Raw genomic sequence first — 56,324 nt, 5'->3', positions numbered from 1 at the left:
CCCAAAGCTCTTGCTGCTTCAATTAAGCCAGACGGCAGACTCAAAAGACTGTTTTCGACCAAACGCGCAATAAAAGGTGCTGCACCTATACTTAACGGAACTAAAGCCGCACTTACTCCAATCGAAGTTCCAACAATAGCACGCGTAAACGGAATCATCCAAACGATTAAAATAATGAACGGAATGGAACGAAAAATATTTACCAAAATCGATAAACTTCTGTTTAAAACCGACTGTTCTAGAATTTGATTTTTACGGGTCAGGAAAAGTAAAATTCCCGTTGGAAGTCCCAATAAAAAACCGAAAAAGCCCGACACAAATGTCATCACAATGGTTTCCCAAGTTCCTTTTAACAATAAATCTATAATTGAATCAGACATAACCTATAATTTCTGTTTTAATGTGTTTTGAATTAAAATATTGAATTGCTGCGTTATAATTTTCGCGTTTTCCTGAAAGTTCAATCAGCATAACGCCAAAATTAACTTCGCCAGCCTGATCCATTTGTGCGCTGACAATTTTGAAATCAGTATCAAAAAGCCTTGAAACTTCTGAAATAACAGGCTCATTAACCGATTTTCCTGTCATTTCTAATTTCAATAACGGATTTAGATTTCCATCATCTTCTGATTTTAATTTCTCCTGATAAACTGCCGGAATATCAATATGCAGTGAAGAAGAAATAAATTCTCTGGTCAATTCGTGTTTTGGATCAGCAAAAATTTCGCCCACACTTCCCTGCTCTATTAATTTTCCATGGCTGATAATGGCTACTTCATCACAAATTGATTTTACGACTTCCATTTGGTGCGTAATCAGCAAAATGGTAATATTCAATCGTTTATTAATGTCTTTCAATAAATTCAAAATCGATCTTGTAGTCGCAGGATCAAGTGCGCTTGTTGCTTCGTCACACAACAACACTTTTGGATTATTCGCCAAAGTTCTCGCAATCGCAACTCTTTGTTTTTGTCCGCCTGAAAGACTTGCCGGATAATCGTTTGCTTTTTCTGCCAAACCAACTAACTGCAGTAATTCAGCTACTCTTGTATTGATTTTGCTTTTTGAAATTCCAGCTAATTCCAGCGGAAAAGCAACATTTTCATAAACCGTTCGAGATGAAAGCAGATTAAAATGCTGAAAAATCATTCCGATTTCTCTTCTTTCAATCGCAAGTTCACTGTTTGACAACTTCATCAAAGCTTTCCCATCCACAATAATTTCTCCCGAAGTTGGGCGTTCCAATAAATTCACACAGCGAATCAGCGTACTTTTTCCTGCTCCAGAAGTTCCAATTACGCCAAAGATTTTTCCCGGCGGAACTGTAAGCGAAACATCTGAAAGTGCCGTGACAATCCTGTCTTTCTGATGAAAAGTCTTAGTTACATTTTTTAATTCAATCATTTCTTATTCCAATTTAAAAACAAAAAAGCCTTTCAAATATTCATGAAAGGCTTTAGAAATAAATACTATTATTTTATATAAAAGCCAGATCAACAAAGTGCATTACAACATCACAGCACATTATACTGCTGCTATAATAATTCTTCATATTCTGGTCGTTTTTTCTCATTGCGGTTGCAAATTTAAACAGTTAATTTCAATTTTAATGCAAAAATCATTAAAACTTTTATTAACCTATCAAAATAATAGACTAAATTTTAATCCAGTTTAAACCAATTGTTCACTTCTCTTGTAATTGTATCCGTAATTTGAGGGTTTTCAAATTCATTTGAAGCAGGATTATAGAAATAATCTTTTTGCCATTTCTTATAATTCAAAGCCACTTGTTCGATTGCATCACAAATAAAAAACAGTTCTTCATTCGTCATAATGGGATGAAGCGACAAACGAACCCAGCCCGGTTTATTGGTTTGATTTTTCGCTGATAATTCATTTGTAATCACGTTTGATCGTTTTTCATCAATATTAAAAAGATAATGTGCATAGGTACTCGCACACGACCAGCCACCGCGAACCTGAATTCCGAAACGGTCATTTAAAAGTCTTACGATCAAATTATAGTGAATATCTTCAATTACAAATGAAACACAGCCTATTCTTTTGCTTTTTAAATCGCCCAAAATAGATAAACCCTTAATTTTTTGAAGCCTGTAAAAGCAGATATCCAATAATTCTTTTTCTCTTTTGGCAATCTGCTTCACGCCCATTTTTTCTTTTAATTCTAAAGCCAAAGCCGTTCGAATTACCTGTAAAAACCCTGGAGTTCCGCCGTCTTCCCTAACTTCAATTACATCACTATACGAATAATTCCCAAACGGATTTGTCCATTTTACGTTTCCTCCTCCTGGATTATCTGGAAATTCAGCTTTGTATAATTTTTCATTAAAAACCAAAACACCACAAGTTCCCGGTCCGCCTAAAAATTTATGAGGCGAAAAGAAAATGGCATCTAACTGTTCTTCAGGATCATTTGGGTGCATATCAATTTTAACGTAAGGCGCCGAAGCTGCAAAATCAACAAAACAGAATCCACCGTTTTGATGCATAATTTTGGCCAATTCATGATAAGGCGTAATAATTCCCGTCACGTTTGAACAAGCTGTAAACGAGCCAATTTTCACGCTTCGATCAGCATATTTTTTTATTTCTGAAGAAAGAATTTCAGGGTCAACCAAGTTGTTTTCATCAGCAGGCAAAATCACAACATCGGCATTGGTTTCATACCACGAAACCTGATTGGAATGATGCTCCATATGCGTAATAAAAACGACAGGTTTATCCTTTTCATTCCCGTAATTTTTTCTCAAACCTATAATACGCTGCAGTTTTGACAAAGCAGCCGTCATTCCGGTTCCCGCAGTGACTAAAACATCTGATTCATTTGCATTAACCGATTTCTTGATAATTTCCCTTGCATGCTGATAAGCATAAGTTGACGTTTTTCCCGTCTGACTAGAAAGTGAATGCGTATTGGCAATCATTGGACCAATTTTATTGAGCATTATATCTTCAATCGGAACGTATAATCTTCCGCTGGCCACCCAATCTGCGTAAAGCAAATTTTGCTCACCATAAACCGATTCAAAACTATGATTTACTCCTATCGTGTTTTCTCTAAATTTAGAGAAGTAACACTCCAACTCTATTGGCTTGGTTGTCTCAATTGCATTCATTTCCTTATCATTTAAAATTAACTAATTGTATTATTTAAAGTTCTGTTTGTCATTCCGAGGAATAAAAACTACCCACAATCTTGTAATCTCGACGAAGGAGAAATCTTCGCAAGTAGCTCGACAAAGATTGTCGATTATGATTGTGGAGTTTCTCGTGGAGATTCCTCGTTCCTCGGAATGACAAGATTGCGGGTAGTTTCTTAAATCTTTTTCTCTAAAAGTGCTTTAAGTGTTGACTGCAATTCTTCTCCATGAAGATTTTTTGCTACAATGATTCCGTTAGAATCGACTAAATAATTGGCTGGAATTGCTCTTACACCGTATAATTTAGCAATTGCACTGTTCCAGAAAAGTAAATCTGAAACCTGAAGCCAGTCTAATTTATCATCCTGAATTCCTTTTATCCAGCTTTCTTTTTTTCTGTCCAAAGAAATACCGATTATATTAAATCCTTTATCGTGGAATTCTTTGTAAGCCGCTACGATATTTGGGTTTTCTCTTCGGCAAGGACCGCACCATGAAGCCCAAAAATCAACTAAAGTGTATCCTTTAAGGTTTTCTGAAAAACGAACTGGTTTGCCTTCCGGATTATTAGAAGTAAAATCTGGGGCTTTTTTACCAATCGCTAATCCGCTGAGCACAGTAACCAGTTCTTTCAATTCTTTCACATAAGTCGTAGTTTGCAAGCTTTTATCCAGCAATGCAATATTCTGTGTGATTTGCTCCGGAGTCAGTCTGTACGACCAGTTTCTGTACAAAACATAAGCAGAAACAATCGACGCTGGGTGTTCTGTAATGAATTTGCTGATTTCTGGGTCTTTTTCCTTTTTATACGTTTCAAACAAATCTTGTGAAACTGAACCTGTCACTGTTGAAGTATTGTAATATTTCTTCGGACTTAATTTTACCGTAATAGGTTCTTTCTCAAGAAAAATGTATAATGGTGAAGTTGCTGAATTTACAGTTAAACCATATAATTCTGGCGTTTGTACTTTAGTTTTAAAACTAAAATTTCCGTCTTTTACTTTTACCGAATCAATCGTAGTAAACATTTTGTTGTGAAACTTTTGCAGGTAAACATATTGAACCACTGTATCAGCAACAGTTCCTCTTAACTGTATATTATTTTCTTGCGCCTGCACTTGCGTTAATCCGCACAATAAGGCAAAACCGAGTAACATTTTTTTCATTTTTTTTTGATTTTTAGTGAATAGTAAGCTTAATATTTTCATGTTGATTTAAATTTAAATTGGACAAAAGAATTCCGGGGCCAATGTTAAAAGGCCATAGCAAATGCTGTTAAAATGTGAAATGTGAAAAAAATTAGTGTCTTCGCATTCGGAAAACTTCAAGATTATTTTTTTGAAAGAATAAATTCAAACGATCAGAATAGGTTTGCAATAAAACTGACTTAGTTTTCATTTTTAATGAATTGATTTTAACATTGATGATCTTATTCAGATTTTAAGGAAATCTTTCTTATCTGTCCGTCTCCGCGGAAGGATTTAGCACCTTATTTAGAAACAGGTTGCTAAGACTTCATTGGGCCTATTCCCTCAGTCTTTCTGGATAAGTATCATTACAGAAATTTTCTGCTCTACAAATATATATTAATTCTACCGAATTAGTCAAGTTTAAATTTATTTTTTTTCAAATTTATTTATATTCGCTTCTAAATTGGTTTTAATAAACTTAAAAACAGTGATTTATAAAAGTTTAAATTTTTGATTTTATTGCCGCATTTGATGTGTTTAATCAATAAAAATATCCAAAAATGACTTTTTTGTGCATAAAAAAACTCATTCCGACTCTTGAAATGAGTTTTAAGTTCTTTGATATCCCTTGTCCTATATCGCTCCGATGGAGCTAAAATAGATCTTCACGATTACTTCTATAAATATAGCACTCCTCTGGAGTTTACTACACAGCCCTGAAAGGGCGCAATATTTATAGCTGATTAATTAAACCAAAATCTAAAGCTTCAGAGAAGTGAAATACTCGTTTTACTTCAGAATTTAGGGTTACAATTTCAATCCATCAAAATAAGCTGCAGTTTCTTCAATCAAAGAATGCATCAATTCTCCAGCTTTTCTATGTTTTAAAATAGGTGAAATCTGTCCGCCCCAAAACAATATCATATCCCATTTTTGTTGATCCAGCGCCGCTTTTCGCAAAGGCGACATAAAAGTAGTCTGTAATGGGAATGGCAATATGTCCATTTCCTTGCCCATAATTTCTTTTGCGATTCTGCTGGTTATGCCACGTCCTAATCTTCCGGTGTAAGCTCGTGATAATGTGGTGTATTTTGAAGCATCCGAAAAAAGCATTTCTCTGTGTATTGGCAGTGCGTTTGATTCTTCGGTCACTAAAAATGCCGTTCCTAATTGTGCTGCACTTGCTCCTAAAGCTAATGCTGCAGCAATTCCTTTTCCGTTTGCAATTCCTCCTGCTGCAATAACAGGAATTTTTACTTTTTCTCTGATTAACTGCAATAAAACAAAAGTTCCGGTTAAAGAGGATTCGGCTGAAGCCAAAAAAGAAGGTCGGTGTCCGCCGGCTTCAAAACCTGAAGCAATAATCATGTCTACTCCGGCATTTTCTAAAAATACAGCTTCGTCTAAAGTTGTAGCTGCTCCAACGGTTACAATTCCCAATCTTCGGAATTGTTCTAAAACATCTTGAGACGGAACGCCAAACATAAAACTGAATACTTTTGGGCGAATATCTAAAACAACTTCCAGCTGATTTTCGAATCGGGATTGAAACGATGCCGGTTTTTCAGGCAATGGAATTCCTACTTCGTCAAAGTAAGGTTTGAACAATTCTTTTGCCTTGTTATATTGTGCATCTGTAATACCTTCTGGATTCATATCTGAATCGGAAACCCAAAGATTTAAATTATAAGGTTTATCCGTTAAAGCTTTTATTTGCTTGTCTGCCTCAAAAATTTCCTGCGGACTCAGCGTATATGCACCATATCCTCCCAATCCACCTGCATTTGAAACCGTTGCAACAAGTTCAGGCGATGACAGATTTCCGCCAAATGGCCCTTGCAGTATTGGATATTGAATTCCTAACAACTCTGAAGCTTTTGTATTGTACCACATCACTTTAAAATTTAAAATTATTCACTTACATCAGTCAGCATTTTATTGACAATGAGCCACTTTCCATTAATCTTATGGAAAGATAAAAAATCCCGATAATTAAAATCGTACATTTTTACAGTAACCTCTGCAACTGCGATTGAATTTACGACTTTTATGCTCAAGATTTCGCCTTTAAAAGGTTTTCCTGAATCTTTTGGACTTTGTCTGTTTTTTACGCCATCCAAATAAAGATCTGCGGTTTTAAAATAAGGCTGTCCTTTTACATCACCAAACACAAAACTTCCGGGATAAAAAATGCTTCCTAAAAACAGGGCATCGCCTTCATAAATTCCTTTAAAATAATAGTTTTCAACTGCGTCTGTAATGGCGGCAATTTCAGCTTGATTTTCCATTTTAATTGTATTTTGTGCTTTTATGCTCTGGAATGACCAGAACATAAAAGCAGTTAATAAAATAGTTTTCATCTTAGTTTAAGTTATGTCCAGCCGCTTTACCTCCGTCAACATTGATAATGGAACCGGTAATAAAAGTGCTTTTGGCAACGGTGTAAACCATTTCGGCAACATCATCAATCTCTCCTACTCTGTTTAACAAATGTAAACCAGCGTTCTGATCGGCTTTATCGCCGTGCATTGGAGTTCTGATAACACCTGGTGCAACAGTATTGAAACGAATGTTTTGTTTACCGAATTCTGCGGCTAATTGAATAGTCAAAGCATGAATCGCCCCTTTGCTTGAAACTGGCGCAGAAGCAGGCCATCCGCCTAATCCATGATTTACTAATGGTGTTCCGATATTAATTACAACACCATCTTTTTGTTTCAGCATTTGAGGAACTACCGCTTGTGTAGTAAAATAAGTTCCTTTTAAATTGGTTGTCAAAAACTTGTCTAAATAAGCTTCGTCAACTTCTAAGAAAGGTTTGCTGTCAAATATTCCGGCATTATTAACCAAAACATCTACTGAACCGAATTTTTCGAGTGCAATTTTTACTAATTGCTCACCTGTTTCTTTGTTGCTGATATCTCCAGCATACATGGCTAAATTATCGCCTCCGCCAAATTCATTAAAAGCGCTTTCTAGTGACGCTGGTGTTACTGAATTGATGACAACATTATCACCTCTGTCCAAAAAATATTTGGCGATTCCTTTTCCAATACCAGAAGCTGCTCCGGTAACGATTATAGTTTGTTTTTTCATGATATTTATTTTTTATCGGCTGTTATGCCTTTTTCTCTTAATACTGATACTTGTTCTCCTGCGTAGCCCCAATCGTCTAAATCTATTTCCTGAATCACGATATGAGTTAAATGCGGATCTTTGTTTAATACTTCTGTAATCAAGTTGGTAATACCACTGATTAATTCTTGTTTTTGCTCGCGGGTTACTCCTTCGCGGGTCAATTCGATTTTTACGTAAGGCATGGCTTTAGTTTTTAGATTGTTCTGAAAAAATGGCTTCGGCAGTGATATTAAAATCAAGCTCAAAGTCGTTGTAGATTAATGTATCGCCTAAATCGACAAAAAAGTTTCCTGAGCGGAATTTGATATCGTATTTAGTACGGTCAATAACCATTTTACCTTTAAGTGCAATTGCATTTCGATTGTTTTCTACTGTTGCATCAAAACCAACAACGTGTGTAATATCTTTTATAGTAAGATTTCCTTCAAGGTGAAAAACATTGTCTGATACTTCTTTCACTGAAAGAACATCAAAAGTTGAAGTAGGAAATTTTTCGATTGAGAAAAAATCATCTGAAGCAAGATGACCTCCGAATTGTGTGTTGGTTGCCGGATCTGTTACATCCAGAATTTTGATAGAAGCTGTATCAATTACAACTTTCCCTCCTTTTACTTTTCCATCCTGTACGATGAAATTACCTTCTTTGATACCAATTGTACCATTATGCGCACCGGTTACTTTTCTTCCAGTCCATTCTACGTTGCTATTTGAGCTTACGATTTTAAAATTTGTTGTTTCCATTGTGATTGTATTTAAGTGTGTTTAAAACTACAGTACAAAGGAACGGCGACTATGGAAATGGGTTACGTGATGTAGGTCACATTCTTTTTTTTTGAGGTGCTAAGGTGCTAAGATGCTAAGGTTTTTATATAACTGGAATTAAAACATAGCCTGCGGTTTCAACCGCTGGGACGCAATTTTTGTGACGTAATTCATTATTATAATTAAAATCCCTGTGGTTGAAACCACAGGCTATATTTGATTATAGGTTAATAAAAAATGTGCCTAAATCTGTAGATATTAAATTAAATCAAACCAAAACATAGCCAGCGGTTTCAACCGCTTGGACGCAATGTTTGGAACACAATGCATTGCTGCAATCTAAATCCCCGTGGTTGAAACCACGGGCTATATTAGATTATATTAAAAAAAATCTGCTCAAATCTGCGGAATCTGCGTGAAAAAATCCCATTCGATCTTTACAATCTGTGGCATAAAACCCTAAGAATTATAAAGCCTGCTCAACGTTTCTCTTGAAACACCTAAATAAGCAGCAATTAAATGTTTTGGAACAAGATTATATAATTGCGGATATAGAGCCAAAAGCTCTTCATAACGTATTTTCACATTATTATTCATAAAGGATAAAAGCCTTTTTTGAGAAGCAATATAACCTTTGTTAGTTCTCCAGCGGAAAAAATGCTCTACTTGATGAAACTCTTTGCAAAGTTTCTCGCGGTCTTCATTTGACAGACAAAGCACTTCGGCATCCGTGATGCAATCAACGTTTATGGTCGCTTCCGTTTTATTGTATAAAGCGGCATAATCTGATGCCCACCAAGTTGGCATTGCAAACTGCAGTATATACATTTTGATTTCATCATTAATAAAAAAAGCTTTCAAACAGCCCGAAATCACAAAATATTCGCAGTTTACTTTATCTCCCGCAGTGATAATCGTTTGGCCTTTTTTGAAAGAAAATGGCTTGAAATGAGAATAAAAGTAATCAAACTCTTCTTCTGTTAATAGGGCAGTTTTGGCAATATGCTGCTGTAAAAGTTCTTTGGCTTCCATTCTTAAAATTGAAAATATAAACTGATTCAAAAAAGTAATTCTCAAAGTTACAAAATCGAGATTACAACTAACGAAATGCTTTAACTAAAAACTTAAAGCCTCATAATGTCTAATTCAAAGTTTAAAATGTCCATTTCACTAAAATGCCACTATGTTTTCTGTTGGTTCTGACGCAATTTTGTCCTGTTTAACAACTTAAAATTTAAAATCATGAACACAAAAACGACTAAAATTATTTACTGGACTGGAATCATTTTAACTTCATTATGGTTTGGTGCCAGCGGATTTTTTGAATTAACAACCAACAAATTAGTTTGGGAAATTACACAGCAATTGGGTTATCCTCCGCATTTCATTTACATTCTTGGCGTAATCAAAATTGCTGGAGTAATCACATTATTGATTCCGAACAAATTATTACGATTGAAAGAATGGGTTTTTGCCGGATTATTCTTTGATATCATTTTTGCTTTCTTTTCAAAATTAGCTGTATTAGGTTTTCCTTCCACAATCGATGCCATTATTGCTTTTGCAATGGTCAGCATAACCTATGCGATGTTTAGAGAATTATACGCAGCAAACTATAGCAGAAATGCATTTGTGAGCTAATTTTAAAGCTTTTCATTAAAATAAGAACGAAAGCGCCTAGAGAACTTTATCTCAGGCGCTTTTGATTTGTTTTACTTTTAAAACATTTCTTATATTTGCACTTTCAAATAAACCACTTCCATAAATGTGAATAAATAATTTCTTTCAGATATAGAGACAGCAAGCCAGACTTTGGTGTTGCTGATTTATTAATGCTTAAGAAAGAGATTATGATCATTCTGCAAAACATTTCATATACACATTCTAATAAAGAACTGCTGTTCAACGCGATCAGTTTAACAGTAAACACAGGCCATAAAATTGCCTTAACAGGCCATAATGGTGCTGGAAAATCAACTTTGCTTAAAATTATTGCAAAAGAATTATTTCCGTCAAGCGGCACAATCGAAATTGAGGCCGAACCGTATTATATTCCGCAAATCTTCGGACAATACAATCATTTGACTATTGCCGAGGCTTTACAAATCGATCAAAAACTTGCTGCTTTTCATGAAATCCTCGAAGGAAATGTAAGCGAAACCAATTTAAACCTGCTCAACGACGACTGGACAATTGAAGAACGCTGTAATGAAGCTTTAAACTATTGGAAATTAAATGATTTTGATTTAAATCAGAAAATGGAATCTTTGAGCGGAGGTCAGAAAACCAAAGTATTTCTTGCCGGAATTGCCATTCATCAGCCCAAACTTATATTGCTTGACGAACCCAGCAATCATCTTGATGTTGAAGGAAGAAATTTATTATACCAATTCATAAAAGCTTCCACAAGTACAATGTTACTGGTAAGTCACGACCGAAAACTGCTGAATTTACTCGATACAACCTGTGAATTAAAGTCAAACGGAATCAAAACCTACGGCGGTAATTATGATTTTTATCTGGAGCAGAAGAACATCGAAAAAAATGCATTAGCTCAGGATATCCATTCCAAAGAAAAAGCGCTCCAAAAAGCCAAAGAAAAACAGCGAGAAACCGTCGAAAGACAGCAAAAACTGGATGCAAAAGGAAAAAAGAAACAAGAAAAAGCTGGAGTTGCCCGAATTATGCTGAATACGTTAAAGAATAAGGCCGAAAACAGCACATCGAAAACCAAAAGCGTTCATGCCGAAAAAATTGGCGGTATATCTCAGGAATTGCGCGAGTTGCGTGAAGGAGTTTCAAGTATTGACAAAATGAAATTTGGACTTGACAATTCGCGTCTTCACAAAGGCAAAATAATAATTACAGCCGAATCACTGAATTACAGCTATAATGATGAAGCTATTTGGGAAACCAATTTGAATTTCCAGATGCTTTCTGGCGATAGAATCGCTTTGAAAGGAAATAACGGCTCAGGAAAAACAACGCTGATCAAACTGATTTTAGGCGAAATAATGCCAAAATCAGGAACGCTGAAAATCGCCGACTGTGAAAGCGTTTACATTGATCAGGATTATTCGCTCATCAATAATACATTGACCGTTTACGAGCAGGCACAGCAGTATAACAATTCGGGTTTTGAAGAACATGATATTAAAATGAGATTAAACCGATTTCTTTTTACTAAATCAGATTGGGATAAACCTTGCCAGTTTTTAAGCGGTGGAGAAAGAATGCGCTTAATGCTCTGCGGTTTGACAATCACAAATCAAGCCCCCGATTTAATCATTTTAGATGAGCCGACAAACAATCTTGATATCCAAAATATCGAAATCTTAACCGCTGCAATAAACGAATATCAGGGAACTTTAATTGTGGTTTCGCATGATACTTATTTTTTAAATCAAATAAATATAACTACCAGTATTACTTTAAATTAATAGTTTTTATTTACACAAAAGCTTGAATTATAATTTAATTTATAATTCAAGCTTTTTTAGATTAAAGAAGGCGCTACGCCAAACCGTTTTTTGAATGAAATCGAGAAATGAGAATAGTCTTTAAACCCGACATCGACATAAACATCAGTCGCTCTCATTTTCTTTTTTTCAAGCAGATAATAAGCTTCTTCGAGTCGTTTTTTCAACAGCCATTTATTAGGCGTTGTACTGAAAATTTTTTCGAAATCACGTTTGAAAGTCGACAAGCTTCTTCCGGTTAAATAAGCGAATTCTTCCAGACTTCCGTTGTATTGATAATGTTCATTCATGTAAGCTTCCAAATCAATTTTGCCTGGTTCGCTAAAATCAAAAAGTATATTTTTCAACTGTGGATTTGCTTCCAGAAAAATCAAAATTGCTTCTTTTATCTTGATTTTAATCAGGCTTTCGCTGATCGTATTTTTATTTTCTAAATAAGGCAAAAGCGAATCAATGTAATTATTAAAATGTTTATTTGGCTTGAGCAAAAAGACATTTTCATGTTGATGCAAAACTGTTTTATCTGCAGGAAAATCATTTTTCATCTCAAATAAAGTTGCGGTATCGAGACAAATCGAAACCGATTTGTATTCTCCACCATCGGGTGGCAGTTTAATAAATTTACTGAGACGATTTCGCACCGCAAAACGAAAATCGCCAGCTTGAAACGAATATGATTTTCCTCCAAAATAAACCTCAGAAGTTCCTGAAATGATATAATCAAACACATGTTGTTTAATCAATATTTCGCCTTCCGTTGCTCTTTTTGAAGTCGCCGAATAGACTATTTGTGGAATTTTAGGGTTTGTTGTGGCAGACATGGCTTTTTTGTTTCAGGTTTTCTTTGTTTCAGGTTTCAAGTTGAAATGGAAGTAAAAAATTTAACCGCAAAGTGCGCTAAGATTTACGCAAAGTACGCAAAGTTTTTTATCTACCTAGCTTTGCGATCTTTGCGACCTAAAACACAAAAAAAACTTTGCGTGCTTTGCGGTTAAACTTAAAACTAATGTAAAAAATACATCATCCCAGAAACAGCGTTGCCATTTCTCTTCTCGACGCCTCTGCACCTACTTCTAAGCGTCTGTCTGACATTTGCTTTGAATCTGCTCCGGCGGTGTAATGTATTTGATCTTTTTCATCTGTTGCGGCTTCGTAAACTACTTGTGCAATTTCTTCTGCCGTTGAACCACTGCTTGTAGGGTCCATCATGCTGTTTACAGCTGCCAAATAACTGTCCATCAATTCTTGGTAAGGTTCTGAGGAGGTTATAACCATGTTTGATCCAAATTCTGTTCTGATAAAACCTGGTGCAACCGTTTTAATTCCAATTCCGAAATGCGCCAATTCATAACTCATTCCCTCGCTCCAGCCATGCAGTCCCCATTTTACGGCATGATACAAACTGTCAAGCGGAAAAGTAATTAACCCAGCAATAGAAGTAATATTAATAAAAAGACCACTGCGTTTTTCTCTAAAATGCGGAACAAAAGCTTGTGTCACACGAATCGCACCAAGCAAGTTGGTATTAATCTGCTTCAATAGAACATCTTCGCTCACACTTTCCAGCGGGCCGATTGCGCCGTAAGCCGCGTTATTCAAAACGACATCAATCTTTCCTAACGAAATGGCTTTGCTTACGGTGTCTTTAACTTGCTCTGGTTCTGTAATATCGAGCGGTAAAATTGTTACCCGTTCTAAACCTTCAAAATTTGCTTTGTCAATATTGCGTATTGTTGCAATAACATTCCAGCCTTTGCTGTGAAACAAATGAACCGCAGCTTTTCCTAAACCGCTTGAAGTTCCTGTAATAAAAATTGTTTTCATAAGTATATTATTTATGAAGCAAAGTTCAGCATAAGGCTTGTAAGCAACATTGTTGCAAAGTTCAAGTTTGATAGTTGTAACGTTCAGTTTTGTTTTTTTTGTTTCAGGTTTCAGGTTTCAGGTTTTGGTACGTACAAAATGACAAAGTGAATCAACTTGAAACCTGAAACCTGAAACTTGAAACTTTTTTTAACCTCAAAGATTGGAATCTTCAGCATCTATTCTGGACAGTTGACGGTTTTTCGCTTACTTATCAGGTATTCCGAAATTACCTTTGATGTAATAACAGAACTTCAATTCTATTTAAAATAAAAAATCATGAAAAACATTCTTTTAATAACGGGAGTCATCGCACTTTCAGGCCTCTTTTTTCTAAATTGTTTTATGTTTCCGGATAGTGAAGATGAATTTACCGGAGCTTTCAAAACAGAAAAAACCAAACTAGAAACCACCAGCAGCAATAGTTTTGCGGTTGTCGAACTTTTTACTTCTGAAGGATGCTCCAGCTGTCCTCCTGCCGATGCTTTATTGGTAAAATTAGAGGAACAAGCCAAAGACAAAAACATCTATGTGCTCGCTTATCACGTGGATTACTGGGACCGTTTGGGATGGAAAGATCAATTCAGCTCGAATGAGTTTACCAAACGCCAGCAAAAATACCAGGATTGGCTGAATTTGTTTGTTATATATACGCCTCAGTTTATCATGAACGGAACGTTAGAATTTGCCGGATATAATGAAATGGGACTTTCAGAAAAAGTTTCTGATGTCTTACAAACAAAACAATCAGGAAATTTGAAACTTACAGCCAACATTGCCAAATCTTCTTTAAACATAGATTTTAAAACAGATGACATTCAGAAAGACTCGAGTTTGTTTATTGCTGTAATTCAAAAACAAGGAATTTCAAAAGTAGAACGTGGAGAAAACAGCGGTACTACTTTGCATCACGTTCAGATTGTGAGAGAACTCAAAAGCTTTCCTATCAATAAAACTGAAGGCAGTATAACAATTGAAAAACCTTCTAATTTCAATGAAACCGAATGGGAAATAATTGGTTTTATACAAAACACAACGACTGGAAAAATAGTAAAAGCAACAAAAACGATCTTACAATAAATAAAAAAAGCCCTCTGATGGGGCGAATTAGACTGATTTCCACTGTTTATTTTTCCATTCGAATTATAAACAGTGGATTTTAATTTACTTTTTTATCTGTTTTCAAGCCAGCTTAGGAATGCTGTAGCTTTTTCTTTTCCAACTAATAATTTTTCTTCTGTAGGGATTGTTAATTTTATAAGCAGCTTACGCGAAAAATAATGTTCCGCTTCTCTTATTGCTGAAAAATTCACCAGATATTGTCTGTTCATTCTAAAAAACTGGATTGGCGACAATAACTTATGAACCTCATCTAGCGACTGCGTAATCTGATATTCGGTTTTATCAAAAGTCATAATCGTAGGCGTTTCATTTTTGATATAGAAAAACGCAATATTCTCGGTTTGAATCGTTTGGTATTTATTGTTTTTAAAAACCAAAAAACTGCTTTTGCCAGTGTTTTCGCCCGTTCTTGTCAAGAGATAATCAAAATCAGGCATCATCTTTTTATTTCTTTGGAAGAAATTCTTCAGCTCGCCTGCTTTTTTGATTGCCTGCGAAATACTGTCCCTTGAAAACGGCTTTAAAACATAATCAATTCCGTTTGATTTAAAAGCTTCAATCGCGTAATCATCAAAAGCAGTACAGAATATCACAGGAGACAAAACCTCAACATTCTTAAAAATCTCGAAGCAAAGTCCATCCGCAAGCTGAATATCCATAAAAATAAGATCGGGCTGATCATTTTCTAAAAGATAGCTTACTGCTCCGTCTATGCTTTGTATATACGACAAAATTTGAGCATCAGGCCTGATGCTCAAAATAAGCTGACCAAGTGCTTTGGCCGTTTTTACTTCATCTTCAATTATTATGATATTCATAAATAAGCGGTATTTTGACTTTAAAAATAGTGTCGTTTTTATCAATTTCGATTTCCTTGTGAACCAAATGCATAAAACGCTGATTAATATTATCCAGACCAACGCCAGTTGACAAAGCACCGCGTTTCAGCTGAATTGGGTTCTCAATAACCAAAAAATCATCTTCGGTATATAATTTAATTCGCAATGGTTTATCTAAAGAAACCACATTGTGTTTAATGCAGTTTTCAATCAAAAGCTGCAATGAAAACGGAGGAATAGCACAATCGTATTGTTTTGGATCAATTTCATTCAGTACCTCAAATCCATCTTCAAAACGGGCTTTCAGCAAATAAACATACGAATCCAGAATCTGAATTTCTTCTTTCAGGGATATCAAGTCAAGCTTTCGGCTCTCTAGTGTAAATCGGTAAAAATCAGATAGTTTTAAAATAAAATCTGAGCTATTTGGGTCCTGAATATCAACCATCGATTTTAGCGTATTCAGACTGTTAAATAAAAAATGCGGATTGACCTGTTGTTTCAAAAGTTCGTATTGCGCACCTAAATTTAAGGCTTTACTGCGCTCGAGTTCTACTCCTAGCTGCTGTGTTTGATAATTCTGAAAAAGCAGATGCAAAAACATATACACAATCAAATTAATCAAAATACCGCGCAGTTCAAACATAATTGGTGCGTCCATTTTAGAAACCTGAAAAAGTTCCTGATGTGCCACTACCAAAATCACCATCAGCAAAATTCCCATTACAACACTCAGCAATAACTTCCAGTTAAATAAGCTTTTAGCCATGTGATGGGCTGAAAATTTCGGCAGACTGTAAATGTTGTAATACCAAATAAATAGAGAAAACAAAAGCGTAATCGAAGAATTGATTACGATATCGCCAGGCGTTGAAGCCATGTCAAATAATTTTGGTATCGAAGCAAGAATTGCAAGTGCTGCAGAACTTCCCCAAATAACGCGGCGGGAAACCTGAAAGCGTTTTACTTTTTCCATATATTTTTTTGTTTCAAATTGTAGTCCCGAAGCCTCGGGATTGGGTTTCAAGTTCGATATACTTTGTCAAAGATAGCGATAAAATAACGGGGTTTTTATGATGAAAACAAAGAATTTAAAATTAAACTTCATTTCAATTTCAAGAAACAACAATACTAATCTTTAACTTTATGTAAAATAATTAAAAAAACTGGTTTTCAATATTTTAAACACAACACAAATATACCGACTGACATTTCGTCAGAACTAAAAACCTGCTGTTTTTGAGGCAAATTGCCCTAAAAAACGCAGGTTTTAAATTAAGCAGAAAAATTCAATTCTCTTCTTAAAAAATAAAACAGATCTGAACCAGAAGTCATTTTGCTTCTCCTCTATTTTACAATAAATTTTGGGCAAAAACTGCTCGCTCAGCAGTTAAAATAATTCCAGAATTCATGTCTTGTACAAACCCGATTACTTCAAAATCTTTTGTATTAAAATCTTTTGGCAAAGCCAAAGAAGCAGTTCCTTTTGAATTTTCGGTCAAAGCAAAACTATTCAGGCTTCGGACAATTTGAAAATGCGACAAAACACGATTGGCATTCTCCCCTCTTTTCACATTTATTTTTCCCGATTTTTGAACCACAGCGATAAATAAGCGATTGTTTTTTGGAACTTTGCTTAAGCTGTAATTCACATTCAATTTATTCTCTTCTATACTGGCTTCTAAAGTAATTTCGGCATTTACAGGTTTTGAAAGCGCCGTGCGTATTCCATTTTGAACAGCCGTTTCCTGCGAACCGATATAATCTATTTTTCCATTGATAATAAGCTGTGGCGTATAGATTGGCTCTTTTCCTAAGAATTTTGCATAATCGTATTGTCTTTTGGTGTTTGAAGCACTGCTGAAAATATCTTTCCAGCCTTGTTTATCCCAATAATCAACATGATAAGACAAAACGTACACATTATCTTCTTTATATTCTTTTTGGATTTTTCCCATCAGTTCATCTGCCGGAGGACAGCTCGAGCATCCTTCAGAAGTGTACAATTCTAAAAGTGCAAAACCTTTTTTATCTTGGTTGCTTTGACTGAAAATGGTGTTTCCAGTTAACAAAAACAGCATTGTAAAAGCGCTAATTATTTTTATCTTTTTCATGATTCCTATTTTATTTCCTGCAAGGTTTTCAAAACCTTGTAGGTCTGTGTTTTTTTTTAAGCTTATAATTTAAACCTACAAGGTTTTGAAAACCTTGCAGGTTGTCCATCATTAAAATTAAAGAATATTAAGCTCAACGTTTATATTTCCTCTTGTAGCTTTAGAATACGGACAAGTTTGGTGTGCCTGTGCCGCCAAAGTTTCTGCTGTTTCACGATCAATTCCCGGAAGGCTGATGTTTAAACGTGCTTGTAAAGAATACTCGCCTTCTGTTACGCATAAATCAACTTCTGCATCTACAGCAGTTTCTGTTGGAAGTTTAATGCCTAATTTTGACGCTGCAATACCCAAAGCTCCTATAAAACAAGCCGACCATCCTGCAGCAAATAACTGCTCTGGATTTGTTCCTGGACGTGATGATCCCGGAGAACTTAATTTGATATTCAATTGCTCATCTGAACTTTGAGAAGCGCCTTCTCTGCCACCTGTTGTGTGTGTTTTTCCTGTGTATAAGATTTTTGTTTCCATGACTTTTTTAATTGTTAATTGTTAATTGTGAATTATTAATTGTAAATTATTATATGCTTTGTGTTGTTGTTATTTTTTGTGAAATGTAAAAAGTGAGCTGTAGAAAATTAATTAACCATTCACCATTTACCATTCACCATTATTTTGAGACGTCAATAATTGCTTGTGCAAATGACTTTGGATCTTCCTGTGGCACATTGTGTCCGATTCCTTTTAAAATTCTGTGTTCGTATTTTCCTGTGAATTTATTGGCGTATGCTTTTCCATCCGCGAAAGCGCCGTCAAAATCACTTCCTATTGTAATTGCAGGAATTTTAATTACTGGTTTTGAAGCCAGACGTTTTTCAAGATTGTCGTATTTTGTTTCCCCAGCCACTAATGATTGTCTCCATCTGTAATTGTGAATTACGATTGCTACGTGATCTGGATTATCAAAAGACTGAGCCGTTTGATCGTAAGTTGCTTTGTCGAAATTCCATAGCGGAGAAGCGATTTTCCAGATTAATTTATTGAAATCGTAAGTATTTTGAGTGTACCCTTGTTTTCCTCTTTCAGTTGCGAAATAATATTGGTACCACCAGCCTAATTCTGCTGTTGGAGGAAGCGGTTTTAAATTTGCTTCAAGATTTACAACCAAATAGCCGCTTACTGAAACCAGTCCTTTTACGCGTTCTGGCCAAAGCGCTGCTGTAACTACTGCAGTTCTTGCTCCCCAGTCAAAACCGCCAATTACGGCTTTATCAATTTTCAGCGCATCCATAAAAGCGATAAGATCACTTGCTAACGCCGCTTGCTGTCCATTTCTGAACGTTTCTTTTGAAAGGAAGGTTGTTGTACCAAAACCTCTTAAATAAGGCGTAAAAACGTGATATCCTTTTGAAACTAAAATCGGAACAACTTCATTGTAACTGTGAATGTCGTAAGGCCAGCCGTGAAGCAAGATTACCGGAGTTCCATTTGAAGGGCCTGCTTCTGTATAACCAACGTTCAATAATCCGGCGTTGATTTGTTTTAAAGTTCCTAGTGAACCTTCTGATTTTTCTGTCTGTGCAATTGATGCTGTGCTTACTAAAAGAAAAGCAATTAAAAGAACTGCATTTGTAAAACTGTTTTTGATTTTTAATATCGTTTTCATAATTATTTATTTTTTATTAGTTGATTATCAGTTAATTTCTTCGTCAAAGGTATCTCGACAATGCTCGTTTTAAAAGAAGAAAAAAGGTGAAGTGGACAAAGTAAAAGTTGAAATGGACAGCTGTTGAGTTATGAGTTATGAGTGAAATGCGAATAGACTTAACCGCAAAGGGCGCTAAGGTTTACGCAAGGTTCGCAAAGTCTTTTTCGCACAGCTTTGCGATCTTTGCGCTTTTATAAAGCCTTACAAGCCAAAAAATCTTTGCGTGCTTTGCGGTTAAACTATTCATAAACCTATTTCTTCAAAACCAAAACCGGTTTTCCTTTTTCAACAATGTAAGTTGCCAATTCAGAAGCTTTTAAATCGGTATTATTTCGTGCCGAGTGAACAACTCCAGCGGGGATAAAAAGTACTTCTCCTGCTTTTAAAATGACTGTCCCTCGACCTTCAACTTCATATTCCAATACGCCTTCCAGTACATAAATAATTTCTTCTCCTGGATGCGAATGTTTTCCGAAAGCCGTATGTTCGTTAAAATCAATTCTTGCCTGAACAGTTTCTCTTCCCGGAATACTCAAATCGTGTTTTTGCAAATCAGTACGTTTTATTCCGGTTTGCGCCGCAATTTGATTCGGAATTAAAAAAGCGACTATACCTAAAATGATGATCGCTATTATAACCCATGTTTTTTGTTTTTTAGTTTCCATTTTCTTAATTTTTAAATTATTTGAATATCTGTTAATTTCTTCGTCAAAAGTATTTCGATATCCCTTCTTACGAAATCAGAAAATAGTCCAAACGGACGAAGTCAGAGGTGAAATGGACAGGCCAAAAGTTGAAGTTTTATCCGCGTTACAGTATTGTTTCAGCATCAATGCGTATTATTCATTTTCTTTCAGCCAATAAGAAACCAATGAAGCCACTTTTGGTCCAATTATCAAAATAACCGGAATAACAATAAGATAAGCTATAAACCAAGATTTCAACCATTTGAATAAAAACTTTTCATTGTAGCCAATGTTAATGCTGATGAGTGTAAAAGAAATAAGGCCTGTAGTAATGAAGCCTATGATAATAGCGGTAATGACTTTTTGTTTCATAATTCTTAAATTAAAAAGGCCCTGATTCTAAAAAAATAGAATCAGGACCTTTAAGAAGATTTTCCTTTTTTTAAATAAGGTTGTACTCTGTTTTGACGTTGCCTTTTATAGCTTTAGAATAAGGACAAGTTTGTGATGCCCCTTCTATAATGCTTTTGGCAATTTCTGGATCTAGGCCAGGCAAGCTAATGTTTAAACGCGCCTGTAATGAATATCCATCATCACCTGAAACTAAGTCAACTTCTGTACTGACATACTGTTCTGCAGGAAGCGTTACTTTTAAATTTGCTGCTGCTTTTCCCATCGCTCCAATAAAACATGCTGACCAGCCTGCTGCAAATAATTGTTCCGGATTTGTTCCCGGACCTGTTGATCCCGGACTTGAAAGTTTAATATCTAATTTACCATCTGAACTGCGAGATTCACCAGTTCTGCCACCTGTTGTATGCGTTACAGCTGTGTAAAGCACTTTTGAATTGTTTGTTTCCATTTTTGATTTATTTAAATTATAGTTGTTTTTTAAGACTCTGAGGTTCTAAGATTCTAAGTCTCTGAGTTAAAAATCTTAGCCTGTTTTTTTATTATCGAAGCGATTTAAATGCAAGATGTAGTTCTGCCGTTAATAAGATTCTAAGATTCTAAGTCTCTGAGTTAAAAATCTTAGCAACTCAGCATCTTAGTCCCTTAGCACCTTTTTTAAATTATCTAAGTGATTTAAAAGCTAGACGCAGCTCTGCTGTAAACAGTTGAGGCTGTTCCCAAGCTGCAAAATGCCCTCCTTTATCTACTTCGTGAAAATAAATTAGATTTTTGAATGCCTTATGTGCCCAAGTTTCCGGTGATGTAAAGACATCTTCTGGAAATACTGTAATAGCAACAGGCAATTTGATCTGGTCTGTTTTCATTGAAGCCGAACCAACGATCTCAATGTTTCTGTTTTCCCAATAAATCCTTGCTGCAGAAGTGGCACTATTGGTAAGCCAATACAATGAAATATCATCTAAAACTTCATCTTTTGTTGGCGATTGTTTAGGATCAGTTCCATACGACCAATTAGCAAAACCCGGATGCAAAAGAAGCCATGCGGCAAGACCGGCCGGAGAATCATTCAGCGCATAACCTACTGCCTGAGGTCTTGTGGCCATTGTCATTTTATAAGTGAAATCGCCTTCCTTAATTGCTTTGCTAAGATGATTAAACGAAGCGCGTTCTTTTGCTGAAAAACTTTCTGGCGCTATACCGCTTGCAAGAGCCTTTCCTCCTTCTGTTGGCAATGTTGCCGGCAAATTACTATGAATACCAAGCAATCCTTTTGGCGCTTGCAATGCCATCGAATTTACAATACCAGCTCCCCAGTCACCACCTTGGGCAACGTATTGTTTATATTCCAAACGATTCATTAATACAGCCCATGCTTTTGCAATGCGGTCAATATCCCATCCGGCTTCTGCTGGTTTGCCCGAAAAACCAAAACCAGGTAATGAAGGTATAACAACATCAAAAGCGTCTTCTGCTTTTCCGCCATAAGCAACCGGATTCGTTAATGGACCAATAACATTTATAAATTCAAATACGGATCCCGGCCATCCATGACTTAAAATAAGAGGCATCGCATTCTTTTCTTTAGAACGAACGTGAATGAAGTGAATATCAACACCATCAATTTTAGTTACAAATTGTGGATAAGCGTTTAATTTTGCTTCTGCTTTTCTCCAGTCATAACCAGTTCCCCAATACTGTACTAAGCCTTTCATTTTAGACAGATTGGCTCCCTGAGATTGATCTGCAACAGTTTCTTTGGTTGGCCATTTTGTGTCCTGAATACGTTCTTTTAGATCTTTTAAATCGGCATTTGAAATATTTACGCGGTAGGGACGAATTGACTCATCTGTTTTTATTTTCTCCTGTGCGGTAACTTCACTCAACACAAGAGAGAATAGTATCACCCATAACGTATGAGCAATGATATTTGCTTTATTTTTCATTTTGTATCTTTTGTTTTTTGTTTTGATTCTGCAAAAATTATTCTTGCAAAATGGCTTGTTCAGTGCGTTCGTGAACATGAGGTTTTGGAGTTCTGTCAATCAGTAAACTTAAAAGTTCCGGACGGCTGTAGTGTCCGCTTGCATCCATAAGTCTTTTGCGGGCATCTATTTGTGCAAAATCAATTTCGGCTATTACTTCTCCTTCTCCAGATTTAAGTGCTTCGCCAATAATTTGTCCGTCGGGACCAATAATAGCTGTGAAACAGCCTCCGCTGATGGCTCCAATTGGCCCACCAGTATCTTTAGCAATTTGAGCCTGCTGCTCTTCATCCAGCCATCCCGTTGCAACCACAACAAAACAAGCTGATTCAAGGGCATGCTGACGAACATTTACTTCTGTCTGTTCACTGAACACCGAACCAAAAATAGATCCCGGGTACATAGCAGAATGTATCTGTTCTCCGTCTGCAATCAAGGCGTATCGGAATAATGGATTGTAATGTTCCCAACAAGCAAGCTGACCTATACGGCCAACGGCACTGTCAATGGCACGTAAGCCAGAACCATCACCTTGTCCCCAAACCATTTTCTCATGGTAAGTGGGTGTCAGTTTTCGACGACGCTGAACAAGTGTTCCATCGGCATCAAAAAGGAGTTGTGTATTGTAAATTGTTCCACCATCTCTTTCATTCACACCAATAGAAACTACCATGTTGGCTTCTTTTGCTGCTTTTCCTATTGCATCAGTTGCATCAGACGGAATTGTTACTGATTCTTCAAGCAGGCGCTGATGTTCTTTTCCCATCGTAAAGGGAGCCTGCAAAAAAGAGAAATAAGGATAATAAGGCACAATTGTTTCTGGAAACGTGGCAAATTGCACGCCTTGTTTCCCAAGTTCTGCTATTTTGTTAACAACCTTCTCTACTGTTTTATCTCTGCTATATAAGACAGGACTAATTTGTACGGCAGCAACTTTCATAACTCGACTTGTTTCTAATTTTTTAATATTTTCCATTGTAATTAATTTTAAATCAACTGGTAATCAATTAATTTCTGGGTCAAAAGTATATTGACAATTCTTTTTATGGCATCAAAAAATAGTCCAAACGGACAAAATTTGGGGTGAAATGGACAGTCTTGAAGTTAGAAATTTTGAGTTATGAGTTATGAGTTTGAAATGCGAATAACTTAACCGCAAAGTGCGCAAAGATTTTTGGCTTGGAAGGTTTAACTATAAACGCAAAGTTCGCAAAGCTTTGTAAATAAAACTTTGCGAACCTTGCGTAAACCTTAGCTCCCGATAGCTATCGGGATTGCGGTTAAATCATCAGAAGAATTAACAATTAATAATTCACCATTAACAATTAACAATTAACAATTAAGATAAAACCATTCCCCCATCCATAATAAAATCAGCTCCGGTGATGAATTTCGCTGTTTCACTGCTTAAATACGAAACCATTTTAGCAACATCTTCAGATTTTCCCATTTGTTTTAACGGCACTTTCTCGACAACCATATCCATAATACCATTTACAGTTGCTTCGTCTAAGCCTACTTTTTTCATGACTTCTGTTTCCGTAGGTCCCGGACTAACCGAATTCACTCTGATTTTTCTAGGCGCCAATTCCAGCGCAGCAGATTTCATAACCGAATTCAAAGCAGTCTTGCTCGCCGAATAAACCGAAGATCCAGGCCCAGGCATACTAGCAGTATTTGAAGAAAGGAATACCACCGAAGCACCATCTTTTAAAACCGGAATAAAACGGCTTAAAGTAAAATAAGCCCCTCTGAAATTGACATTCATAATACTGTCAAACTGCTCTTCTGTGGCTTGATCGATAGTTCCCAAACCTGCAATTCCGGCATTGATGAACAATATATCAACAGTTCCAAAATCTGCTTTTACTTTTGAAACTAGATTTTCGATATCTGCTACACTCGACTGATCTGCTGTAATTGCAGTAACGCCCAATTCCTGCGCCGCTTTTTCAATCGCTTCTTTTCGTCTTCCGGTAATAATAACCGTTGCTCCCTGTTCTTTTAATTGTTTTGCTGTAGCATAACCTATACCACTGTTTCCGCCAGTTATTACGGCTACTTTATCTTTTAAATTGTCCATTATTTTATGTTTTTAAATTAATGGGACAAAGTTAAATTGGAAAAGAGGTTGCTTTTTTGGTGGTATCATGGAGTATACTGCGAATATTTTGAGGAAGATGAATTGAATTATAAATATTTAAGTATTAATAGCAAAAGCCTTAATTCAGGCAAATTTTGTCATAACTTTAGATCTGCCAAGAGAAAACAAAGCTATTTATCAAGAAATAATCAAACTAGAAAGCAGCTTTTATTGGCTCAATGAACTAGCCAAGATCTTAATCGTTATCTGGACGTAGAGTAAAGGTTTGTCTATGATTTAAATATTAAACCCTCAAATAAGGGTTTAATATTGTGTATTCTTTGCATGAAAAATTATTTATTAAAAATCTTACAATATAGTCTCAAAAATTCCTATAACTTTTAAATTAATCAATTCGTCATCTTCTATAACTATTTCTTCATAATCAGGATTAAATGAAAGAGGCTTTAAAATAATTGACTCATGACTCCACGTATCATTTTTAATGCTTTTTTTACTCCTATATTCTTTAATAGTGTATCCTGAACCAAAATCAGGATCTTGTATGCTTGAATGTTCGACTAATACAATTTTACCATCTCTAGAACCACCCGAATATTTTCTAAACATACAAATTGAACCATTTGGAATTATTTTATTCATTGATTCACCAATAACTTTACAAGCAAATAATTCATCTGATATTTTATATGTTTTATTTAATGCAATCCATTTAAAATCTTTCACAGTTTGCAATTCGCTAAAATACCCTGCTGCAACATTTAAATCATATAATGGAATGCTATTTACATATGGAACAATTTTATTATCTTCAAGATATTCTGTTTCCTTTTTTATTTTATATTTTGGAATAAATTCAGAAAAGTAATCTCTTAAGTCTTTATCGCAAACATATACATAAGTGCCTTTAATGCCTCTAAGCATAATTGTTTTATAAATATTCAAAATAAAATCTTTCAGCTCTTCCACATCAACGATGGATTGTTTTCCATTTACATCATGATAGTATTCTTTTAAAATTTTAATTTGATTATTTTTTTTATCATAAGTAATTTCTTTCCCAAAAATTACCCCGGTATAATTTAAATCATAACCTTGAATAGTATGAATACATCCAACTTCATTTATTGAATTTAAAGAATTGACCCAATCAATATTTGTACTATTCCATTTTAATCTAGTATTCCCGATTTCAATATCATAGTCTTGTTTAGCATCTTTTTTATTAGTAATCCACGGCCATGAATATCCTGCGACTAATCTTGACAAACCATTTTCTATATCTCTAGCCTTTATTTCACTTAAGATCGATTCAATTGAGTCAAAAAGAATAAATTCATATTCTTTGACATTAAAAATTATATCAGACTTAGTTAATTTACATTTTAAAAGATTATCGATATAATTGACATAATCATTACCTCCTTTAACTCTAAACTGAGATTTCAAATATTCAGTTTTACTTAAACTATGTGATTTTAGTTTATCAAAATCTTCTTTCTTAACATCCGAAGGTTTTATAGATTGATTTTCGTCATAAAAAAAAACTGCACTTTCAGACTGCTTTACTATCCAATCTAATTCACTGCAAGAATGCTTATCAAAATTTAACTTTTCACATACAACATCAAATGCTCTAAAATAGGCACCTAAATTAACACGTCTTCTTAACCTATGTGATTCATCTACTATAATTATATCAAAAGTATCTTTTACAATTTCTGCAGGACCAATTACCATATTAGCATTTAGTCCCTTAATATTTTTAAAAACTTTTTTAAGAGTACTTCGAAAAGATGACATAGGAACAACAAGAGCCATCTTAGGATTTGGATATTTTTTCTTTAATTCAAAGACCATCTCCAGGAATTCAAGCTCTTCATCTCCAAATTCTTCGAAATTAAAATCTTCATTAGAAGTATTAATTAATTTAAATAGAAAAATTGCTAAAATGGTTTTTCCTGTACCTGCACCACCTTCAATTATAATGTTTTTGTATGTATTGTCTAAAAGGTTTTTCATAATCACCTTTAAACCATTTTTTTGTTCTTGAGTTAAAGCTTTATAAGGTGAATATTTGAATAAGTCAGAATTATCAATATAATCGATAGAATGTTTAGCTATTCCAATTGTCCTTAAATTGTCCCATATAGATTTGAAAATATCACCATATACTTCTCTCTTTTGATAGTAGTTGTGATTGGCTAATCCGATATTTCCATTAATTAATTTATATTGTCCATCTCCAGAAATATATTTAATAAGATTGGATTCTATGTCTAATGTTGCAGATTTATTAAATCTTTCACTTAAAATTAAATGAACAGCCGTTAATTTATTTTTGGTATTATTCTTTAAATGACTTCTCATCCTTGAATACATATCGGCTGTTTCACCTACATATGCTTCTTTGACGATCTCATCGCTTAAAATATAAACAACAGGCCATAGATCTTTAACATAGTGAATATTATTAAACTCATTTACAAGGTTTGAATCGAAATCAAATTTTTTAATAGAAAACATTTGGGTTTGATTCATAATTCATCATATTTTTTTGCCGAACCTTTAGCTTTATCTACAGGGTATTTTAAAGCATTTTTTTTAATTTTTTCAGAAACAATCTCAAATATATCTAAATTATGTTTTTCTGCTAATAAGAAAGCAAATGAGAGCACATCAGCTAGCTCTTCTTTTAATTTATCTTGATTTACGTTTTCTACATCCTCTCCTTTCTTCCATAAGAAAATTTCATTTAGTTCAGCAGCTTCAATTGAAATAGCTAAAGCTAAATTTTTTGAATCATGAAATTGTTTCCAATCTCTTTCATTTCTAAATTCAATTAACTCCTGAATTACTTTTTTATAATTTCCCATAACTACTGAATTGCTTTCACTTCCAAACTTAGGAATAATATAATTATCAAACAATTTCAAATTTTAAAATATATTATCTGTTAGAAAAATACCGTATAAATACTCGTTGTTTTGGGTTTGGATTATTGATATACTTGTTAAAGCATTTTTTTAATGGATTATGGATTTCCGTAAAATAGTGAATAATTAAAAAAATAATCTTTGTTTAAACGAACAATAATTTTCTATAATGAAAAACTTACTTACCATCATCCTAATTCTATTTTCTATTGTCTCATATTCTCAAAAAGAAAATATTGAATCTTCAACAAGACAATTTATGGATAAAGCTCAGTTCACAAGAATTAATAAAGATTGGAATACAACCGCTGAATTTAAATCTGGAATTGGTGAATTAGTTAATTTTTACCCTATTGAAGTTATTGATTTAAAAGCAGGAACAAAAGTAAATGCTCTACAAATTGATATGTATATTAAAAATCCTGACATCTATAAAACTGCTTGGATTGGAATCGATGAAATTGAAGAATTTATAAATTTCGTAGAAGATAATGTTATACCAAACCTTGACTTAAAACTAAAAGACAAATCTTCTGAATTTATCTTTAAAGCAAAGGAAATGACTATGTATTATTTTGTTAATGAAAGAACTAGAAGAATCAGCATAAAATTAAACAGTTACGATAATGACAAAGTTTTAAACTATACTTTTTGGACAGAAACGCAAGTTGATAAAATTCCAAAATTGTTGACTGTCTTAAAAAAGATTAAATAAGCAACATTAAAAATCACCAACTCAAAAAAAAAATGAAAATTAAAACACCCGAAATTAATGGATTTATTAACGATTATGTAAAAGATTTAAGAAGTGGAAATGCTTCTATTTTTGTAGGCGCAGGAATGTCAAGAGGTGCAGGATATGTGGACTGGAAAGGATTGCTTTCAGATATTGCTAAATCATTGAATTTAGACATTAATAAAGAATATGATCTTTTATCAATTGCCCAGTACCATGTTAATGCAAACGGGAGAGCTAGAATTAATAAAAAAATTCTAGAAGAATTCACAGAAGAAAATGAAGAAACTGAAAATCACAGAATTATAGCGCGTCTTCCCTTTAGAACAATTTGGACGACAAATTATGACAATTTAATTGAAGATACCTGCAATAAATATAATAAAATAGTTGATGATAAGTATGCCGTTAAGCAACTATTTCAGAATAAGCCAAAATCCGATCTAATACTTTATAAAATGCATGGAGATATTGATTTTCCGGGCGATGCTATTATAACTAAAGAAGATTATGAAGGATATTTTAGTACTCATGAAGCATTCATAACAACACTAAGTGGTGAACTAATTTCAAAAACATTTTTATTTATTGGGTTTAGTTTTACAGATCCTAATATTGACCATGTTCTCAGTAGGCTTAACTTTAAATATAAGAAAAAAGATAGGGAACACTACTGTTTACTGAAAAAATATAGTATACATGATTTTAGTGGTGATCAAGTAGAATTAGATTATAACTTAAGAAAGCAACAGTTATTTATTTCTGAATTAAAAAGGTTCGGTATTACAACAATATTAATTGAAGATTATACTGATATAACTGAAATATTAGCTGAAATCGAGAAAAGATATAATTCACATTCAGTATTTATTTCAGGAAGTGCAGTCGATTATGGCGAATTCACATTATTAGAAGCTCAAAGTTTTATTCATCTTTTGTCAAAAGAAATTATCAAAAAAAACTTAAATGTTATAAATGGTTTTGGTTTAGGAGTAGGTAGTGCCGTTATTAATGGTGCACTAGATGCGGTATATTCTGAAAATAAAAAATATTCTGAAAATCAATTAGTTTTAAAACCATTCCCTCAGTTTCCTTCGGGAGGGAAGGATTTGAAACAGTTGTGGGAAGAATACAGACACAACATGATTTCAAGAGCAGGGATTATTGTAATTCTATTTGGTAATAAGGAAAATGAAGATAAAATAATTAATGCGACCGGAGTAAAAATTGAATTTCAAATAGCGATTGAAAAAGGTTTAATTCCAATCCCAATTTTTTATACTGGATATATGGCTCAAGAAATATTTGAAGAAATAGCTAATGACTACAGTAAGTACAATTTAACAGAGGAATTATTTAATGATATTTCAAATTTAAAATTGGATAAAGAAGATCTTAATAAATCAATCAGAGAAATAATTTCAATCATCCAAAAAATTGCTAAATAAAATGGGAAGAAAAATTTTTGTTTCATATAAATATGGAGATACACAAGTTCAAGATTTAAATATCTATGATAATGCAGTTTTCGGAATACATAAGATTCAAACAAAAGCTAGACATTATGTCGATGAATTGTGTAAAATGTTGCAAAATGACGATCATATTTTTAAAGGCGAAGACGACGGCACAAGTTTAGCTGATTTTTCTGACGAGTATATCGCCTCGTCTTTAAGAGATAAAATTTATGATAGCAGTATTACAATCATACTGGTTTCTAAAGGAATGAAAAATTTGAATGCAGAAAAAGATCAATGGATTCCTTGGGAAATTTCATATTCTCTCAAAGAATATACAAGAAATGGACGTACGAGTTTATCAAATGGTGTAATAGCAGTTATTTTACCTGATATTTTTGGAAGGTATGATTATTACATTACTAATGATGAAGTTTGCAATTGTAGAAATCTTAATACTAATTTTCTTTTTCAAATATTAAGAGAAAACATGTTTAATATTAAATATCCTAATACTCAAAAATGTTCAAACGGAAGTACTGTTTATTATGGAGATAGTTGTTACATCCAATCCGTAAAATGGTCCGATTTTAAAAACAATTTAAATTTTTATTTAGATAAATCTATTGAATTAAGAGATAGCAAAGATAATTATAACATAACCAAAACTATAAAATAATCATGAGCTTAATAAATATTTCGCAATTAAGAGGTTATCAAAAATCAACGAAAAGTTATACTCTTACTCTGAAAGAAAGTCTAAGGAATTTTAGAAATGAATCGAAGTTCTTAAAAACTAAAATTTTCTTATCACATAAGCATGATGAATTAGAAAATTTAGAAGGAGCAATCTCTTTTTTAAATAGTCAAAGTATTCAAATATACATTGATTGGCTTGATGAGGGAATGCCAAAAACAACATGTGGTAATACAGCAATCCGAATTAAAGAAAAAATAAAAGAGAATGATAAATTTATTTTATTAGCTACTGAAGGAGCAATTAATTCTAAATGGTGTAATTGGGAATTAGGTTTGGGAGATGCCGCAAAATATATAAACAATATCGCAATTCTTCCTGTTAAAAATGACTATTCAGACTTTTCAGGCTCTGAATATTTAGAAATATATCCATATATCTATGAGATCGAATCATATCAATATTTTAAAGGCGATTTTAGAAATAAAGGAGTATATGTCATTTTTCCAGCAGTTAATGGAACAAACAAATTTATGATTTTAAAAGATTGGCTACAATCTAAGTAATTTAATCTAAGCTAAAAGAGAAATGATTGTTAGAAATCTAAAATCAAATTTTGAAAAATTATTAAAAACTACAGAAGAGATATGGTTTTCAGTAGCTTTAATAAAAGAGAGCACATACGACTATATTCAATATACTATTAATGAAAATTGTAAACAAAATTATTTAGTTGGAATAGATCTTCCAACTCATCCCACCGTATTACGTAAAATGCAAAATAAGGTTGCTAAAAAATTATTTGAATCAGGTATTTATAAAACCGAGTACAATTTTCATCCAAAAGTTTATTTATTCAAAGAAAATGATAATTACACTGCTTTTATAGGTTCTTCGAATTTAACTGATGGAGGGCTTGAAGATAATGTTGAATTAAATTATAAGATAACTAATCAAAAAGACTGTCTTGCTATTTTAAATTGGTTTAAAATTTTATACAAAGAATCTTTTCCGTTAACAGAAGAAAACATTTTAGCATATGAAGAACAGTTTTATTCTAATGCAGAAATCGAGAAAGACATAAAGAAAAAAAGAAAAAGTATTAAGCTTAAAAAAACAGTTTATACCAATAATTCATTAGAGAGTATCGACTTTTCCGATAGATACTTCAAAAAAGAACATCATTTAGCTTTCAGAAGAGAAATATGGTCCAACAATAGCAATGAGGCTATCAATGAGAGGGAATTAGCTAAAATAAAGTGCCAAGAATTACATGAATCTATTTTTCCCTATTTCAAAGACTATAACATTCAAACATTAGAGCCAAATCCAATGTCAGATCATTTAATTTCAATGATAAGACAAATTGATCCTACTAAACCGAGGCCTATTAATGCTATGTGGCTAAGTTATGGTAAGAGTGAAGATCAAATTAAAAATTACCAAAAAATTGTTGGCTCAGATCAAAAGGCCAAACAGACTTTTATTCATCATGCTAGATTGCAGTTAAAAATTGATTTTAAAAATATTGGAATCTATCTTTTGTTTGCCAAAGAAAATGAAGGAGGCATATTTGATCGTGATTTTTTTAAAAACAATATGCGTAATAAAACCTATAGAGATAAATTCTATCAAATCATAAACTCTTTACCTAATGATTTTTTTATTGCAGTCGGTGGAAATACTGAATATTGCAATAATTTTAATTCATCTGAAGAACTTCATGAATTTTGTAAAAAAGATAATATTCAAAAATATTTTATAATTGGTAAGGACTTTCAAATCACTGATATTGAAATGTCAGAAACCAATCTACCAATTGAAACACTTAAAATTTTCAAATTACTTTTTCCTTTATATGAAATGATGCGTCATAAATTTTAAAAGAACAAAAAAATATAACTTAACAACTTCATTAAAGAATAAATTATTTCTAAAATAACAATAGCGCATCTCTTACGAGTTTGCGCTTTTTTATTTTAATCACAAATCAAACTCCCAACCTCCCCCGCTCTGCGAAGTCTCCCGACTTCGTAGCGACATCAATAATCAAAGAAATTTAAACTGAAATATATTAGAACAAGTGGAAACTCGAGAAACTTCACACTGCAATTAATAACAATCTGGAGCGGGACTAGTAGTTTAAGTTTTAAGAACGTGGCTTAGCCAAATTCCTGTCATACATAACAATAGTTCCTGCCACGGCCACGTTTAAGCTTTTTTCGGATTTAAATTTTACTAAATGATGACATTTTTCCATTGTTTTTAAAGGTAAACCATGATCTTCCGCACCTAATAAATATACACAACGTCTTGGATGTTCAAAGGTTTCTAAATCGGAAGCGTTTTCATCTAATTCAACACCAACCAATCGCGCTCCTTTAGGCAGGTTTTCGTAAAAAGCTTCAAAAGTATCATAGTGAAAATAAGGAATTGCTTTGACTGCGTTATGGGTATCACAGGCTTGTTTAGCATATCGATTGCCTATGGTAAATATAAAAGTAGCACCTAAATTTTGAGCCGATCGCCACAAAACACCCAAATTTTCAGGCGTTTTACCATTGTGGATACCTATACCAAAGTATTCATTTATAAAGTTGTCATTCATAATGGCAAAAGTACAAACTGTAAGCAGATAAATCAATTTTTTGTTTAGCTGTAAACAAGTTCTTATTGGCATTGCTTGAAACTTAATAAAGCAATTGAAAAACATTTACCCCAGCTTGTCAAAAGAAAATTATTTTGTTTCTACTCTCTCCAGCCTTTTAAATCAATAGTTATAAGTTAAATTAATAACCATTAAAAATTATTAATTTGATTAATAAACACCTTCACTATACCTTTGCTTCATCAAAATCAAAGAAATGATTTGATCATCTTAAAAAATAATTTAAAATATAGAAATCATGAAATTTACAAGAAGAGCAAACGCAAACTGGAAAGGTACAGGAATGGAAGGAAAAGGAACCATTAGTACACAAAGCACAACTTTAGATAATGCACAATTATCATTTAAAACTCGTTTTGAGCAAGGTGTAGGAACTAATCCTGAAGAATTAATCGCAGCGGCACATTCAGGCTGTTTTACAATGCAATTGAGCTTTTTATTATCTGAAGCTGGATTTGTTCCAGAAGATTTAGACACAGTGGCAAAAGTAACTTTTGAAGACGGAACCATTACTTTAATTCAGTTAGAACTTACTGGAAAAGTTCCTGGAATTTTGGCAGAAGATTTTCAGAAAGCAGCACAAAAAGCAAAAGAAATTTGTCCTATTTCGAAACTTCTTAATACAGAAATAACTTTGGCAGTTACACTTAACTAATTAATTTTCAATAAATTTAAAATAAATTTAAATTCCAATTACCCATAATCTTGTCATTTCGACGGAGGAGACTCGAGCGATAGCGAATAGGCGAAGCAAATCTTCACGAGTAACTCCGTCTGGTAAGTCGCCAATCTTTGTAGAGCTTCTTGCGGAGATTCCTCGTTCCTCGGAATGACAAGATTGTGGGGAAACGGAATTTCAACAAACAATCTAAAATCAACAATCTAAAATTTTAAAAATGAAAACATTATTTAATCGCTATTTAGCATTCGCAGCAATAATCTTTAGTTTGGTCTTTACAACAACTGTAAACGCGCAGACTGCACCTCAAATTAAAAATGTAGTATTAGTTCACGGCGCTTTCGCAGATGGATCTGGATGGAAAGGCCTATATCAAATTTTGACAAAAAAAGGATATAATGTAACCATAGTTCAAAATCCGTTAAGCTCTTTAGCTGATGATGTTAGAGCAACAAATTTAGCTTTAGACAAACAAGACGGGCCAACTATCTTAGTGGGACATTCTTGGGGCGGAACGGTAATTACTGAAGCCGGAAATCATCCAAAAGTTGTGGCTTTGGTTTATGTAGCTGCTTTACAGCCTGACAGCGGAGAAAATTCTATTCAATGGTTGCAGACTGCACCTCCAGCTCCTGAAAATGGTGTATTGCCTCCAGATGATAAAGGAATTGCATATTATGACAAAGCGAAATTCCACGCTGGTTTTGCTGGTGATTTAAGCAAAGAAGATGCTGATTTTATGTTTGCTTCACAAGGTGCTTTCTACGCAAATGGTTTCGGAACACCAATCACAAAAGCGGCTTGGAAAACTAAACCTTCTTACGGAATCGTAGCAACTGAAGATAAAAGTATCAATCCTGATATCGAGCGCGCTATGTACAAACGTTCGAACACTAAAATCACTGAAATAAAAGGAAGTCATGTGGTTTTCATTTCTCAGCCAGAAGCTGTTGCAAAAGTTATAATTGCGGCGTCTAAAAAGTAAATTCCAAATTTTTAAATTCCAAATTCCAATAACTGGATTGAAAATTCAATAATAAAATTGTACAAGAAATTCCAAATTCCAAGTCTTAACAAAATTGGAATTTGGAATTTTTATATATTGGAATTTGTTTTTTTCATGTTGGAATTTAAACTCTCACATAAACTTACTGACTGCCTTTACAAAATAAGGCGAATCGTTCCAGCGTATTTTTTTGTAGGCGAAATCTTTTTTGAGTGAATCTGGCAGGCAGTTCCAAATAGCTTCGTTCATTTTTTCGAGAAGCAGTTTTTTGGAAAACGAATCGGAAACTACTAGACTGATTTCCCTTACCGGAATAGGTTCTTTAAAAGGTTTAAAAAGTGGTGATTGCGCTTCGTTTAAAATTGACAATTGCGGAATAATCGCAAAGCCCAAATGCGCCCGAACCAGATTTTTTAAGGTTTCAATCGAATTGATATCGTAGGTAAACTGTTCTTTTATTTTATCTGACGTTTTTAAGCCACAGATATCTAGAAGTTGTGCATTATAGCAATATTCGTGATGCAGCAATAATAATTCGGTTTTATCGCTGGGCTGCATTTCATAAAATTCCTCATTTGCCAAAGGATGCGCCTGATTTAAATAAGCTACAAAAGGTTCTTTAAAAATAACATGCTCTATTAAATTGGGACTTCCGGTTGGTGTCGCCATAATCGCAACGTCAATGGCACCGGTTTCTAAATCTTTCATTAACACTCCGGTATAAGCTTCTTTGATGATGAAATGTACTTTTGGAGCCACTTCTTTCATTGCCTGAATAAATAACGGAATCAGATAAGGCGATAAAGTCGAAATAATTCCGAGTTTGAGTTCTCCTTCGAGAAGATTTTTTTCGTTTATCACAAAATTCCGAATTTCATCTACTTCACGCAGAATCTTTTTGGCTTTATTGATAATCTCAATTCCTAATATCGTTGGAGTAAGCGGCACTTTATTACGGTCAAAAATCTTGATTCCAATTTCTTCTTCCAGATTTTTTAGCTGAATTGTAAGTCCGGGCTGTGTTACCATACAAACTTCGGCAGCTCTTGCAAAATGACGTTCTTCGTCTAAAGCAACGATATATTTTAATTGCTGAATGGTCATGATTATAATTTTATTTTATAAAGATACGTAAATATCAATTTGTCTTATGAACTAAAATTTGGAAGATGTTAAAGTTTTGCGAAAAAAGCGAAATTCAAAAACCAAAACATACACTTTATCGTACATATTGAAAACGGTATTTGGGAGTGTGGTGAATTTGAATGGAGTAGTTTTTGGAGCATATCGAATTTTGTCACATTTCCTGATTATCATTTTCTAACCAATTATATAAAAAAAGCGATCCTAAAAAGATCGCTTTTGTCATTTATTTTTAATTGTAAAAAATTACATTGGTAATTTTACATTTTGTAAAGTCTTTTTAGCAAACTCAGTTTTTTCAGGAAATAAATCTTTCCCCTTTATTTCCTTTAAAACTTCTGCAAGTTTTTTCTTTGTCGATTTCGACATAGGAGTTACGTTTGTTTTTACCATTATTGTTTCATTTTTTTTCATAAAACTCGATCTTGACTTATACAAAATTATCTATTTTTTCCCTACAAAGTTTGGTAAATTCAGAAACTAATAAAGTATAAATTTAAAAAAAATTATTCTTCCCCTTCACTCTTTAACTGCAAAGCCCGCTGTAAAAAACTCTGATGCAAAATTTTATTCTCGGCTTCTTCAATAGCTTTAAGCAGGTTGTTTTGGTTGGTTGTAATTTCGGTTAAAGCACTTTTCATCACTTTCCAGACAGGTTTCATTTGTTCAATCAGCTCCTGTCCTTTTGCTGTAAGCTGAATGAGTCTTTTTCGTTCGTCGATTTTGTCTTTTTTAGAGCGGATCAGTTTTTGTTTTTCCAGCTCTTTCAGCAGACTTATAGTCGACGGATGCGTATATCCAATTTCATTCGCAATTTCAACCACACTCAGCGTATCTTTATAATGAAGCGTATAAATAACCGGAAACCATTTGGGTTCAAAATCAATTCCGTATGATTTATAAACTAACGCACCGTCCTTGCGCAATTGCTCGCTCAAACGCTGCAATCGCGTCGAAATCGCTAAAATCCCTGATTCATCTATAATATTCATCGTTATTTCTTTAAGGTTAAATGACAGAAAACATTATCCGGCGTCATTAACGGAAATTTTTCTGGCAGCGATTCTTTTTCAATTCGAACAAAATCATTCTTTTCATAAAATCGCAATGCCGCTTCTAAAATCGAAACGGTTCCCAAATATAAATCATCGATTCTATTTTCTCGGCAATATTCAATTAAAGTCTCAAGCAGTTTCTGTGCAATCGAGAATTCTTTTCCTCTAAATTCTTTCTTTACAAACATCTTTCGTATTGCTCCGGCATTTTCATCAAACTTAACCAAAGCTATCGTTCCTACTAATTCATCATTAATAAAAGCGCCCCAGAATCCGCCACCTCCAGCATAATAAAAATTCTGAATATTAAATAAATCTGGCTGATCTTCTCTCGTAATCGGAACATTGAATTCCTTTATCTGAATACTTAATATTAAGTCGGCAACAACATTTTCGTATTGGTTTTCTATTGGAAGAATTATAGGTTTCATGATATTAAAATTTTTACAGTACAAAACTACGTAGTTAAATACATAAATAAAAATATTTCTTTATTTTTATGATTTCTTTTATACTTTTGTTGATGCCGCTAAGGCGCAAAGACACAAAGTTTTGTTTGTTTCTCGCAGATTTAGCAGATCATACAGATTTCTCAAGCTCAAAAAATTATCAGCGCAATCTGCTAAATCTGCGGGAAACAAAAAACACATAAAAATTTTAAGTACTCAAAAACTTAAAATTTTCTTATATAACTTATAAGGTTTAAAAATTATGGCAAGAAATCAGAAAGAAGAGTTTCAGGCGCTTCAGGATACTTTATATGTTTTGGGAGGAAAATGGAAACTTCCTATAATCAATTCAATTTGCAACGGAAACAGTCGTTTTAAAGACATCAAGGAAAGTATTCCAGGTATTACTTCCCGAATGTTATCCAAAGAATTAAAAGATATGGAACTGAATAATTTGGTCAAAAGAACTGAAGACCGAGACGCTTTAGTGCCAATTCTTTATGAATCTACATCGTATTGTCAGTCCTTTGGACCCATAATTTCTGAAATGATCAAATGGGGAATTTCACATCGAAATCACATCAAAAACAGAGAAACAGCAACAGAAAAATAATTATTCCTGAGCTTTTCCGCTTTTTAAATGTTTTGCCCGAAGTCTGCTTAAAAATTCAGGAGTTATTCCGAGATACGACGCAATATATTGCTGTGAAACGCGCTGCGAAATAGAAGGATATCGAGTAATAAATTCTACATATTGTTCCATTGCTGTCGAAGAAACAGTTTTGAATAATCGTTTCTGCAGTTTTGATAAATGCCTCTGAATCATCAGCCTGAACATTCGTTCTAAATGCGGCACTTCATTGATTAAATTTTCTTTGGCTTGACGAGTTAAAACTAAAAGTTCACAGTCTTCAAGTGTTTCAATATACATATCACTCGGCACCTGATCTTCAAAACTGGTAATATCACTCACCCACCAGTCTTCAATAGCAAATTGGAGGGTTAACTCTTGTCCGTTTCGGTCAATAAAATATTCTCTGATGCATCCTTTATTGATATACGCTTCAAAATTGCAGATTTCCCCAGCCTTAAGCAGAATCGTTTTCTTTGGAACAAATCTGAGTTCAAGATTTTTTTCAAAGATTTTTACTTCTTCTTTAGAAAGACGCGCTGATCTGGAAAGGTAATCGTGAATTTTCTGAAACATTTTTATCTCCTTTTAGGAATTTGGGTAATAACTTCATTTACAAATAAGAAGTAAATATAAGAGGTTTTATTTAGAATTATTTCTTGATCTAGTTTAAGAAATGAAATAATTTAAAAATCCATCTTTGTTTCCGCTTTAGGCTTTACGCAAAAAAAAAAAATAACAATTTATAATTTACAATTAAATGAATTCACAAATTGCTTTGGCTTTCGCCGAAATTGAAAAATTGATTCCGCAATATCTTCAAATTGAAGAAGACAAATGGATTTCAAACGGAAATGTCGCGATTTGCATTATTAATGAAGACGGCGATACATTTGGCAAAATGTATGGAAACGATAAACCGCGCCAAAGACAATCGTATAAAATTGCCTGGACAAAAGCGAGCCAAGTCTGGCTGACCGGAGTAAAAACCGGAGCATATGAAAAAATGGTTTTCAACGGAATTGTAGGCGAAAATGCAAACGGAATTGAAGCTCCAGATTTAATTGGCTGGCAAGGCGGACAACCGATAACTTTAAAAGATGGTACAAAACTGTCTGTTGGTTTCAGCGGTTTCAGAGGCACAACCGATTTAGAAATTGCCGAAAAAGCTTTTCAAGAGCTTTAAGCAAAAAACAAAATAATTTACAATTAACAATTCATAATTCACAATTAAAAAAATGACTTATTTACCAGATTCAAACCGTTATCAAAAAATGCAGTACCGTCGTTGTGGCAGCAGTGGTTTATTATTGCCTGCACTATCTTTGGGCTTATGGCACAACTTTGGCGGTATTGACAATATTGAAAATGCACGCGAAATTCTACATACTGCTTTTAATAACGGCATCACCCATTTTGATCTTGCTAATAATTACGGTCCGCCTGCGGGTTCTGCTGAAAGTACTTTTGGCGAAATATTCAAACAGGATTTTAAAGAGTATCGAGATGAACTTTTAATTTCGACAAAAGCCGGATGGCCAATGTGGGATGGTCCATACGGTGATTTTGGTTCTAAGAAACATTTAATTGCAAGTTTGGATCAAAGTTTAAAGCGAATGGGACTTGACTATGTTGATATTTTTTATCACCACAGACCAGATCCAAATACGCCAATGGAAGAAACTATGGCGGCGCTTGATTTAATTGTTCGCCAAGGAAAAGCTTTATACGTTGGTGTTTCGAGTTACAGTCCGGCTGAAACCGAAAAAGCGTATTCAATTTTAAAAAATTTAGGTACGCCTTGTGTTATTCATCAGCCAAAATACTCTATGTTTGAGCGTTCTGTTGAAGACGGATTGCTGGATGTTTTAGAAGTTAACGGAATTGGCGGAATTGCCTTTTCTCCGCTTGCACAAGGACTTTTGACGAATAAATATCTAAATGGAATTCCAGAAAATTCAAGAGCTAATGCAAATCGCGGTAACGGCGCAATGGAAAAAGATGCTATTACTCCAGAAAATATTGCCAAAGTGAAACGTCTAAATAAAATGGCCGAAGAACGTGGTCAGAGTCTGGCGCAAATGGCATTGGCTTGGGTATTAAAAGACAAGCGAATTTCGTCAGTAATCATTGGCGCAAGCAAACCAGAACAAGTAATTGATTCGTTGGGCTGTCTTCAAAATACTTCTTTTTCAGAATATGAACTGCAGACTATCGATCAGATTTTACTATAACTATCTAACCAAAAAACCTTTATTATGAATACTAATTTGCATAAAACATGTCTGACCATCATGTTTTCCGGATTTGTATCTGTCAGTTTACTGGCGCAGCAAAAAGCCAGTAAAACGACAGATTATAAAAGTGTTACGGTTTATGTTACAGCTAAAAATACAGACAAAAAACTAACCAAAACCGAAACACTTTCTTTTACATCCAAGCCTCAGACAACAGAAAAAGAAATTGCTGTTTTTGTTGATCCAGCCAAAACCTATCAGACGCTTTTAGGAATTGGAGGCGCTTTGACTGACGCTTCTGCAGAAGTTTTTTATCAGCTTCCAAAAGACAAACAGCAGGAAATCCTGACGGCTTATTATGATAAAGAAAAGGGAATTGGCTACACTTTAGCGCGTACGAATATGCAAAGCTGTGATTTCTCCAGTGATATTTACAGCTATATTCAGGAAGGCGATAAAGACTTAAAAACTTTTGATATCAGCCATGACAGAAAATACCGAATTCCGTTTATTAAAGAAGTTATCGCGAAAGCTGGAGGCAAAATAACTTTATATGCTTCGCCTTGGAGTCCGCCGGCGTGGATGAAAACCAATAATAATGTTTTACAAGGCGGCACTTTAAAACCCGAATACCACCAAAGCTGGGCTAACTTTTTTGTAAAATTTATAAAAGAATACGAAAAAGAAGGCATTCCGATTTGGGGTTACACGGTTCAAAATGAGCCAATGGCGGTGCAGCGTTGGGAATCCTGTATTTTTACTGCCGAAGAAGAGCGTGATTTTATCAAAAACTTTCTTGGGCCAACGATGCAAAAAGCGGGTTTTTCAAAAAAGAAACTTATTATGTGGGATCACAATCGTGATTTAATGTATCAGCGTGTAAGTACGGTTTTGGAAGATAAAGATGCAGCAAAATATGTTTGGGGCGTTGGTTATCACTGGTACGAAGACTGGATGAAAAACGGAATGAATTTCGAAGCGGAACGCCGAGTTGCCGAAGCTTTTCCGGATAAACCTTTAATTTTAACAGAAGGCTGTGCCGCCGATTTTGATCAAAAATTATTAACCGACTGGAGTTACGGCGAGAAATACGGAATGTCGATGATCAACGATTTCAATATCGGAACCGTTGCATGGACAGACTGGAATGTTTTATTAGATGAAAAAGGCGGGCCAAACCACGTTCAGAATTTCTGCATGTCCCCTATTCATGCTGATTTGAAAACCGGAAATTTAATTTATACCAACGGTTATTATTATTTAGGCCATTTCTCTAAATTTATTCGTCCGGGCGCTAAACGTATTGCTTGTAATTCAAGCAGTAATAAACTTTTATCTACTGCTTTTGTAAATGAAAATAATAAATTGGAAGTTGTGGTAATGAATTCAGGCGAAACGGATGTTGAGTATTTTCTTTGGATAAAAGGAAAAGCAGCGAAAGTAACGAGTGCGGCACATTCCATTGCAACTTTAGAAATTCAATAAAAAATCAATTCTATGAAAGCATTTTTAACATTGAATATCGTTATACTGAATTGTTTTATCGGTATGGCACAAACGTCAAAGGCATTAAAACCACAGCAAATTCCGGGAAAAGTAGAATGTGAATTGTACGATCAAGGCGGTGAAGGAATTGCTTATCACGACACTGATGCTCTCAATAATGGAAGCGGAAAACTAAATCCGGTAAACGGGAATCCGCTGAATGAATTCAGGATAAACGAAGGTGTTGATATTTCATATTCGAAAGACGGTGATATTGATAATAATCCGTTCAATAAAGTAGAAAGAAGTATTGGACAGCTTTATATCGGCTGGACCGTGCCTTCAGAATGGATTAATTATACGGTTGAAGTTAAAAAATCCGGAACTTATACAATTGGTTTGTTGTATACCGCAAATGGCGATGGCGAAATTGCGATTGATGTCAACGGAAAAGATGCCACCGGAAATATGAAAATTGCCTCAACACATGACGACAAAGACCCTGTCGACTGGCGACAATGGCATCATTGGAACAGTTCTGAAAATATCGGAACGATAAAACTCCAAAAAGGAAAACAAGTTTTACGCCTTCATATTGTGTCGAATGGCAATATGAATTTTGATTATCTGACCTTTACTGCCCAATAATTTATAATGCCCCCCAAAAGCTCCCACTACTAACCAAATGGGAGCTTTTATTTTTTTAAAGAAAACTACATTTCAAAAAAAGAAGCCAGCAAAACTTTCATGATATGTTTCTTCAGATTTTTTTTATTTTCTTCTTTTAAGCTCCCTTCATTTAAATCGGTCTGCAAAATTAAATAAGCCAGAAATCCTGAAATGTTCATCACAAAAGTTTCAATGTTTACGCCGTCAATTTTTTCATCGGCAACACTTTGAATGATTATATTTTTTAAAGTCTGAATATTAGACTGAAAATAAGATTCGATCATTTCAACTGCTTTTTTATTTTCATTCAACAGTTTTTCAATCATCATCAATCTATAAAACGGCTGATAATCTACCACTAAATCAATATACACACTCATGTAGGTCAAAAGCATTTCAATTGTGCCTTTGTTCTCCATATTTACCGTGTTTTTAGCCATTTTAAACTGCTGAATTCTTCTTTCCAAAACAGTTAAAAAGAGATTTTCCTTCGAACCAAAATAATAATTGAGCATGGCAATACTAATTCCTGCCTTTTGTGTAATCAGTCTTACAGTTGTTTCTCTGGCACCGTATCTGGCGAATAATTTTTCTGAAATATCCAAAATAAAAGCCTTTTTATCGATACTTTCTATTGTTGCTGTTTTCATAGGAAATCGAATTAAACAGCAAGCTGGCTTTGATTTTTAGAAGCCACAATTTTGCTGATGATAATAAAAGTCAGAAAAACCACGATTGCGAAAACCATCAACATCGCTCCGATCATAAAAATAGTTCTGTTCGTCAGCAATTGTCCTTGAATGGCAGTTGCTTTACTGATCAAAATATTGGATAATGCATTGGCCTGATCGGCAGTATATCCTTTCGAAAGAAATAAACTTTGATAGCTGGAACTGCGTTGCACAAAATTTTGATTATCTGTTGTAAGATATTCCAGAAAACCTTCTTTATATTCCTGATTGTAATGCAATTGCAAAGTATAAAATCCTGAAATCGAATTTAAAGTAGCAATAAAACGAGCGTAAGCACAGATAATAATCGACGTAAATCCGGTAAATTTTGGAATTGCCGACATGGTGAAAATCATAACGGGCAGGAAAACAAATCCAGAAGCAATTCCCTGCATAAAAACGGGTACCGCCAAATCAGTAAAAGACATATTGGGCGTCAATGAAAAGTACATCCAAAGGTTGTAAACGATCATCAACAGAAAACCGGAAATGATTAATTTGGGCGCAAAAAGTTTATTTTTCAGAATCAGTTTAACTGAAATCCAAATGGCGATAATGACTCCGGCGCTGTTGTAAAGTCCTAAATAGACAACATCTTCAGCACTCCATCCTAAAATACCGCCGGCATAACCGTAAATAAGGTTGATGGTATCTTTTATTCCATAAAAAATAAGAAGCAAAAAAAGTCCGAGAATGAATTTGCCATATTTAAAAGCTCTCAAATCGATAAGCGGTCTTTTCAAAGTGGCTTGTCTGTACAAATAAAACAACAGCATTACAAATCCAAAAAGTGCAACCAACCGAATAGCATGTGAGGAAAACCAATATTGTCTTGGTCCGTAAATCATAACATAAGCAAGCGAAAGGCTAAAATTAGCGAAGAAAAAAGCTCCCGTCCAATCCAATTGATAAAGTGGAAAAGAACGTAAAATCATTTTTGGCTGAAAAATGAAAAGCGAAACTACTATCGCTAAAATCTGCAAAGCGATTAATCCGTAATAGGTAAAATTCCAATTCATGTTTACCGCAACCCATGAAGATAAAATCCCGATAATTACAGCGGTTGTCAATATTGCAGTAAATAAAAATGAAGATCCGATCAATGCTCCTTTTTCACCCGGAAGCGTTGATAAAATAATAAAGAGCATTCCGCCAACGCAAACTGCCACGGCTAATCCGTGAAGAAAGCGAAGTACAATAAACACCACAATATCATGCGTTATAAAACTGGCAATATTGATTAAAATCCCAATAAATATTGCCGTTATAAAATACTTTTGAACCGGAAAATAGCGCAATAAACGAAACTGTATCGGCAGAAAAGTAATAATGCCCGCGTACATCGCCAAAACCGACATGGAAATATCTTCTGGTTCGACTCCGTAAAACGAAATCAAATGCTGTTGGATCAATGAAAAAGAAGCAAACTGTGCCAAAGCAGTGAACAATATAAAAACCATTAAACCAATTGACAAGCTTTTATGTTTAAAGGCAAAACTGTTTAAAAAAGGATGTGTTTTCATGATTTTTTATGGAAAACGGTTACCGTTACATTCATTCCCGATTTGATTTCTTCAATTTCTTTATTGTTTTCAAAAACAATCTTTACCGGAATTCTCTGAATGATTTTTATAAAATTTCCAGTTGAATTATCTGCCGGCAAAAGTGAAAACTTAGATCCCGTTGAAGCAGAAATCGCTTCAATTTTACCATTAAATGTTTTTCCGGAAATAGCATCAACGGTGATTTTTACGGGCTGTCCGATGTAAAAACCGTTTACCTGAGTTTCCTTAAAATTGGCTGTAATCCATTTTTCGTTTTCGTTTACGATCGAAACCAAAGGCTGTCCTAACTGCACTTGCTGTCCTTCCAGAATTTGTTTACGTCCGGTTTTGCCGTTGTATGGCGAAGTAATTACCGTATAGCTCAAATTTATTTTGGCCAAATCCAGAATCGCTTCTTTACGTTTAATATCGGCGTTAAGCAAAGCTCTTCTGGTTTTTAATTCCTGCACTCTGGATTGCGTGCTCAACAAAGTATTTTCAGTCGCATTGTAATCGTTTTGGGCTACATCATATCTGGTTTTTACCTGTTCGTATTCTTGTCCGGTTACTGCTTCTTCTGTCAAAAGTTTTTGATATCTCAAATTGTCTTGTTTTTGTTGCCATAATCTGGCTTTCGCCGAAGCAATTTGGTTTTTACTCACCGAAATTCCGGTTTGCGCTACGTTGATTCCTGCTTCTAAAACATTGATTTGAGCGTAAGCATCTTCTAAAACGGCTTCGGCTTCCTGCACTTTATAAGTATATTCTCTGTTGTCTAATATGACAAGCGTATCGCCTTTTTTGACATTCTGATGTTCTTCAAACAGTACTTTTGTGATGTATCCGCTGGCTCTGGCCGAAACCGGATTGATATACGATTCGACCTGCGCGTCGTTTGTTTCTTCGTAGTTGGCTCCGTCTGCGAGATAAAGCACAAAACATGAAATTAGGGCAATGCCGATTACGATTGCTGTAATCGATAATATTGAAGTTCTTTTATTAATTGAAGTTTTCATTTTGATTATTTTTTAATGGTTTTAAATTATAGATTACCTGTTGTATAAAGCAATCTGTAGTAAATGATTAAAGCACCGATTTGCGCATTCACGTAAGTGTATCTGGATTCCTGATATAAATTATCAGCATCCAGCAAATCGGTTAAAAGTGATAATTGATTTAAATATTTAGTGTTGATGATTTCAAAATTGACTTTCGCCTGTTCTATCGATTTATCGGTTACTTCAATTCGGTTTAAAGCTTCTCCGTATTTGATATTTAAGGCATTGATATCTTCTTTGACATTGTCTTTGATCCAGTCTTTTTGAATCGTAATCGCACTTAGTCTTTCATTTGCCGCTTTTACTTTATTCGAATTATGGTATAAAGAAGAAATATTGTAACCGAATTTAACTCCCACAAAGCCTGCAGAATACGCCTGATCAATCGGTTTAAAGAACAAATAGTTCGGATAATTCAATCCGTAAGCAGAAATTAAACTTAAAGAAGGATAATTATTCGACTTGATATTTTTGATTCGCGCCGACTGGATTTTCAAATTCATATCTGCTTTTTGAAGCGAATATGAGTTGTTGGCATCAGCATTAATCTGCGAAAGCACAATTTCTTTTAAATCATTAGTCAGTAAAGAATCACTTGGAAAAAGCATTTGAGATTCACCGTTATTCACCAATAAGGCTAATTTTTTACTACCAATTTCAATATCATTTTCGTTTTGAGTTTTGTTTAGTAAAACATTCGATAAGGTTAATTCGGCACGCAAAAGATCACTTTTTGTTACACGTTGATTTTTGTAGAAAGCCGTAATGTTTTTCAACCTTGCTTCTGCCCTTTTCTCCTGATCGGCAATTAATTGTTTAAAATGATAAAGGCGAATTAAATCTAAATATTGAACGGCAGTCTGCAAACCAATATTCCCGCTTTGATCTTTAGTGTTGATGACAGCCAGTGCATTTCGATACGAACTCTCTTCGATAGCCGATTTGGTTTTTCCTCCAGAATAGATATTCAAACTTAAATCAAGTCCAAGATTCATCGCGTCGGGGCTTGGCAGACGGCTTACTTGTCGCGATTCGCTGAAACCTTTATCGTACAAAGTGGCTTTAGAGAATCTTTGGTAGGAACCGCCAACAGCCAAAGACGGAAGTACACTGTTTTTTGCATCATTTAAATCGGCTTCAGTAGCCGTTTGTTCGATTAAGGAAGCTTGAACTGTTTTGTTATTTTGTTTTGCCAAAGAAATGGCTTCTTTCAAAGAAATAGTATATTTCTGCTGTTTTTCCTGAGCTGTAACGCTTGCGCTGAAGCTCCAAAACAGTACTATTGAACCTATAATTGGTATTAAAATTTTCATTTTGATTCGTTTTAAATTATTTCAAATAAGGCAAAAGAATGCCTGCTCCCAATGGGAGATTTTTTTAAACATTAAAATTTGAGGGACTTAAAAAGTAATGGCGCTATTGATCGCCCTGATGGCTTCTTCTAAACTGGCCTGGAGATTTATCGGTTATTTTACTAAAGATTCGGCTGAAATATTTCGGATCATCAAAACCAATGCTATTGGCGATTTCTTTTATACTTAAATCCGAATACCATAACAATCGCTGTGCTTCGCGAATGGCTTCTTCCTGAATCGATGACGTAACCGTATTGCCGGTAACCATTTTCAGTGTATCATTTAGATAACCTAATGAAAGGTTCATTCTGTTCGCATATTCGATCGGGCTTTTGATTTCTTTAAAGTTTTCGCGAAGCAGTTTTCTAAAAGAAGCAACAATCGCCGTACTGCGAACCGAATGCTCTTTCATATCCTGGGTAACAGTTGCCTGATAAATGGACGTAATTTTATAAATCAGCGATACCACTATAGATCGTATTGCCGGCTTATGAAACGCTGCCATATCATTTGCCTTTGAAGTGGAATACAACAGCTCCATCAATTGAAAAAACCATGTTTTTTGCTCTTTCGAAATTCCTAAAATAGGACCGTGATATAAAGATTCTTCTAATATTGATCTGGAATAATCGTCTATTAAATTGTTATCAAAAAACAATACCCAGCCTTCAATTTTTTGGGTTTCTATTACGCGCTGCACCTGGCCGGGATACAAAAATAACAGTGAACCGTTGCTTAGATAAACTTCTTTAAAATCAACAAAAAAATTTCCTTTTCCTTTTTCCGGTATAATGCAGATACAGAAATCGTTGCGATGTGATCTTGTCACTTCTCTTCGGATTGAATCTACAAAACTGTCACTCATCTTTTCGATCATAATACCGAGACTCGATTCGTTTAGTTTTTTAAGTGGAATATTCGTTTTCATTTTTATCTCTTTTTGTATGGGACAAAGTTCCCCTATAAATCCGTAATATTGTCTAATTAAATACGGTATTTAGTGGACGATTCACCTATTTATCCATAAAATTACAAAAACGATGGACAAATCGCCTGTAATTTGCCTGTTTCTGAACTTAAAAGTCCTCATTTTCAACTTTAAACGTCTCCAAATCAAAATAATTCGCGAAAACAATAAATAATTATACCGATTGGTATATATTTGCAGGATCAAAATGATTTTGTCATGAGCAAAGCAGAAAGAACCAAACAGTTTATTATAGAGCAAACTGCGTCCATCTTTAATATGAAAGGCTACAGCGGCACTTCGATGAGCGATATTACAGAGGCAACCGGATTGACAAAAGGAAGTATTTACGGGAATTTCGAAAATAAAGATGAAGTGGCTATTGCAGCTTTTAAATTTAATGTCAAGAAACTTCAAGAAGCTTTTTCCCGAGAAATTGACCAACAGACTACTTTTAAAGGAAAACTTTTGGTTTACCCAAAACTTTACTCGGAATATGCGAATCTGAAAGTAACAAAAGGCGGTTGTCCAATTTTAAATACCGCAACGGAATCTGATGATACACACCCAATATTGAAAAAATCGGCTGAAAGAACCCTTAATTACTGGAAAGAAAAAATAATCTATTTTATAGATCAGGGAATTCTTAACGGAGAATTCAAAGCAAAATCAATTGACACGGAAAGAACCGCATTAACGATAATCGCTTTAATTGAAGGTTCTGTCATGATCAGCAAATTAACCGGAAATTTAAAAGACTTATCAAACATAATGTTATCTGTAACTAAAATCATCGATGACTTAGAATAAAGCAATAACAAATAGTGTTGCTTTTTTTAGCAATAAAAATATACCAAACGGTATTATTTTAATTGTTAATTGTTAATTGTTAATTATCAATTATTAATTGCGTTTGTCAGGCTGAGTGAAGTCAAAGCCTCTCGCAAACCTAAAACCTGAAACAAAAAAAATCTAAAATCTAAAATCTAAAATCTAAAATCTTATGACACGACTACAAGTACTTCAAGATCACATTGACAGAGAATTTACAGCTTCTCCATCGCCTTTTATGCTTTGGATGCGTCCAATAGTTTTAGCTGCTGAAGATGGCAGTGTTACTTTTCAATACCTGGTTAGAGAAGAAATGTCAAATCCGGTGAAATCACTACATGGCGGCGTTATTGCAGCGATTGCTGATGATTGTATTGGCGCGACGATGTTTTCCTTAAACGAAGAAAACTTTTATACGACCATAAATTTAAACGTCGATTATTTTGCTCCGGCTCGTGTTGGCGACACCATTATTGCCAGAACTTCTATCATTAAAAAAGGAAGACAGTTTGTAAACGCACAATGCGAAATTTGGAATGAAGCACAAACGAGGTTGATTGCGACGGCGTATTCGAATCTTTTTAAAACGAATATTGTGAAGCAAGAATTGTAAATTCTTAGTTTCAGGTTTCAGGTTTCAAGTTTCAAGTTTTAGGTCTCCGAGAGGCTTCTCCCGAAGTCTCGGGATCGCTCAGCCTGACACTAAAATTTATAATTAACAATTTATAATTAATAATTCACAATTAAAAATATACCAATCGGTATAATACAAAAATATGAATCCATTACAACGCAAACTTTTAATAATCACCGTCATTTTGGCCGCGATTATGGAACTTATTGATATTTCTATTGTCAATGTAGCGCTTTCTCACATGAGCGGAAATCTGGGAGCAACGCTTGAAGATACTTCTTGGGTAATTACCGCTTATGCGATTGCCAATGTGATTATTATTCCGATTACGAGTTTTTTGAGTGCCAATCTTGGGCGACGCAATTATTATATTGGTTCGGTTATTTTATTTACGTTTTGTTCTTTCATGTGCGGTCATTCATCAAATATCTGGATGCTGGTATTTTTCAGGTTTTTTCAGGGAATTGGCGGTGGTGCTTTGCTGTCGATATCGCAGGTTGTTGTATTTGAACTTTTTCCGAAAGACAAACAATCAACCGCAGGCGCACTATTTGGAGCTGGAATTTTTATCGGACCTACAATTGGACCAACACTTGGCGGTTATATCACGGAAAACTACGACTGGCCTTGGATTTTCCTTATCAATATTCCGATAGGAATTTTAGTTGCTATTTCTTGCTTTTTTCTGCTGAAAGAACCGCCTGTAAAACCCGAAATCGCAAAAGTCGATTGGATCGGAATTGCATTATTGGCCATTGGAGTTGGTGCACTTCAAACAGTTTTAGAACGAGGTGAAGTTGAAGATTGGTTCGAAACCCGTTATATCATAGTTTTGACAGTTGTTGCGACAATTGCTTTATTAACTTTCATTTATTGGGAATTGACCGTGGATAAACCTGTAGTAAATCTTAAAGTTCTTAAAAGCAAATCCTTAAGTATTGCGGCGATTTTGACTTTCGTAACCGGATTCGGAATGTTCATTTCTATTTACATCAGTCCGGTTGTGGCACAGCGCCTTTTGAGTTTTTCGCCTTATCAAACTGGTTTACTGCTGCTGCCGGGTGCCTTATTTGCGCTTGTTGCTTTAAAACTCTGTGGCACTTTATTGCAAAAAGGTGTTTCGCCGGTTATCATTATTGCAGCAGGATTTATGTTGTTCATTTATTTTAATTGGAGAATGTCTGAAATAACTTTAGACACCAGTGCTTTTGAAGTATCAACAGCGCTTGTTTTCCGAGCTTTGGGAATGGCTTTACTAACCGTTCCGCTTACCATGCTTGCGGTTTCTTCGCTTGATGATAAAGATGTCGGCCAAGGCGCCGCGCTTAATAATATGATGCGTCAATTAGGAGGTTCTTTTGGTGTATCGATAATCAATACCTATATCGTGCATCGTTTTGCAGCACATCGAAATGATTTGATTTCGAATGTTACTCTGGACAATGTAAAAGCAATGAATCGTATCAATAGTTACATCAATTATTTTCAGCATCGCGGTTTTGCTTATAATGAAGCAAGATCAAAAGCATTGAAATTAATGGAAAATATAGTAACGAGACAATCTTCTTTATTGAGTTATAGAGACGCTTTTCTTTTTGTAGGTTTATTTTTTGTACTCACGCTGCCCCTGTTATTGCTGGTAATGAACAAATCTAAAAAGCCAAAAACCAATATTATTCTTTCTGATCATTAAAAAAAAGTGTTAAAAATTTGTTTTTATGACCAATCGGTCATATATTTGTATCGTTAAATAAAAGCTATCATGGCAAAAGGAGAAGAAACCAGACAATTTATCATCGAAAAAGCAGCACCGATTTTTAATACAAAAGGGATTGCAGCAACTTCTATGAGCGATATTATGGAGGCTACCAAATTGTCTAAAGGAAGCATGTACGTTCATTTTGAAAACAAAGAGGTCCTGGCTTGCGCTGCAGTCGATCATAATATGAAAGTGTTAGGTGATAAACTGGTGTCAGAAGTCAGTAAAGGCAAAACAGCAAAAGACGAATTGTTTGCTTATATCGATTTCTTTAGTAATGCCGTGAATCCGCCTTTAACTGGAGGCTGTCCGTTATTAAATTTCGGAACAGAAGCTGATGATACGAACCCTATTGTAAAAGAGAAAATCAATAAAGGATGTAACGCCAATCAGCAATTATTGGCCAGCAGTGTCAACAAAGGAATCGCCAACGGAGAATTTAAACCTAACTGGAACGCCGAAGAATTTGCACTCATCATGTTCGCCATGATGGAAGGCGGTCATTTAATTTCAAGAATGTCAGGCAACAACGATAAAATGAAAATTATCACTAAAACCCTCAAAAATTTAATAGAGGAAAACAGCCTCTAATTTTTTTTATTAAAAAAATGACCGATTGGTCATAAAAGACAAAAGAAAACAATTCAGAACTCATATTTTATATATAACATTTTACAACTTATCATTAACAATTAACAATTAGAAAACATGTCAAAAACAATTTTAATTTCAGGAGCGTCAAAAGGATTCGGAAGAGCCTGGACAGAAGCATTTTTAGCAAAAGGATACAAGGTAGCTGCAACAGCCAGAAATATCGATACCCTAGCCGACTTAAAAGCACAATACGGAGAGGCTATTTTACCTCTTAAACTAGACGTAAACAACCGTTCAGAGTCGTTTGCAGTGGTAGAAAAAGTACAACAGCATTTCGGGACTATTGATATCCTGATTAACAATGCGGGTTATGCTTTGAACGGTGCGGTAGAAGAAGCTTCAGAACAAGAAGCAAGAGCACAATTCGAAACCAATTTCTTTGGTACGCTTTGGTTAACACAAGCGGTATTGCCAATTATGAGAAAACAACAAAGCGGTCATATTATTCAGGTTTCTTCTATTTTAGGAATCGCAACTTTACCGATTATTGGATTATATAATGCTTCTAAATTTGCCGTTGAAGGTCTTACTGAAACATTGGCTTCAGAAGTAAAACAATTTGGAATTAATGTTACTTTGGTTGAACCAAACGGTTATGTTACTGATATTTGGGGTAACGGTTTCAACAGCGAAAGCATCGATGCATATGACGGAATCAAAAAAGCACTTGCAGAAGGACATGATCCTGATACTTTCGGAAAAACAAGCGCTACAGTTCCGGCGATCATTAAATTAGTAGAAGCAGAAAATCCTCCTTTACGTTTATTTTTAGGAAAAGTAGCTTTACCATTTGCCAAACAAACTTACGAGCAAAAACTAAAAACGTGGGAAGAATGGGCAGACGTTTCTGTCGCAGCTCACGGTTAATTTGATTTCTGATTTTAATTGAAAAAGCGAGACGATTCTTTTGAATTATCTCGCTTTTTTTATCTGAAAAATTTAAAACTTAATTGCTATTTTCCCAATCGTTCTCCCCGATTCTAAAAGCTGATGTGCTTTTTTCAAATTGTCAGCTGTAAGTCCGTTTAAGGTCAAATTTAAAGTCGTTTTTAAAACACCTTCATCTAGTAAATCGGCAATTTTATTTAAAATATGATGCTGTTCGATCATATCTTCAGTCTGAAACATGGAGCGCGTGTACATCAATTCCCAAGAAAAGGAAACACTTTTACTTTTCAGTTTGTTAAGCGCAACTGGTTCACTGCTTCCAGTAATCGAAGCGATATGCCCTTGAGGCTTAATCAGTTCTGCCATACTATCCCAATACACATTGGTATCCACAAAATCCAAAATAAAATCAACCGTTTCAAAACCAGCTTCTTTAACCGAAGCAATTAAGTTTTTATGATCTACAACAAAATCGGCTCCTTGTTTTTTGCACCATTCAATAGTTTCAGGACGCGACGCTGTGGCAATAACCGTTAATCCAGCAATTTTCTTCGCCAATTGAATCGCAATTGAACCTACTCCGCCTGCACCTCCAATAATTAAAATTGATTTTCCTTTGTCTTTTTCAGCATTGATTCTGATTCGGTCAAACAAAATTTCCCAAGCTGTCAAAGCAGTTAATGGAATCACGGCCGCTTCTTCAATACTTAATGACTTTGGTTTTCGGCCTGCAATTCTTTCATCAATAATCTGATATTCCGCATTACTTCCCTGTTTTGTAATATCTCCGGCATAATAAACCAAATCACCAACTTCAAACAGAGTCACTTTTTCGCCAACTGCCTGTACAATTCCAACGGCATCCCAGCCAATGATTTTTGGAGTTTCAAGAACAGTATCTTTCGCACTGCTCTGACGAATTTTAAAATCGACTGGATTTACTGAAATCGCATCAATTTTTACTAATAAATCATCCGCGCCGGGCACTGGCTTTACAGCTTCAAATTCTATAAAACTCTCTTTTTCTTTTATGTCTAATGATGTTTTAAATCCTATTGCTTTCATTCTTTTTTAATTTTAAATTAAAATATAATAACAAAGATACGAGCAGTTTATATTATTGAACTGGTATATTTTTATCCTATATCGGTAGAAATTCGGCAATATCTTATATGGTTTCCCGCAGATTTTACAGATTGAACAGATATATTTGAAACTTTATTTAAACACATAGAAACATAGAATTTCTTTGTATTGAAAAAGGTAAATTTAAAGAAACTAGTTTCTCACACATAGTTTTGTGGTTTTCCTTGCGAAGAACTTTGTCAAAGTTTAAGGCAACAACTATGTTGGTTTAAACAAGTGAAACGCCTTTATAGCCAAAGATGCCGATAGCTACCGGGACTATGTGTTTAAATAAAACTTTAAATTTGCTAAATCAAACTTTCTCAGAATGAATATCAGAAAAGCCAAAATATCAGATTCAGAACAAATTGCTCCAATATTATTACTCGCAATGGAAGATATCATTTATAAGTTTCTTAAAAAAGAAGATTATGTTGCCGCGAAAGATTTCCTGCAGTATTTCATCGGAAAAGAAAACAATCAATATTCGTATCAAAATTGTTTTGTCGCTGAAGCGGATAATGAAATAGTCGGAGCCGTTAACATTTATAATGGTGCTGCTTTAGAAGCTTTAAGGATTCCGATTATTGAATATGTCCGAACCCATTTTAATCCGGAATTTGATCCGGAATTAGAAACAAAAGCCGGCGAATTTTATATTGATTCTTTAGGTGTAAATCCAAAACATCAAGGAAAAGGGATTGGTTCAAAACTGCTTCGTTTTTTGATTGAAGAATTTGTTGCCAAAAACAATCAGACTTTAGGATTATTGGTTGAAGAAGATAATTCAAACGCAAAAAAGCTTTATTTAAACCTCGGATTTCAAGTTGTTGGAGAAAAAACGTTGGTCGGAAAAACACTGGAACACCTTCAAATACGTCCAAAATAAAAGATTTTTACTTTTTTTTATTTTTTTTTCAAAAATTTGTCCAGTTCTGAAACTTCGGTTGTCATTAGAGTATAAACAATTAAAATTTATACAAAATGGAAACTAGAATTAATGTATTCGAAAAAGGTCAAAAAGCAATCTCAACATTATTTGGCGTAAGCGGTTATTTGAAAAAATCAGGACTTGAAAAATCTCTTTTAGAATTGGTAGATTTTAGAGTATCGCAAATTAATAACTGTGCGTACTGTCTTGATATGCATTCAAAAGAAGCAATCGCAAATGGCGAAACAACACAGCGATTATTTGGTTTAAGCGCGTGGAGAGAAACTCCTTATTTCACGGAACGCGAAAGAGCGGCACTTGCTTATGCAGAAGCTGTAAATGCTTGTGATGTTCCTGATAAAGTTTACAATGTTGCAAAAGCTTCATTTTCTGAAGAAGAATTGATTGATCTTACGCTTGCCATTGGTGCAATCAACATTTGGAACCGCATCAATATTGCTTTTGCCAATACCCCTGGAGCTTACAGAGTTGGGCAATTTGGATAAATAAACCAAGCTGTTTTTATATCTGGTAAAAACACTAAATTTATATCATTATAAAAACAGCTTCTTTTTTATAAAACACTAAAATATATCAAAATGAATGAATTCATATTAATTTTCAGAAGAGATTTTACAACTAAAGAAGTACAGCCTTCGCCAGAAGAATTACAACAGCATTTACAGCAATGGCAAAACTGGTTTGGTGGTTTAGCGGCACAGGATAAATTGGCAAGACCTTTACAGCGCTGGGACGGGAAAGGAAAATTGGTAACTTCAAACAAAGGAATTACCGACGGACCTTTTGTTGAAATTAAAGAATCTATTGGTGGCTTAATTGTTATAAAAGCCAAAGATTATGAAGAAGCGGCAGCAATTGCACAAGGATGCCCGGTTTTAGATTTTGGAGGCAATGTTGAAATCAGAATGGCGGTTTAAATAATTATAAATTGTGAATTGTAAATTATCAATTTATCGTCTTTAAATAATTTATAATTCACAATTAACAATTTACAATTTTGGAAAAAGAACTTATACCCAATTTATTCAGAACGGAATATCAGAAGATTGTTTCGGTGCTTTGCAGTCTGTTTGGCATTCATCATATTGAAATTGCCGAAGATATTGTGAGCGATACTTTCTTGGCCGCTTCTGAAACTTGGGCTATAAAAGGAATTCCAGAAAATCCGACGGCTTGGCTTTATACCGTGGCTAAAAATAAAACCAAAAACCATTTTAAGAGAACTGATATTTTTGAAAAGAAAATTGTCTCAGAAATCAAATACAATGCACCGTTGAACAATCCGGAAATCGATATTGATTTATCAGAACAAAATATTGCCGACAGTCAGCTGGCGATGATTTTTGCCGTCTGTAATCCTTGTAATTCTGCTGAAGCGCAAATTGCATTGGCATTGAATTTATTATGCGGTTTTGGAAT

Annotated in this window: 61 protein-coding genes and 1 riboswitch (2 of these 62 only partly in view); of the genes, 24 read left to right on the top strand and 37 right to left on the bottom strand. The window is 34.4% G+C overall.

All coding sequences use genetic code 11. The annotated features are described in order from the left end of the window. The 10 genes from GKZ88_RS04355 to GKZ88_RS04310 all read right to left on the bottom strand — a co-directional run. On the bottom strand, positions 1 to 380 hold the 5' portion of the coding sequence (locus tag GKZ88_RS04355) for a methionine ABC transporter permease MetI (RefSeq protein ID WP_155101165.1). 274 nt of this gene lie to the left of the window's left edge; only the first 380 of its 654 coding nucleotides appear in the window; its start codon is at positions 378 to 380; its stop codon lies off the left edge, out of view. Then, positions 373 to 1,404 (bottom strand): methionine ABC transporter ATP-binding protein MetN, encoded by a 1,032-nt coding sequence (gene metN / locus GKZ88_RS04350; RefSeq protein WP_155101164.1) that lies wholly within the window; start codon positions 1,402 to 1,404, stop codon positions 373 to 375. Before metN ends, GKZ88_RS04355 begins: the two co-directional genes overlap by 8 nt. A gap of 257 nt (positions 1,405 to 1,661) precedes the next feature. Next, the gene (locus tag GKZ88_RS04345) at positions 1,662 to 3,137 is read right to left on the bottom strand and encodes an aminotransferase class V-fold PLP-dependent enzyme (RefSeq protein WP_155101163.1); all 1,476 of its coding nucleotides are present in this window, start codon (positions 3,135 to 3,137) and stop codon (positions 1,662 to 1,664) included. Between the two features lie 200 nt (positions 3,138 to 3,337). Further along, positions 3,338 to 4,327: a TlpA disulfide reductase family protein gene (locus GKZ88_RS04340; RefSeq protein ID WP_155101162.1), complete on the bottom strand. Its 990-nt coding sequence runs from the start codon at positions 4,325 to 4,327 to the stop codon at positions 3,338 to 3,340. A gap of 286 nt (positions 4,328 to 4,613) precedes the next feature. Then, a riboswitch (SAM riboswitch) is annotated at positions 4,614 to 4,713 on the bottom strand. Between the two features lie 445 nt (positions 4,714 to 5,158). Continuing rightward, positions 5,159 to 6,244: a nitronate monooxygenase gene (locus tag GKZ88_RS04335; RefSeq protein ID WP_155101161.1), complete on the bottom strand. Its 1,086-nt coding sequence runs from the start codon at positions 6,242 to 6,244 to the stop codon at positions 5,159 to 5,161. Positions 6,245 to 6,261: 17 nt separating this feature from the next. Further along, positions 6,262 to 6,711, bottom strand: a complete 450-nt coding sequence (locus tag GKZ88_RS04330) for a nuclear transport factor 2 family protein (RefSeq protein WP_155101160.1) — start codon at positions 6,709 to 6,711, stop codon at positions 6,262 to 6,264. 1 nt (position 6,712) lies between these two features. Continuing rightward, positions 6,713 to 7,447: an SDR family oxidoreductase gene (locus GKZ88_RS04325; RefSeq protein ID WP_155101159.1), complete on the bottom strand. Its 735-nt coding sequence runs from the start codon at positions 7,445 to 7,447 to the stop codon at positions 6,713 to 6,715. Between the two features lie 5 nt (positions 7,448 to 7,452). Next, positions 7,453 to 7,671, bottom strand: coding sequence for a 4-oxalocrotonate tautomerase family protein (locus GKZ88_RS04320; protein ID WP_029269944.1), 219 nt, complete (start codon positions 7,669 to 7,671; stop codon positions 7,453 to 7,455). A gap of 4 nt (positions 7,672 to 7,675) precedes the next feature. After that, entirely contained in the window at positions 7,676 to 8,230 is a 555-nt protein-coding gene (locus tag GKZ88_RS04315; protein ID WP_155101158.1) for a YceI family protein, read from the bottom strand. A 480-nt stretch (positions 8,231 to 8,710) separates the two neighbouring features. Next, positions 8,711 to 9,283: a Crp/Fnr family transcriptional regulator gene (locus GKZ88_RS04310; protein WP_155101157.1), complete on the bottom strand. Its 573-nt coding sequence runs from the start codon at positions 9,281 to 9,283 to the stop codon at positions 8,711 to 8,713. Positions 9,284 to 9,493: 210 nt separating this feature from the next. Here GKZ88_RS04310 and GKZ88_RS04305 point away from each other — a divergent pair, with 210 nt between their 5' ends. Both GKZ88_RS04305 and abc-f read left to right on the top strand, forming a co-directional pair. Beyond that, complete coding sequence (locus tag GKZ88_RS04305) at positions 9,494 to 9,892, top strand: DoxX family protein (protein WP_155101156.1); 399 nt, start codon at positions 9,494 to 9,496, stop codon at positions 9,890 to 9,892. Between the two features lie 209 nt (positions 9,893 to 10,101). Beyond that, on the top strand, positions 10,102 to 11,691 hold the full coding sequence (gene abc-f / locus GKZ88_RS04300; protein ID WP_155101155.1) for a ribosomal protection-like ABC-F family protein: 1,590 nt from the start codon (positions 10,102 to 10,104) through the stop codon (positions 11,689 to 11,691). Between the two features lie 56 nt (positions 11,692 to 11,747). On the opposite strand, the gene GKZ88_RS04295 is transcribed toward abc-f, so the two are convergent. Together GKZ88_RS04295 and GKZ88_RS04290 are read right to left on the bottom strand one after the other, a co-directional pair. Further along, the gene (locus GKZ88_RS04295; protein ID WP_155101154.1) at positions 11,748 to 12,551 is read right to left on the bottom strand and encodes an AraC family transcriptional regulator; all 804 of its coding nucleotides are present in this window, start codon (positions 12,549 to 12,551) and stop codon (positions 11,748 to 11,750) included. Between the two features lie 199 nt (positions 12,552 to 12,750). Then, positions 12,751 to 13,554 (bottom strand): SDR family oxidoreductase, encoded by an 804-nt coding sequence (locus GKZ88_RS04290; protein WP_155101153.1) that lies wholly within the window; start codon positions 13,552 to 13,554, stop codon positions 12,751 to 12,753. Positions 13,555 to 13,872: 318 nt separating this feature from the next. Here GKZ88_RS04290 and GKZ88_RS04285 point away from each other — a divergent pair, with 318 nt between their 5' ends. Continuing rightward, on the top strand, positions 13,873 to 14,673 hold the full coding sequence (locus GKZ88_RS04285) for a DUF1223 domain-containing protein (protein ID WP_155101152.1): 801 nt from the start codon (positions 13,873 to 13,875) through the stop codon (positions 14,671 to 14,673). Positions 14,674 to 14,765: 92 nt separating this feature from the next. On the opposite strand, the gene GKZ88_RS04280 is transcribed toward GKZ88_RS04285, so the two are convergent. The 13 genes from GKZ88_RS04280 to GKZ88_RS04220 form a co-directional block, all read right to left on the bottom strand. Continuing rightward, the gene (locus GKZ88_RS04280; RefSeq protein WP_155101151.1) at positions 14,766 to 15,533 is read right to left on the bottom strand and encodes a LytTR family DNA-binding domain-containing protein; all 768 of its coding nucleotides are present in this window, start codon (positions 15,531 to 15,533) and stop codon (positions 14,766 to 14,768) included. After that, on the bottom strand, positions 15,514 to 16,530 hold the full coding sequence (locus GKZ88_RS04275) for a histidine kinase (RefSeq protein ID WP_155101150.1): 1,017 nt from the start codon (positions 16,528 to 16,530) through the stop codon (positions 15,514 to 15,516). The genes GKZ88_RS04280 and GKZ88_RS04275 overlap by 20 nt, the downstream gene beginning before the upstream one ends. A gap of 376 nt (positions 16,531 to 16,906) precedes the next feature. After that, complete coding sequence (locus GKZ88_RS04270) at positions 16,907 to 17,668, bottom strand: DUF1223 domain-containing protein (RefSeq protein ID WP_155101149.1); 762 nt, start codon at positions 17,666 to 17,668, stop codon at positions 16,907 to 16,909. A gap of 117 nt (positions 17,669 to 17,785) precedes the next feature. Beyond that, positions 17,786 to 18,196 carry an organic hydroperoxide resistance protein gene (locus GKZ88_RS04265; protein ID WP_155101148.1) on the bottom strand — a complete coding sequence of 137 codons (411 nt, stop codon included), beginning with the start codon at positions 18,194 to 18,196 and terminating at the stop codon, positions 17,786 to 17,788. 139 nt (positions 18,197 to 18,335) lie between these two features. Then, the gene (locus tag GKZ88_RS04260) at positions 18,336 to 19,331 is read right to left on the bottom strand and encodes an alpha/beta hydrolase (protein WP_230392457.1); all 996 of its coding nucleotides are present in this window, start codon (positions 19,329 to 19,331) and stop codon (positions 18,336 to 18,338) included. Between the two features lie 293 nt (positions 19,332 to 19,624). Further along, the gene (locus GKZ88_RS04255; RefSeq protein ID WP_155101147.1) at positions 19,625 to 20,038 is read right to left on the bottom strand and encodes a cupin domain-containing protein; all 414 of its coding nucleotides are present in this window, start codon (positions 20,036 to 20,038) and stop codon (positions 19,625 to 19,627) included. 174 nt (positions 20,039 to 20,212) lie between these two features. Further along, positions 20,213 to 20,431, bottom strand: a complete 219-nt coding sequence (locus tag GKZ88_RS04250; RefSeq protein WP_155101146.1) for a DUF2798 domain-containing protein — start codon at positions 20,429 to 20,431, stop codon at positions 20,213 to 20,215. 70 nt (positions 20,432 to 20,501) lie between these two features. After that, entirely contained in the window at positions 20,502 to 20,921 is a 420-nt protein-coding gene (locus tag GKZ88_RS04245) for an organic hydroperoxide resistance protein (protein WP_142449061.1), read from the bottom strand. 211 nt (positions 20,922 to 21,132) lie between these two features. After that, positions 21,133 to 22,416 (bottom strand): epoxide hydrolase family protein, encoded by a 1,284-nt coding sequence (locus GKZ88_RS04240; RefSeq protein ID WP_155101145.1) that lies wholly within the window; start codon positions 22,414 to 22,416, stop codon positions 21,133 to 21,135. A gap of 37 nt (positions 22,417 to 22,453) precedes the next feature. Beyond that, entirely contained in the window at positions 22,454 to 23,431 is a 978-nt protein-coding gene (locus GKZ88_RS04235) for a nitrilase-related carbon-nitrogen hydrolase (protein ID WP_155101144.1), read from the bottom strand. A 363-nt stretch (positions 23,432 to 23,794) separates the two neighbouring features. Beyond that, positions 23,795 to 24,538, bottom strand: coding sequence for an SDR family oxidoreductase (locus GKZ88_RS04230; protein WP_155101143.1), 744 nt, complete (start codon positions 24,536 to 24,538; stop codon positions 23,795 to 23,797). A gap of 369 nt (positions 24,539 to 24,907) precedes the next feature. Next, on the bottom strand, positions 24,908 to 27,100 hold the full coding sequence (locus tag GKZ88_RS04225) for a DNA/RNA helicase domain-containing protein (RefSeq protein WP_155101142.1): 2,193 nt from the start codon (positions 27,098 to 27,100) through the stop codon (positions 24,908 to 24,910). Further along, positions 27,097 to 27,435 carry a nucleotide pyrophosphohydrolase gene (locus tag GKZ88_RS04220; protein WP_155101203.1) on the bottom strand — a complete coding sequence of 113 codons (339 nt, stop codon included), beginning with the start codon at positions 27,433 to 27,435 and terminating at the stop codon, positions 27,097 to 27,099. Before GKZ88_RS04220 ends, GKZ88_RS04225 begins: the two co-directional genes overlap by 4 nt. Positions 27,436 to 27,664: 229 nt before the next feature. Between GKZ88_RS04220 and GKZ88_RS04215 the strand changes: the two genes are divergently transcribed. Genes GKZ88_RS04215 through GKZ88_RS04195 form a run of 5 tightly spaced genes read left to right on the top strand, consistent with a single transcriptional unit; the run spans position 27,665 to position 32,269 of the window. Further along, entirely contained in the window at positions 27,665 to 28,210 is a 546-nt protein-coding gene (locus tag GKZ88_RS04215; protein ID WP_155101141.1) for a hypothetical protein, read from the top strand. 32 nt (positions 28,211 to 28,242) lie between these two features. Beyond that, positions 28,243 to 29,679 (top strand): SIR2 family protein, encoded by a 1,437-nt coding sequence (locus GKZ88_RS04210; RefSeq protein WP_155101140.1) that lies wholly within the window; start codon positions 28,243 to 28,245, stop codon positions 29,677 to 29,679. 1 nt (position 29,680) lies between these two features. After that, on the top strand, positions 29,681 to 30,367 hold the full coding sequence (locus tag GKZ88_RS04205; protein WP_155101139.1) for a TIR domain-containing protein: 687 nt from the start codon (positions 29,681 to 29,683) through the stop codon (positions 30,365 to 30,367). A 2-nt stretch (positions 30,368 to 30,369) separates the two neighbouring features. Then, positions 30,370 to 30,951 carry a toll/interleukin-1 receptor domain-containing protein gene (locus GKZ88_RS04200; RefSeq protein ID WP_155101138.1) on the top strand — a complete coding sequence of 194 codons (582 nt, stop codon included), beginning with the start codon at positions 30,370 to 30,372 and terminating at the stop codon, positions 30,949 to 30,951. A gap of 22 nt (positions 30,952 to 30,973) precedes the next feature. Continuing rightward, positions 30,974 to 32,269, top strand: coding sequence for a phospholipase D-like domain-containing protein (locus GKZ88_RS04195; RefSeq protein WP_155101137.1), 1,296 nt, complete (start codon positions 30,974 to 30,976; stop codon positions 32,267 to 32,269). A gap of 265 nt (positions 32,270 to 32,534) precedes the next feature. On the opposite strand, the gene GKZ88_RS04190 is transcribed toward GKZ88_RS04195, so the two are convergent. Beyond that, a complete protein-coding gene (locus GKZ88_RS04190) occupies positions 32,535 to 32,993 on the bottom strand; it encodes an RNA methyltransferase (RefSeq protein ID WP_155101202.1) in 459 nt (152 codons plus the stop codon). Positions 32,994 to 33,291: 298 nt separating this feature from the next. On the opposite strand from GKZ88_RS04190, the gene GKZ88_RS04185 reads away from it, so the two are divergent. Together GKZ88_RS04185 and GKZ88_RS04180 are read left to right on the top strand one after the other, a co-directional pair. Further along, positions 33,292 to 33,708 (top strand): OsmC family protein, encoded by a 417-nt coding sequence (locus GKZ88_RS04185; protein WP_155101136.1) that lies wholly within the window; start codon positions 33,292 to 33,294, stop codon positions 33,706 to 33,708. A 241-nt stretch (positions 33,709 to 33,949) separates the two neighbouring features. Then, positions 33,950 to 34,717 carry an alpha/beta hydrolase gene (locus GKZ88_RS04180; protein WP_155101135.1) on the top strand — a complete coding sequence of 256 codons (768 nt, stop codon included), beginning with the start codon at positions 33,950 to 33,952 and terminating at the stop codon, positions 34,715 to 34,717. A 153-nt stretch (positions 34,718 to 34,870) separates the two neighbouring features. Here GKZ88_RS04180 and GKZ88_RS04175 read toward each other — a convergent pair whose 3' ends face one another. The 4 genes from GKZ88_RS04175 to GKZ88_RS04160 all read right to left on the bottom strand — a co-directional run bounded on the left by GKZ88_RS04175 (position 34,871) and on the right by GKZ88_RS04160 (position 37,367). Further along, the gene (locus tag GKZ88_RS04175) at positions 34,871 to 35,842 is read right to left on the bottom strand and encodes a hydrogen peroxide-inducible genes activator (protein ID WP_155101134.1); all 972 of its coding nucleotides are present in this window, start codon (positions 35,840 to 35,842) and stop codon (positions 34,871 to 34,873) included. 285 nt (positions 35,843 to 36,127) lie between these two features. Next, on the bottom strand, positions 36,128 to 36,295 hold the full coding sequence (locus GKZ88_RS04170) for a hypothetical protein (protein ID WP_155101133.1): 168 nt from the start codon (positions 36,293 to 36,295) through the stop codon (positions 36,128 to 36,130). A gap of 92 nt (positions 36,296 to 36,387) precedes the next feature. Next, complete coding sequence (locus GKZ88_RS04165; protein ID WP_155101132.1) at positions 36,388 to 36,873, bottom strand: MarR family transcriptional regulator; 486 nt, start codon at positions 36,871 to 36,873, stop codon at positions 36,388 to 36,390. Positions 36,874 to 36,875: 2 nt separating this feature from the next. Then, positions 36,876 to 37,367: a GNAT family N-acetyltransferase gene (locus GKZ88_RS04160; RefSeq protein WP_155101131.1), complete on the bottom strand. Its 492-nt coding sequence runs from the start codon at positions 37,365 to 37,367 to the stop codon at positions 36,876 to 36,878. A gap of 280 nt (positions 37,368 to 37,647) precedes the next feature. On the opposite strand from GKZ88_RS04160, the gene GKZ88_RS04155 reads away from it, so the two are divergent. Next, positions 37,648 to 37,998: a helix-turn-helix domain-containing protein gene (locus GKZ88_RS04155; RefSeq protein ID WP_155101130.1), complete on the top strand. Its 351-nt coding sequence runs from the start codon at positions 37,648 to 37,650 to the stop codon at positions 37,996 to 37,998. Here the strand turns inward: GKZ88_RS04155 and GKZ88_RS04150 are convergent, their stop codons facing one another. Then, a complete protein-coding gene (locus GKZ88_RS04150; RefSeq protein WP_155101129.1) occupies positions 37,999 to 38,592 on the bottom strand; it encodes a Crp/Fnr family transcriptional regulator in 594 nt (197 codons plus the stop codon). It abuts the gene before it with no gap. A 184-nt stretch (positions 38,593 to 38,776) separates the two neighbouring features. Between GKZ88_RS04150 and GKZ88_RS04145 the strand changes: the two genes are divergently transcribed. The 4 genes from GKZ88_RS04145 to GKZ88_RS04130 are packed head-to-tail and all read left to right on the top strand — an operon-like array spanning position 38,777 to position 42,386. Beyond that, complete coding sequence (locus GKZ88_RS04145; RefSeq protein ID WP_155101128.1) at positions 38,777 to 39,202, top strand: heme-binding protein; 426 nt, start codon at positions 38,777 to 38,779, stop codon at positions 39,200 to 39,202. Between the two features lie 52 nt (positions 39,203 to 39,254). Further along, a complete protein-coding gene (mgrA, locus tag GKZ88_RS04140; protein ID WP_155101127.1) occupies positions 39,255 to 40,250 on the top strand; it encodes an L-glyceraldehyde 3-phosphate reductase in 996 nt (331 codons plus the stop codon). 24 nt (positions 40,251 to 40,274) lie between these two features. Then, the gene (locus tag GKZ88_RS04135; protein ID WP_155101126.1) at positions 40,275 to 41,738 is read left to right on the top strand and encodes a glycoside hydrolase family 30 protein; all 1,464 of its coding nucleotides are present in this window, start codon (positions 40,275 to 40,277) and stop codon (positions 41,736 to 41,738) included. A gap of 12 nt (positions 41,739 to 41,750) precedes the next feature. Further along, positions 41,751 to 42,386, top strand: coding sequence for a hypothetical protein (locus GKZ88_RS04130; RefSeq protein WP_230392455.1), 636 nt, complete (start codon positions 41,751 to 41,753; stop codon positions 42,384 to 42,386). Between the two features lie 65 nt (positions 42,387 to 42,451). On the opposite strand, the gene GKZ88_RS04125 is transcribed toward GKZ88_RS04130, so the two are convergent. The 5 genes from GKZ88_RS04125 to GKZ88_RS04105 form a co-directional block, all read right to left on the bottom strand. Further along, a complete protein-coding gene (locus GKZ88_RS04125) occupies positions 42,452 to 43,057 on the bottom strand; it encodes a TetR/AcrR family transcriptional regulator (protein ID WP_155101125.1) in 606 nt (201 codons plus the stop codon). Positions 43,058 to 43,068: 11 nt separating this feature from the next. Beyond that, positions 43,069 to 44,661, bottom strand: a complete 1,593-nt coding sequence (locus GKZ88_RS04120; RefSeq protein WP_155101124.1) for an MFS transporter — start codon at positions 44,659 to 44,661, stop codon at positions 43,069 to 43,071. Beyond that, positions 44,658 to 45,698 (bottom strand): HlyD family secretion protein, encoded by a 1,041-nt coding sequence (locus tag GKZ88_RS04115; protein ID WP_155101123.1) that lies wholly within the window; start codon positions 45,696 to 45,698, stop codon positions 44,658 to 44,660. The genes GKZ88_RS04120 and GKZ88_RS04115 overlap by 4 nt, the downstream gene beginning before the upstream one ends. A 26-nt stretch (positions 45,699 to 45,724) precedes the next feature. Beyond that, positions 45,725 to 47,053: a TolC family protein gene (locus tag GKZ88_RS04110; RefSeq protein ID WP_155101122.1), complete on the bottom strand. Its 1,329-nt coding sequence runs from the start codon at positions 47,051 to 47,053 to the stop codon at positions 45,725 to 45,727. 103 nt (positions 47,054 to 47,156) lie between these two features. Continuing rightward, positions 47,157 to 48,023, bottom strand: a complete 867-nt coding sequence (locus tag GKZ88_RS04105; RefSeq protein WP_155101121.1) for an AraC family transcriptional regulator — start codon at positions 48,021 to 48,023, stop codon at positions 47,157 to 47,159. A gap of 258 nt (positions 48,024 to 48,281) precedes the next feature. Here GKZ88_RS04105 and GKZ88_RS04100 point away from each other — a divergent pair, with 258 nt between their 5' ends. From GKZ88_RS04100 to GKZ88_RS04080, 5 genes are all read left to right on the top strand, one after another. Beyond that, on the top strand, positions 48,282 to 48,872 hold the full coding sequence (locus tag GKZ88_RS04100) for a TetR/AcrR family transcriptional regulator (protein WP_155101120.1): 591 nt from the start codon (positions 48,282 to 48,284) through the stop codon (positions 48,870 to 48,872). 193 nt (positions 48,873 to 49,065) lie between these two features. Continuing rightward, positions 49,066 to 49,506, top strand: coding sequence for a PaaI family thioesterase (locus tag GKZ88_RS04095; RefSeq protein WP_155101119.1), 441 nt, complete (start codon positions 49,066 to 49,068; stop codon positions 49,504 to 49,506). A gap of 163 nt (positions 49,507 to 49,669) precedes the next feature. Beyond that, complete coding sequence (locus GKZ88_RS04090) at positions 49,670 to 51,220, top strand: DHA2 family efflux MFS transporter permease subunit (protein WP_155101118.1); 1,551 nt, start codon at positions 49,670 to 49,672, stop codon at positions 51,218 to 51,220. Positions 51,221 to 51,289: 69 nt separating this feature from the next. After that, positions 51,290 to 51,877 (top strand): TetR/AcrR family transcriptional regulator, encoded by a 588-nt coding sequence (locus tag GKZ88_RS04085; RefSeq protein ID WP_155101117.1) that lies wholly within the window; start codon positions 51,290 to 51,292, stop codon positions 51,875 to 51,877. Positions 51,878 to 51,994: 117 nt separating this feature from the next. Further along, positions 51,995 to 52,807, top strand: coding sequence for an SDR family NAD(P)-dependent oxidoreductase (locus GKZ88_RS04080; RefSeq protein ID WP_155101116.1), 813 nt, complete (start codon positions 51,995 to 51,997; stop codon positions 52,805 to 52,807). Between the two features lie 72 nt (positions 52,808 to 52,879). On the opposite strand, the gene GKZ88_RS04075 is transcribed toward GKZ88_RS04080, so the two are convergent. Further along, positions 52,880 to 53,893, bottom strand: coding sequence for a zinc-binding alcohol dehydrogenase family protein (locus GKZ88_RS04075; RefSeq protein ID WP_155101115.1), 1,014 nt, complete (start codon positions 53,891 to 53,893; stop codon positions 52,880 to 52,882). 388 nt (positions 53,894 to 54,281) lie between these two features. On the opposite strand from GKZ88_RS04075, the gene GKZ88_RS04070 reads away from it, so the two are divergent. From GKZ88_RS04070 to GKZ88_RS04055, 4 genes are all read left to right on the top strand, one after another. Then, positions 54,282 to 54,842 carry a GNAT family N-acetyltransferase gene (locus GKZ88_RS04070; protein WP_155101114.1) on the top strand — a complete coding sequence of 187 codons (561 nt, stop codon included), beginning with the start codon at positions 54,282 to 54,284 and terminating at the stop codon, positions 54,840 to 54,842. Between the two features lie 95 nt (positions 54,843 to 54,937). After that, positions 54,938 to 55,390 (top strand): carboxymuconolactone decarboxylase family protein, encoded by a 453-nt coding sequence (locus tag GKZ88_RS04065; RefSeq protein ID WP_155101113.1) that lies wholly within the window; start codon positions 54,938 to 54,940, stop codon positions 55,388 to 55,390. A 93-nt stretch (positions 55,391 to 55,483) separates the two neighbouring features. After that, positions 55,484 to 55,822 (top strand): YciI family protein, encoded by a 339-nt coding sequence (locus GKZ88_RS04060; protein WP_155101112.1) that lies wholly within the window; start codon positions 55,484 to 55,486, stop codon positions 55,820 to 55,822. A 77-nt stretch (positions 55,823 to 55,899) separates the two neighbouring features. Then, positions 55,900 to 56,324, top strand: partial view of a DUF6596 domain-containing protein gene (locus GKZ88_RS04055; protein ID WP_347343851.1) — the start only. The gene runs 823 nt beyond the window's last position; the window shows 425 of its 1,248 coding nt (coding positions 1-425); its start codon is at positions 55,900 to 55,902; its stop codon lies beyond the right edge, outside the window.

This window comes from Flavobacterium sp. LC2016-01 (assembly GCF_009711135.1).
In the GTDB taxonomy this organism is placed as follows: Bacteria; Bacteroidota; Bacteroidia; order Flavobacteriales; family Flavobacteriaceae; genus Flavobacterium.
The sequence above is the reverse complement of the archived record's forward strand: the minus strand, read 5'-3'. Positions and strand labels throughout refer to the sequence as shown.

Excerpts from the sequence above, each read along its gene's own strand:
- metN (WP_155101164.1), bottom strand. The coding sequence starts at position 1,404 with ATGATTGAATTAAAAAATGTAACTAAGACTTTTCATCAGAAAGACAGG.
- GKZ88_RS04345 (WP_155101163.1), bottom strand. The coding sequence starts at position 3,137 with ATGAATGCAATTGAGACAACCAAGCCAATAGAGTTGGAGTGTTACTTC.
- GKZ88_RS04340 (WP_155101162.1), bottom strand. The coding sequence starts at position 4,327 with ATGAAAAAAATGTTACTCGGTTTTGCCTTATTGTGCGGATTAACGCAA.
- GKZ88_RS04335 (WP_155101161.1), bottom strand. The coding sequence starts at position 6,244 with ATGTGGTACAATACAAAAGCTTCAGAGTTGTTAGGAATTCAATATCCA.
- GKZ88_RS04330 (WP_155101160.1), bottom strand. The coding sequence starts at position 6,711 with ATGAAAACTATTTTATTAACTGCTTTTATGTTCTGGTCATTCCAGAGC.
- GKZ88_RS04325 (WP_155101159.1), bottom strand. The coding sequence starts at position 7,447 with ATGAAAAAACAAACTATAATCGTTACCGGAGCAGCTTCTGGTATTGGA.
- GKZ88_RS04320 (WP_029269944.1), bottom strand. The coding sequence starts at position 7,671 with ATGCCTTACGTAAAAATCGAATTGACCCGCGAAGGAGTAACCCGCGAG.
- GKZ88_RS04315 (WP_155101158.1), bottom strand. The coding sequence starts at position 8,230 with ATGGAAACAACAAATTTTAAAATCGTAAGCTCAAATAGCAACGTAGAA.
- GKZ88_RS04310 (WP_155101157.1), bottom strand. The coding sequence starts at position 9,283 with ATGGAAGCCAAAGAACTTTTACAGCAGCATATTGCCAAAACTGCCCTA.
- GKZ88_RS04305 (WP_155101156.1), top strand. The coding sequence starts at position 9,494 with ATGAACACAAAAACGACTAAAATTATTTACTGGACTGGAATCATTTTA.
- abc-f (WP_155101155.1), top strand. The coding sequence starts at position 10,102 with ATGATCATTCTGCAAAACATTTCATATACACATTCTAATAAAGAACTG.
- GKZ88_RS04295 (WP_155101154.1), bottom strand. The coding sequence starts at position 12,551 with ATGTCTGCCACAACAAACCCTAAAATTCCACAAATAGTCTATTCGGCG.
- GKZ88_RS04290 (WP_155101153.1), bottom strand. The coding sequence starts at position 13,554 with ATGAAAACAATTTTTATTACAGGAACTTCAAGCGGTTTAGGAAAAGCT.
- GKZ88_RS04285 (WP_155101152.1), top strand. The coding sequence starts at position 13,873 with ATGAAAAACATTCTTTTAATAACGGGAGTCATCGCACTTTCAGGCCTC.
- GKZ88_RS04280 (WP_155101151.1), bottom strand. The coding sequence starts at position 15,533 with ATGAATATCATAATAATTGAAGATGAAGTAAAAACGGCCAAAGCACTT.
- GKZ88_RS04275 (WP_155101150.1), bottom strand. The coding sequence starts at position 16,530 with ATGGAAAAAGTAAAACGCTTTCAGGTTTCCCGCCGCGTTATTTGGGGA.
- GKZ88_RS04270 (WP_155101149.1), bottom strand. The coding sequence starts at position 17,668 with ATGAAAAAGATAAAAATAATTAGCGCTTTTACAATGCTGTTTTTGTTA.
- GKZ88_RS04265 (WP_155101148.1), bottom strand. The coding sequence starts at position 18,196 with ATGGAAACAAAAATCTTATACACAGGAAAAACACACACAACAGGTGGC.
- GKZ88_RS04260 (WP_230392457.1), bottom strand. The coding sequence starts at position 19,331 with ATGAAAACGATATTAAAAATCAAAAACAGTTTTACAAATGCAGTTCTT.
- GKZ88_RS04255 (WP_155101147.1), bottom strand. The coding sequence starts at position 20,038 with ATGGAAACTAAAAAACAAAAAACATGGGTTATAATAGCGATCATCATT.
- GKZ88_RS04250 (WP_155101146.1), bottom strand. The coding sequence starts at position 20,431 with ATGAAACAAAAAGTCATTACCGCTATTATCATAGGCTTCATTACTACA.
- GKZ88_RS04245 (WP_142449061.1), bottom strand. The coding sequence starts at position 20,921 with ATGGAAACAAACAATTCAAAAGTGCTTTACACAGCTGTAACGCATACA.
- GKZ88_RS04240 (WP_155101145.1), bottom strand. The coding sequence starts at position 22,416 with ATGAAAAATAAAGCAAATATCATTGCTCATACGTTATGGGTGATACTA.
- GKZ88_RS04235 (WP_155101144.1), bottom strand. The coding sequence starts at position 23,431 with ATGGAAAATATTAAAAAATTAGAAACAAGTCGAGTTATGAAAGTTGCT.
- GKZ88_RS04230 (WP_155101143.1), bottom strand. The coding sequence starts at position 24,538 with ATGGACAATTTAAAAGATAAAGTAGCCGTAATAACTGGCGGAAACAGT.
- GKZ88_RS04225 (WP_155101142.1), bottom strand. The coding sequence starts at position 27,100 with ATGAATCAAACCCAAATGTTTTCTATTAAAAAATTTGATTTCGATTCA.
- GKZ88_RS04220 (WP_155101203.1), bottom strand. The coding sequence starts at position 27,435 with ATGGGAAATTATAAAAAAGTAATTCAGGAGTTAATTGAATTTAGAAAT.
- GKZ88_RS04215 (WP_155101141.1), top strand. The coding sequence starts at position 27,665 with ATGAAAAACTTACTTACCATCATCCTAATTCTATTTTCTATTGTCTCA.
- GKZ88_RS04210 (WP_155101140.1), top strand. The coding sequence starts at position 28,243 with ATGAAAATTAAAACACCCGAAATTAATGGATTTATTAACGATTATGTA.
- GKZ88_RS04205 (WP_155101139.1), top strand. The coding sequence starts at position 29,681 with ATGGGAAGAAAAATTTTTGTTTCATATAAATATGGAGATACACAAGTT.
- GKZ88_RS04200 (WP_155101138.1), top strand. The coding sequence starts at position 30,370 with ATGAGCTTAATAAATATTTCGCAATTAAGAGGTTATCAAAAATCAACG.
- GKZ88_RS04195 (WP_155101137.1), top strand. The coding sequence starts at position 30,974 with ATGATTGTTAGAAATCTAAAATCAAATTTTGAAAAATTATTAAAAACT.
- GKZ88_RS04190 (WP_155101202.1), bottom strand. The coding sequence starts at position 32,993 with ATGAATGACAACTTTATAAATGAATACTTTGGTATAGGTATCCACAAT.
- GKZ88_RS04185 (WP_155101136.1), top strand. The coding sequence starts at position 33,292 with ATGAAATTTACAAGAAGAGCAAACGCAAACTGGAAAGGTACAGGAATG.
- GKZ88_RS04180 (WP_155101135.1), top strand. The coding sequence starts at position 33,950 with ATGAAAACATTATTTAATCGCTATTTAGCATTCGCAGCAATAATCTTT.
- GKZ88_RS04175 (WP_155101134.1), bottom strand. The coding sequence starts at position 35,842 with ATGACCATTCAGCAATTAAAATATATCGTTGCTTTAGACGAAGAACGT.
- GKZ88_RS04170 (WP_155101133.1), bottom strand. The coding sequence starts at position 36,295 with ATGAAAAAAAATGAAACAATAATGGTAAAAACAAACGTAACTCCTATG.
- GKZ88_RS04165 (WP_155101132.1), bottom strand. The coding sequence starts at position 36,873 with ATGAATATTATAGATGAATCAGGGATTTTAGCGATTTCGACGCGATTG.
- GKZ88_RS04160 (WP_155101131.1), bottom strand. The coding sequence starts at position 37,367 with ATGAAACCTATAATTCTTCCAATAGAAAACCAATACGAAAATGTTGTT.
- GKZ88_RS04155 (WP_155101130.1), top strand. The coding sequence starts at position 37,648 with ATGGCAAGAAATCAGAAAGAAGAGTTTCAGGCGCTTCAGGATACTTTA.
- GKZ88_RS04150 (WP_155101129.1), bottom strand. The coding sequence starts at position 38,592 with ATGTTTCAGAAAATTCACGATTACCTTTCCAGATCAGCGCGTCTTTCT.
- GKZ88_RS04145 (WP_155101128.1), top strand. The coding sequence starts at position 38,777 with ATGAATTCACAAATTGCTTTGGCTTTCGCCGAAATTGAAAAATTGATT.
- mgrA (WP_155101127.1), top strand. The coding sequence starts at position 39,255 with ATGACTTATTTACCAGATTCAAACCGTTATCAAAAAATGCAGTACCGT.
- GKZ88_RS04135 (WP_155101126.1), top strand. The coding sequence starts at position 40,275 with ATGAATACTAATTTGCATAAAACATGTCTGACCATCATGTTTTCCGGA.
- GKZ88_RS04130 (WP_230392455.1), top strand. The coding sequence starts at position 41,751 with ATGAAAGCATTTTTAACATTGAATATCGTTATACTGAATTGTTTTATC.
- GKZ88_RS04125 (WP_155101125.1), bottom strand. The coding sequence starts at position 43,057 with ATGAAAACAGCAACAATAGAAAGTATCGATAAAAAGGCTTTTATTTTG.
- GKZ88_RS04120 (WP_155101124.1), bottom strand. The coding sequence starts at position 44,661 with ATGAAAACACATCCTTTTTTAAACAGTTTTGCCTTTAAACATAAAAGC.
- GKZ88_RS04115 (WP_155101123.1), bottom strand. The coding sequence starts at position 45,698 with ATGAAAACTTCAATTAATAAAAGAACTTCAATATTATCGATTACAGCA.
- GKZ88_RS04110 (WP_155101122.1), bottom strand. The coding sequence starts at position 47,053 with ATGAAAATTTTAATACCAATTATAGGTTCAATAGTACTGTTTTGGAGC.
- GKZ88_RS04105 (WP_155101121.1), bottom strand. The coding sequence starts at position 48,023 with ATGAAAACGAATATTCCACTTAAAAAACTAAACGAATCGAGTCTCGGT.
- GKZ88_RS04100 (WP_155101120.1), top strand. The coding sequence starts at position 48,282 with ATGAGCAAAGCAGAAAGAACCAAACAGTTTATTATAGAGCAAACTGCG.
- GKZ88_RS04095 (WP_155101119.1), top strand. The coding sequence starts at position 49,066 with ATGACACGACTACAAGTACTTCAAGATCACATTGACAGAGAATTTACA.
- GKZ88_RS04090 (WP_155101118.1), top strand. The coding sequence starts at position 49,670 with ATGAATCCATTACAACGCAAACTTTTAATAATCACCGTCATTTTGGCC.
- GKZ88_RS04085 (WP_155101117.1), top strand. The coding sequence starts at position 51,290 with ATGGCAAAAGGAGAAGAAACCAGACAATTTATCATCGAAAAAGCAGCA.
- GKZ88_RS04080 (WP_155101116.1), top strand. The coding sequence starts at position 51,995 with ATGTCAAAAACAATTTTAATTTCAGGAGCGTCAAAAGGATTCGGAAGA.
- GKZ88_RS04075 (WP_155101115.1), bottom strand. The coding sequence starts at position 53,893 with ATGAAAGCAATAGGATTTAAAACATCATTAGACATAAAAGAAAAAGAG.
- GKZ88_RS04070 (WP_155101114.1), top strand. The coding sequence starts at position 54,282 with ATGAATATCAGAAAAGCCAAAATATCAGATTCAGAACAAATTGCTCCA.
- GKZ88_RS04065 (WP_155101113.1), top strand. The coding sequence starts at position 54,938 with ATGGAAACTAGAATTAATGTATTCGAAAAAGGTCAAAAAGCAATCTCA.
- GKZ88_RS04060 (WP_155101112.1), top strand. The coding sequence starts at position 55,484 with ATGAATGAATTCATATTAATTTTCAGAAGAGATTTTACAACTAAAGAA.